Raw genomic sequence first — 56680 nt, 5'->3', positions numbered from 1 at the left:
CGCGGAGACGGTGGCCCAGGCGCTGGCGGAGAACGCGATCGTGGCGTGGTTCCAGGGGCGTTCGGAGTTCGGGCCCAGGGCGCTCGGGCACCGCTCGCTGCTGGCCCACCCGGGGCACGCGGGGAACCTGGAGCGGCTCAACGACGTGAAGGGGCGCGAGCAGTTCCGGCCGGTGGCGCCGATGGTGCTCGCCGACCGGGCGGCGGAGATCTTCGACGGCGTGATCCCCAGCCCGTACATGCTGTTCGTGCACGACGTGGCGCCCGAGTGGCGCGAGCGCATCCCGGCCGTGGTGCACGTCGACGGCACGGCGCGGATCCAGACCGTCGACCGGCAGGCCGAGCCGCTGGTGGCGCGGATGCTGACCGAGTTCGAGCGGCGCACCGGACTGCCGGTGGTGGTCAACACCAGTCTCAACACGGCCGGCCGGCCCATGGTGGACGACCCGCGCGACGCCCTGGAGTGCTTCGGCTCCTCCCCCGTCGACCTGCTGGCCATCGGCCCGTACGCGGTGCGGCGCGGGGACTTCTTCCGCTCCGACGACACCGACGACGCGGCGCGGTGAGGGGAGGAGACGGCTCATGAACATCCTGCTGTGGCATGTGCACGGGTCCTGGACGACGGCGTTCGTCCAGGGGCCCCACACCTACCTGGTGCCGGTACTTCCGGACCGCGGTCCGGACGGACGCGGCCGGGCCCGTACGTTCACCTGGCCCGACTCGGTACGGGAGGTGACGCCCGAGCAGTCGCGGGACGCGCCGGTGGACCTGGTGGTCCTCCAGCGGCCGCACGAGTTCGAGCTGGCCGAGCGCTGGCTGGGCGGGCGCCGACCGGGACGGGACGTACCGGCGGTGTACCTGGAGCACAACGCGCCCGACGGGAACGTCCCGGACACCCGTCATCCGTGCGCCGACCGCACCGGCCTGACGCTGGTGCACGTCACGCACTTCAACCGGCTGTTCTGGGACAGCGGTTCGGCCCGGACCGAGGTGATCGAGCACGGGATCGTCGACCCGGGGCACCTGTACACCGGGCGCCTCGCACGGGCGGCGGTCGTCGTCAACGAGCCGGTGCGGAGGGGCCGTTACACCGGTACGGATCTGCTGCCCGCGCTGTGCGAGGCGGCGCCGCTGGACGTGTTCGGCATGCGTACCGAGGGCCTCGCCGCGCACCTGGGCGTACCCGAGGAGCGGTGCCGCAGCGCCGACCTGCCGCAGCGGGAGCTGCACGCGGCGATGGCGGAGCGGCGGCTGTACCTGCATCCGGTGCGCTGGACGTCGCTGGGCCTGTCCCTGCTGGAGGCCATGCACCTGGGCATGCCGGTCGTGGCGCTGGCCACGACGGAGGCCATCGAGGCGGTGCCGGCCGGCGCCGGGACGCTGTCGACGCGGCCCGAGGTGCTGGCGCGGGCCGCCCGGCGCTATCTCGACGAGCCGGAGGCGGCTGCCGAGGACGGCGCGCGGGCCCGGCAGGCGGCGCTCGAACGGTACGGGCTCAAACGCTTCCTGGACGACTGGGAGCGCGTGATGACGGAGGTGCGCTCATGACATCCCTCGACCCCACGGATCCCCTGGACACCGGCCCGGTCGGGCGCCGCCGGGTGGACGCCGACGCGCTGGACGGCGGAGGCTCGCTGGACCGCGGAGGCTCGCTGGACGGCTCCGGGGCGTTCGACGACATCGACGCCGAGGTGGAGTCCATCGAGGCCGAGGCCCTGGAGGCCGAGGCCCTGGAGGCGGAGGCTCTGGAGGCGGAGGCTCTGGAGGCGGAGGCTCTGGACGCCGAGGCGATCGACATCGACATCGGTGCGGGCGGCCGGGCCGGAGGCGGCCGCCACGGGCTGTCCGTCGCGCTCGTCTCGGAGCACGCGAGCCCGCTCGCCGTGCTGGGCGGCGTCGACGCGGGCGGCCAGAACGTGCACGTCGCACGCCTCGCGAGCGCCCTCGCCGATCGCGGCCACCGCATCACCGTCTACACCCGCCGCGACTCCCCGGACCTCCCCGACCGGGTGATGCTGCGCCCCGGCGTCGAGGTGCGCCACGTGCCCGCCGGTCCGCCCGAGCCCATCCCGAAGGACGAACTCCTGCCGTACATGGCGGCGTTCGGCCGCTGGATGGCCCGCGAGTGGCGGACCCGGCCGCCCGATCTGGTGCACTCGCACTTCTGGATGTCGGGCGTGGCCTCGCTGTGGGCGACCCGGGAGGCACGCCTGCCGTTGCTGCACACGTACCACGCGCTGGGAACGGTGAAGCGGCGCCACCAGAAGCAGGCCGACACCAGCCCGCCCGAACGCATCGCCCGCGAGCGGGAGGTGGGCCTGGGCTGCGACCGGGTGATCGCCACCTGCCACGACGAGGTCTTCGAGCTGAGCCGGATGCGGATACCGACCGACAAGGTGGGTGTCGTGCCGTGCGGCGTGGACACCGAGCAGTTCCGACCGGACGGCCCCGCCGCCGAGCGGGACGGCGGCGCCCGGTACCGGCTGCTCCAGCTGGGCCGCCTGGTGCCCCGCAAGGGCGCGGCGGTCTCCGTCACGGCGCTCAGCCGGCTGCCCGACACGGAACTCCTCGTCGTCGGCGGCCCTCCGGCCGACCGGCTCGACGCCGACCCGGAGGTACGCCGACTGCGGGAGGTCGCCCGGCTGGCCGGGGTGGCGGACCGGGTCCGGTTCACCGGCGGCGTCGCCCCCGAGGAGGTGGCGCCGCTGTTGCGCAGCGCGGACGTGGTGCTGTGCCCGGCGGACTACGAGCCGTTCGGCATCGTGCCGCTGGAGGCCATGGCGTGCGGGCGGCCCATCGTCGCCAGCGCGGTGGGCGGACAGCTCGACACCGTCGCCGACCCGGACACCGGGCGGCTGGTGCCGCCCGGGGACCCCGAGGCGCTGGCCCGCGCGGTCGGCGAACTGCTCGCCGATCCCGCGCTGCGGGCCGCGTGCGGGGCGGCCGGCCGCCGCCGGGTGCTGAGCCGGTACGGCTGGGCGCGGGTCGCGGCGGCCACCGAGAAGGAGTACGCCGCGGTGCTCGCCGCCCGGCCCGCCGTGACGGGCGTGGCCTGACCGGCCCGACCACGGTCCAGCCGTACGACGAAGTCCGAAGGAGGTGTGGGCCCCGCCGCCGTTCCCCAGGGACGCGGTACGCCCGAACGCCATGACCGATCCCCTCGCTTCTCCCACCCTCGAAGCGGCGCACGAGCACTGCCGGGCGCTGCAGGACGCGCTCGGCCGGTTCCGGCGCCACCATCTGGACCGGATCGCGGAGTGGGGCGGCCATCTCGCGGCCGTCCTGCCGGTCGGCGGCCGGCTGCTGGCCGCCGGCAACGGCGGCAGCGCGGCACAGGCCCAGCACCTGACCGCCGAGCTGGTGGGCCGCTACCAGCGCGAGCGCCCCGCCTTCTCGGCCATCTCTCTGCATGCCGAGACGTCCAGCGTGACGGCCATCGGCAACGACTACGGGTTCGACCAGGTGTACGCCCGTCAGGTCGCCGCACATGGCCGGCCCGGTGACGTACTGGTGCTGCTGTCCACCTCGGGCCGCAGCGCCAACCTGGTCGCGGCGGCCGTGACCGCCCGGCAGGCCGGGCTGCGGGTGTGGGCGCTGACCGGTCCCCGGCCCAATCCACTGGCCGAGGCCGCCGACGAGGCCCTGTGCGTGGAGGCCGACTCGACGGCGACCGTCCAGGAGACCCACCTGGTGGCCGTGCACCTGCTGTGCGAGTGCTTCGACGCGGAGGTGGCGGCGGGGCCGCCCACGCGTGCGGCGGGCGCGGCGGCGCCCGCCGCGGTCCGGCGGAGGATGTCATGAGCGCGTACAAGCCGTTGGTGGTCGTCGGTGACGTCCTGCTGGACGAGGACATCGAGGGCGTGTCGACCCGGCTGGCCCCGGACGCCCCGGCCCCGGTCGTCGACGTCACGGGCGACCAGCGCCGCCCCGGCGGTGCCGGGCTGGCGGCCGCGCTCGCGACGCGCGGCGGGCGGGACGTGGTGCTGGTGACCGCGCTGGGCGACGACCCGGCCAGCGAGGCGGTGCGGCGTTCGCTGCGCGGCCGTGTGCGGTTGGTGGAGCTGCCCCTGAACGGCACTCTGCCGGTGAAGACGCGAGTGCTGGCGTCCGGCCGGCCGCTGGTGCGGATCGACCGCGGCGGCGGTGACCCCGGCGAGCCGGACGGGGCGGTGCGCGAGACGCTCGCGCAGGCCCACGCCGTGCTCGTCGCCGACTACGGGCGGCACACCGCCAGCGCGGTACGGGAGCACCTGGCGGCCGTCGCGCCCAAGGTGCCGGTGGTGTGGGACCCGCACCTCAAGGGCGACGCGCCGGTGCCGGGCTCGCGGATCGTCACTCCGAACGCCACCGAGACGATGGCGCTGTGCCGCGGCGACGGCGACTCGCTGCGCGCGTTCGCGGAACGGGGCGCGGATCTGGCGGAACGGTGGCGGGTGGCGGCGGTGGCCGTGACGCTCGGCGAGCGCGGGGTGCTGCTGACGCGGCCCGGTGCCACGACCCCGATGCTGGTCCCGGCGCCGTACCGGGCGGAGGGCGACGCGTGCGGCGCGGGCGACTGCTTCGCCGCCGCGACGGCCGCCGCGCTGGCGGACGGCGCACTGCCGGAGGAGGCGGTGCAGCGGGCGGTGGCCGAGGCGGCCGCGTTCGTCGCCGCGGGCGGCGCGGGCAACCCGTCGCTGTGGCGTACGCCGCCCCCGGCCGGGCCACGTGAGGTGCCGGAGACCGACCCGTTCGTGCTCGCGGAACAGGTCCGGGCGCGCGGCGGGACGGTCGTCGCGACGGGCGGCTGCTTCGACCTGCTGCACGCGGGCCACGTCGGCCTGCTGGAGAGCGCCCGCCGGATCGGCGACTGCCTCATCGTGTGCGTCAACTCCGACGAGTCCGTCGGGCGGCTCAAGGGCCCCGGCCGGCCCCTGAACCCGCTCCCCGACCGGGTGCGGGTGCTCGCGGGCCTCGGCAGCGTCGACGCGGTCGCCGTCTTCGACGGGGACACCCCGGCGGAGCTGCTGAGCCGGCTGCGGCCGGACGTGTGGGTCAAGGGCGGCGACTACTCCGCCGAGGACCTGCCGGAGGCGGAGGTGCTGCGCGCCTGGGGCGGCCAGGCGGTGGTGCTCCCGTACCTCGACGGCCGCTCCACGACCCTGCTGGCCCGCCGCGCCGCCCAGGCGGCGGCCCCCATCCGCCCCCCGGGCCGCTAAGCAGCCGCTGGCCGCCCCCCCCCCCCCCCCCCCCCCCCCCCAGCCCGCCGGGGGCCGGTGGTTGCGCCTCCACGCCCCCGCTGTGGGCAGCCGTCCCGCTGCGGCGGCTTCCTCACCCGCAGCGGGGCGCGCCCTTGCGCCTCCCCCGTTATGGGCAGTCGCCACCGAGACGGCTCCCCCGTTGCGGGCGGTCTTCCGCAGAGACGGGTCTCCCACCCACCCGCTGCGCCCACCCGTTGTGGGCAGTCGTTCCGGAGAGGCGGCTCCCCCATCCGTTGTGCGCGATCGCCCCGTTGAGGCAGGGTGCCCCCACCGTTGTGGGCAGTCGTTCCGCACCCGTTGTGGGCAGTCGTCCCGCAGGGGCGATGGGGGTCCCCCCTGCTCGAGCGAAGCCGAGAGCTTGGGGGAGGGTGGGCACAACGGGACCGGGGCGGTGCCCTTGCGGCGGCTCCTCCCGGGGCGGTGCCCCTTCCCGGTTCGCCCCGGGGCGGTGCGGGTCGGTGGCCTGCCGGGGGGTGGGGAGCGTGGCCCCTCCGGGCTCACCTCCTCGAGGCCGGCGGCCTTGGGCACACGTAAGGGAGCCGTTACGGCGCCGCCAACCTCTGCGGGGGCGACCCTGCACGGCCCCACCCCGGCCGGTGGCCATCTGCGGGGCGGTGGGGGATGGGGGCACGGCCCCGCACCGGGCGGTGGCTGTCTGCGGGTCGGCGGGAGCAGGGGCACCGCCCCGCCCCGGCGGGGTGGCGTCAGGCCGCGGTGGAGAGGGCCGGGCGGGCCGTCAGGACGGGGGTGTCCGGGTGGAGCAGGACCGGCTCCGGAACGCGGCGGCGGCGCAGAAGGTGCCCCGCTCCGATCGTGCCGGCGATGAGGAGGCCGCCCACCACCAGGGCTCCACGCGCGCCGGCCAGCTCCATGAGGAGGCCGAGGGCCGGGGGGCCCGCCAGGGACCACATGGTCCGGATGGTGTTCCAGACGCCCAGCACGCGACCGCGCATATGGGCGGGCGGGTCCGTCTGGAGGACCGTCGTACCGGCCGTGTCGGAGACCGACTCGACGACGGCCATCGGCAGGACGAGGACCAGCAGGACGGCGAGGGACGGCGAGAGCCCGGCGACCACCTGGAGGAGCGCGCCCCCGGCGGCCAGGGTGCCCACGAGGCGTACGGAGGGCTTGCGCAGCCGCGCGCCGAGGACGGCGCCGATGATGCCGCCCACGGCGAGGACGGTGGAGACCGTGCCGAAGGCGCCGGCGCCGCCCGCGAGCGGTCCGGTGACGAGCACGGCGAGGGTGAGCCCGTAGTTGCGGCCGAAGATCGCGCTGATGCCGCTGATGCCGGCGAGGGCGACCAGCCGGGGGCGGCGGGCGAAGAAGGCGAGGCCCTCGCGGACGGTCATGTCGTCGTCGCGCGTGGCGGCCGGCGAGGTCTTGGTGGCGGCGGTCGCCACCGGGCGCAGGAACGGGATGACGGCCGCGACGAACAGGAACGACAGGCCGTTCGCGGCGTACGCGGCGGCCGTGCCGAAGACCCCGACCGCGAGGCCCGCGAGGCCGGCGCCGGCAAGCCGGCCCGCGTTGCTGACCAGGGACCCGACGCCGATGGCCGAGGGGACGTCCTCCGCGCGGACCAGGTCGTTGCCGAGCAGTGAGCAGGCGGGCCCGTCGATGGTGGCGATGAGGCCGGTGACAGCGGCGAGCGCCATCAGGACGCCCAGGTTGAGCTGATCGAACGCGACGAGCAGGGCGGTGGTGAAGGCGACCGCGCCGAGCAGCGCCTGGCTGACGGCGGCGGTGAGCTTGCGGGGCCAGCGGTCGACGGCGGCGCCGCCCGCGATGCTCACCAGCAGCCCGGGGGCGGCCTGCACGGACAGCGACAGTCCGGTCGCGGCGGCCGAGCCGGTGATCTGGAGCACCAGCAGGTTCTGCACGGTCAGCTGCATCCACGTACCGGCGTTGGACACCAGGTTCGCGAGCGACCACCAGCGCATGCTGCGGTACTTGAGGGAACGCCAGGGCGAGTGGTTGACGCGCGTAGCCGCAGGGGCGGGGGGCGCGGTGGGCGCGGAGGAAGAAGGCACAGTGAGGTACGGGGGTGACGAGCCGGTGGACCCGGATGGCGGAATTCGGCGGAAAGGAAGGCCACGTGCCGCACTGCACGGCCTGTCCACCGGATCTGTCTGCTGCTGCGCGCCTCGTCGGAGGCGGTCCCACAGCGTTGACCATGGTGGCAGAAGTGCCTGCTCCAGCCGGGCGCCAAGGGGCCGCCTCGGCGGCCCGTCCGGTTGTCATATGGGGCCTGACCTGCAGATTCGGCACTTCTGGTGTGCTTGCTCACAGTGACCGTCCGGCATGCCGTGCGTAGTGGCGCAGGCCACAGTGGGGGGAGACACGACTCATCATGAGGAGGCAGGCATGGGCGCAGTGCGGGTCGATCTTGGGGGCAGGCAGGCGCTGGTGACCGGTGGGGCGCGCGGGCTGGGTGCCTCGATCACCCGGGCTCTGGCCGGGGCGGGCGCGTCGGTCCTGGTCGCGGATGTGCGCAAGGAGCAGGCGCGGGAGCTGTGCGAGGAGCTGGGGCGGGACGGGCGGGATGTGCGGTTCGTCGAGATGGACGTCCGGGACGCCGAGGCGGTGGCCGGGGTGTTCCGGGAGCTGGACGAGGACGGTCAGCACGTGGATGTGCTGGTCAACAACGCGGCTGTGGATGTGTCCAAACCCATCGAGCACCTCACGGCGGAGGAGGTGACGCGGGTGGTCACGACGAACCTGCTGGGGCCGATGTACCTGTGCCTGGAGTCCTACCGGCGGATGGTGGCGAGGGGTGGCGGCCGCATCGTGAACATCCTGTCGACCGCGTCGAACCGGACGTGGACGGAGGCCGGGCCGTATTCGGCGGGCAAGTCGGGGCTGCGGGCCTTCACGCACACGCTGTTCAAGGAGGCGCAGCGGGACTGCACGGGGATCGGCGTGACGGGGATCATCGCGGGCGGCATGGAGACGCCGTTCATCCTGGAGCGTTTCCCGGACGCCGATGTGTCGCTGTTGCAGAGCCCGGACATCGTGGCCGACACGGTGCTGTACGCGTTGTCGGTGCCGGAGGGCAGTGTGGTCTCGGAGCTGGTGGTGGTGCCGCGCCGGGAGCCGTCCTGGCCCTGATCAGCCGGGCGGCCGGCCGGTGCGCAGCATCCGGAGGACGGCCCGCTCGGCGGGGCCCTGGGTGGCGGGGATGCCGTACGCGCCCTCGTCGCCGAGGTGGGGCAGTGCGTCGGCCACGGTGACGCCCTCCTCGTACAGCTCGATCACCCGCGGGTTGATGTAGGAGGCCCGGCAGATGGCGGGGGTGTTGCCGAGGTATCCGGCGACTTCGCGGGCGGCCCGGCTGATGGCACGGCGGCGGGCGGTCTCGCTGTGGGCGACGCTCTGGGAGACGGCGAGCGCGACGGCGGCCATGACGGTGGCGTGCCAGGTGCGGAAGTCCTTGGCGGTGATCTCCAGGCCGGCGAGTTCCTTGAGGTACGCGTTGACGTCGGCGCCGCTCACCTCGTGCCAGGAGGGCCGCTCCCAGTAGGCGAGGAGCCGGTCGCCGCCGCCCTGGCGGCGCAGCAGAGCGGTGAGGCTGCGGCAGGCGGCGGGGTCGGCGACGGTCTGGACGATCTCCTTGGCGTGCTTGCCGGTGTAGGTGAACAGGACGGCACCGGCGTGGCAGCGGGAGTGTTCGCGCAGCAGGGTGGTCAGGCCGTAGCTGTTGTTCTCCTCGGTGTAGCGGTCGCTGCCGATGCGGAAGAACCCGAGGTCGAGCAGGCGTACGGCGGTGGCGAGGACGCGCCGGCGGGTGAGGCCCCGGTCGCCCAGGTGTCCCTCGACGGCCTCGCGGACGGCGGGGAGGCGTTCGGCGACGTCCAGCACGTGGTCGTGCTTGGCCTGCTCCTGCTCGGCGCGGAACTGCGGGTGGTAGAGGTACTGGCGGCGCCCGGCTGCGTCGGTGCCGACGGCCTGGAGGTGGCCGCTGGGCCTGGCGCAGACCCAGACGTCGCGCCAGGCCGGCGGGATGACCAGCCCCTTGATGCGGGCGAGTTCCGCCGGGTCGCGCAGGGCCTGCCCGGCGGGGTCGAGGTATCGGAAGCCGCGGCCGTGGCGGCGGCGGGTGTAGCCGGGGTCGGTGGGGCGGCTGTGGGAGAGGCGCAACGGATCCTCCTCGTCGGGACGCTACGGCCGCTGGAGAATCCGTGGAGGACTGGATCGTCAGGTCGGTTTGAGGGGGTCGTGACCGATGTCCATCAGGCCGTGGCGCCAGTCGGTTCCCCCGGCCTTCGGGTCGAGGGAGGGGTCGCGCTGGGAGCGGACGATGTCGCAGACGCGCTGCATGACGCTCACGTCGTCCTGGGTGAGGTCGGTGCGGCGCTTGCCGAGGATCTCGAGGACACGTCGGCCCATGGGCTTTCCGGCGCGGTCGGGGACTTCTTCGGTCTCCTCGCCCGCCGATTCGACGTTGAGCCATTCCTGCAGCTCGCGCGAGGTCATGTTGACGACGGTGTGGAACTCGTCCCAGAGCCCGTCGCTGATCTGTTCGGACACTGCCATGACGTACCTCCCGTGCGTGTCGGCCACTCCCGGGTTTCCGGGCCGGAGCCTCGGCAAACGTCAGGGCGGGATCGGCTGCTCGGCCCAGATGGTCTTGCCGGTGGGGGTGTAGCGGGTGCCCCACTGCTGGGTCATCTGGGCGATCAGGAACAGCCCGCGGCCGCCCTCGTCCTCGCTTCCCGCGCGGCGCAGGTGCGGCGAGGTGTGGCCGGTGTCGGACACCTCGCAGATGAGGGTCCGGTCGCGGATGAGCCGCAGCTGGATGGGGCCGGAGGCGTAGCGGATGGCGTTGGTGACGAGTTCGCTGACGACCAGTTCGGTGGTGAAGCCCAGCTCTCCGTCGAGCCCCCAGGCGTCCACCTGCCCGGTGGCCAGGGCGCGGGCGCGGCCGACCACTTCCGGGTCGTCGGGCAGGTCCCAGGCGGCCACCTCGTGGCTGTCCAGGGTGCGGGTGCGTACGAGGAGGAGCGCGGCGTCGTCGTCGACAGGGCCGGGCAGCAGCGTGGTGACGATCCGGTCGCACAGGTCGTCCAGGGGGCGGCGGTGCTCCGCGAGGACGGCGTGCAGCGCGTCGAGTTCGGCGTCGCGGTCCCGGTCGCGGCCCTGGATGAGCCCGTCGGTGAACAGGGCGATCAGGCTGCCTTCGGGGAGGGTGAACTCGGCGGCCTCGAACGGCAGGCCGCCCAGGCCCAGCGGCGGGCCGGCGGGTACGTCCGGGTGGCTGACGGCTCCGGTGCCCGGGTCGACGATCGAGGGCAGGGGGCTTCCGGCGCGGGCCATGCTGCACCGCCCGGTGACCGGGTCGTAGACGGCGTACAGGCAGGTTACGCCGAGTGCGGCGTCCTCGGTCTCGGCCTGGACGGCGGTCTGTTCGTGGGCGTCCTGGGTGATCAGCTCGTCGAGGCGGGTGAGGAGTTCGTCGGGCGGCAGGTCGAGCCGGGCGAACGCCCGCACGCTCGTACGGAGGCGGCCCATGGTGGCGGCGGCGCGCACCCCGTGGCCGACGACGTCGCCGACGACGAGGCCGACGCGGGTGCCGGACAGGGCGATCACGTCGTACCAGTCGCCGCCGACTCCGGCCCTGTTGTCGGCCGGCAGGTAGCGGTGGGCGACGTCGACGGCGGTGAGGCGTGGCAGGTGCCGGGGCAGCAGGCTGCGCTGAAGGGTGAGGGCCGCGGCGTGTTCGCGGGTGAAGCGGCGCGCGTTGTCGATGCTGACGGCGGCGCGGGCGACGAGTTCGTCGGCGACCAGCAGGTCGCCGGACTCGAACGGGTCGGGGTGGCGGTCGCGGCAGAAGGTCACCACGCCGAGCGGGCCGCCTTCGGTGCGCAGCGGCACGGCGAGCCGGGAATGGGCGCTCTGCGTGGGCGTCGGCCCTTCCAGTACGGGCCGTCCGCCGGCCAGGCAGCGGGCCTGGAGGGAGTCCGCCGGGTAGGCGACCGGTCTGGCGCTGCGGGGTCCTTCCGAGGGGCCTTCCCACACCCGTACGACGCGTCTGGAGGTCGCCGTTCCGGGGGCCGGCTGGTCGCCCTCCAGGACGACGTCGATGAGGTCGACCGTGATGGCGTCGGCGAACTGCGGGACGGCGACGGACGACAGTTCCTGTGCCGTGCGGGTCATGTCCAGGGACGTGCCGACCCGGCCGCCGGCCCGTACGAGGAGGTCCAGGCGCTGCTGGGCGAGGTAGCGGTCGGTGATGTCCACCGTCTCCTCGCACACGCCGAGGGCCCGGCCGTCGGCGTCCTGGAGCCGGTAGTAGGAGCAGGACCAGACGTGGTCGTGGTCGGGGTCGGCGGGCGGGCGGCCGCTGTAGTGGAGTTCGATGACGGGCTCGCCGGTGGCGATCACCCGGCGCATGGCTTCCGCCAGCGTCGTCGGGTAGCCGTCGGAGAGGATCTCGCCGTCGGTGACCATCTCGTCGGGGCCGAGCCCGGCGTACTGGAAGGTGCCCATCTCGCGGTACAGGGCGTGGTTGGTCCAGACGACCCGCAGGTCGATGTCGTAGATGGCGAGGCCGACGGGCGACTGGGTGGCCAGGCCGCGGAGCATCGACTGGAGGGCCTCCCACCGCTCGGTCTCGTCCGCGTCGGCCACCGCGAGCAGCCGGGCGGGGCCGGTGCCGGCGTGGGAGAGCGGGAGCGTCGCGGTGGCCACGCGGACGATGTGGCCGTCCCGGTGACGCATGTGGAGCACCTGGCGCCGGGCCAGCGCCGCGCCGGGCAGGGGCGCCGACATGCGGTACGCGCCGGGGCGGTCCACGACGAACGTGCCGATGGGGCGGCCGACCGCCTCGTGCGGGGGGTAGCCCAGCAGGGCGTGGGCCGCCGGACCCCAGCCGACGACCGTGCCGTCGCCGTCCAGCACGGCCGTCGCTGCTTTCGTGACGTCGAGTGGGCCGCGGAAGTCGGCATCCTCGGCCGCGTACACCGCGCTCATGGCACCTGCCTTCTTACGTCTCCTCATGGTCGGTCGGCGTTCCGTGCGGCACAACCGCGCTCATGCCGCGCTGCTCCGGCGGGGGTCGCCGTCGGGGCGGCGGGCGGCGAGCAGCAGTGCGATGTCGTCGGGCCGGTCGTGGGCGCCCGTGGCCTCGCGGATGAGCCGCTCGGCGGTGGCGGCGAGAGGGGACGCGCCGACCCCGGAGAGCGCGCCGCGCAGCCGCTCGATACCCAGGTCGATGTCGGTTCCGGGCCGTTCGACGAGCCCGTCCGTGAACAGGGCCAGGACGTCGCCGGGCGCGAGCCGCAGTTCGGTGACCGGGTAGGCCGCTTCGGGGTCGACGCCGAGGACCACGCCGCCGGGCAGGTCGAGGACCTCCGTTGTGCCGTCCGGGTGACGCAGCAGGGGCTGGAGGTGGCCGGCGCGTACGGCGCGGGTGAGGCCGGTCGCCGCGTCCAGGACGATGTAGCAGCAGGTGGCGAACTGGCCGGCGTCGAGGTCGATGAGCAGCCGGTTCGTCCCGCTCATCACCTCCTCGGGGTCGTGGCCGCTGAGGGCGAAGGCGCGTACGGCGCTGCGCAGCTGGCCCATGGTCGCGGCGGCTGCCACCCCGTGTCCCTGGACGTCGCCGATGATGAGGGCGATACCGCGGCCGGTGTCGATGACGTCGTACCAGTCGCCGCCGACCTCCATGCCCTGGGTGCCGGGGAGGTAGCGGCCGGCGGTGTCGACGTCGTGGAGCCGGGGCAGCGTGTGCGGCAGGAGGGCGTCCTGGAGGCCCCGGGCGAGGGCGGCCTCGGAGTCGTAGCGCCGGGCGCGTTCGAGGGCCTGGGCGATCAGTCCGGCGAGGGCGGTGAGGACGGTGCGCTCCTCGGGACTGAAGCCGCGGGGCTGGTCGAAGCCGAGGATGCAGGAGCCGACGGGGCGGCCGGAGGCGATGAGGGGCAGGAAGGCGCGGGCGCCGACGTGGGCGTCCATGGGGATGCCGGGGTAGGCGGCGGCGAGCCGCTGCATGGACTCGAAGAAGATGGGGCGGCCGGTGGTGAGGGTTTCGACGCCGGGCAGCCGGGCGTCGAGCCCGACGCCGTCGAAGCGGTCGAGGAAGCCTTGCGGGAAGCCGGTCTCCCAGGCGAGGTGGAGATGGCGCTCGCTGAGGAGGTAGATCGCGAGCTGGCGGCCGCCGAAGGCGGGCAGCAGTTCCTCGGTGACGACGGCGGACACCTGGCGGGCGGTGACGGCCTCGGTGAGCGCGATGGCGAGGGCGACGGGGCGGTACGGCATGGACGCCCGGTCGGCCGGGGAGCCGAGTCCGGCGCCGGGCGAGGCGACGGAGCCGGGCGTGTACGCGGGCTGCTCGGCGGCGGCGAAAGTCATGGTCAGGCCCTCGTGTCCGGGGTAGAGGGAGACCGACAGCCACGACTCGGGGTCGCGGTGCGCCAGGAAGTGGACGGGCTCGTCGGAGAGCAGGGCGGCCCGGAAGTTGTCCTCGTAGGCGGGCCGCCCGAACCAGGGCAGGGCCTCCCACAGGACGCGCCCGATGAGCTGGGGCCTGCCGCGGCCGAGGAGGGTCTCGGCGCCGCTGCTGACGAACGTAATCCTCCCGAGCCGGTCCAGCGAGCAGATCCCGCCGGCCAACCGGTCGGCCGCCGCACCCCTGACGGCGCCGGCCCCCGGGTCCACCAGTACCCCGCGCAGCCGCCGCCCCGCCCCCGGCCCGGCCGACGCGTGGCCGACGGGACCGTCGGGCACGGGGCTTCCCCCCGTGGCCGGCGGTGGACGTTCCTCCGCCGACCGCTCGGCGCGCGCGTGGCCGCTCGGGCCGACGCCGGGCGGCTCCTGCCGCGGCCGGCCGTCGGCGCTTCCGCCGCCGGGCCCGCCGGGCACACGGTTCTCCGCACCGGCGGGCCCGGCAGGCTCCGCCGCCGGCCGGTCGGCGGGCGAGGGTGTGTTCGGGGCGGTGGGGGGTGGTGACCGGCCGGGGGCGGGCGGGCGGTGGGACGGGTCGCCGGGGGGCTCGTGGGGCGAGAGTTCCAGGAGGCAGGGGCGGCCGTCGCGGGCGCGCAGCCAGATGCGGCGGGTGTGGGGGTGGTCGGCGTCGGTGAGCCGGCGGGCGACGGTCCACAGGCCGTACGCGTCCTCCGGGGCGAGCAGGGCGGTGACGGCGTCGATGGTGGCGGGCGGGCCGGCGTCCGGGGCGGTGCCGAGGATCGTACGGAGCTCCTCGTCGGTGGTGACGGCACCGGTCGCGGTGTCCCAGTCGAGGTGGCCGGTCCGCACGGGCGGGGCGGTGCGCGTGGGCAGTTGGACGTTGACGGGCGGGTCGTCCCAGGCGACGGGGGTGCCCCCGGCGGCGAGGTCGGCGAGCCGGGTGCCGAGGTGCCGCGCCGCCTGGTGCATCCGGCGCCGGTCGCCCGGGTCGACGGGGCGGCCGGGGGTGGCGGCGCGGAGGACCACGAGCACGCCGAAGCCGTCGCGGCCGGGGGCGACCGGCTCGTACAGCGACCCGAAGGGGAACGGAAGGCCCGCCATGAGCTGGGGGTAGCGGCGCATGGCGTCCTCGGCGTCGGCGAGGTGGACCGGCTTGCCGGAGCGGTGGGCGTCGGCCACCGGGAAGGGGCGGTTGATGTGCATGCGCCACCAGGGGTGGAACAGCAGGGCGGGCAGCCCGGCGAGGGCGGCCAGCCGCAGCAGTCCCGGGGTGCCGCTGCGCAGGTAGACGCCGCCGGCGAATCCGCCGGTGGATTCGACGGCCGCCACCGTTGCCTCGGCCAGCGCCAGGGCCAGTGCGTCGGGCCGGCCCTCGGCGTTCCCGGTGCCGTTGCTGTGCGGTTTCCCTGGCATGTCCCAGCCTCACTCAGCGCGAGGTACCCGGCGCCGCCGTGCCCGTTACGGCACGGGTGCGGGCACACAGACAGCATGCTCCCGAGCGGCCGGGTCGCGCACATCGGTGGCCCGGGGGCGGCCGGAGCGGGTGAGCTATGTTGAGCGGAATCGGGACAAGAAGGAGGCACACCGGTGGTGCCATCAGGGCAGCAGGCACGCGCGCAGGCGGCTGCGATCACGCCAGGCACGCCGTCCGCGGCGGCGGAGCCGGCCCCGGCCGTTCCTCTGGACCGGGTGATGGCGCTCTTCGGCGGCCACCGGCTGTCGCCCGCCCAACGCCGCATCGCCCAGTACATGATCGACCACCTGACCGAGGCCGCGTTCCTGTCGATCACGGATCTCGCTGAGCGCGTGGGGGTCAGCCAGCCGTCGGTGACGCGGTTCGCGACGTCCCTGGGGTACAGCGGGTTCCCCGCGCTCCGGGAGGCGTTGCAGCCCATCGCGCTCAGCGCGGTGGCCGGTGCGCCGGACACCCGCGAGGAGATCCGCCGCAATGAACTGCAGGCCGCCATCGACGCCGAGATCGAGAACCTGGAGCATCTGCGCCGCCTGCTCGCCGATCCCGGCCAGATCCTCGATGTGGGCCGTGAGTTGGCGACATCCGTCCCCTTGACGATCCTGGGTCTGCGTATCTCGGTGTCGCTGGCGGAGTACTTCGCGTACGCGGCCCGCCGTATCCACCCCGACGTACGCCTGGTGACGCGCGGCGGCAGCGTGGCCTACGACGCGCTGCTGCAGTCCCGGGAGGCGGGCGGGACGTGGGTGCTGGCGTTCGCGATGCCGAGGCACGCCCACGAGACCCTGGCCGCGATGCGGGCGGCCCGCCGGACGGGGCTGCGCATCGCGCTGATCACGGATCTGACGCTCGGGCCGCTGGTGGACGAGGCGGATGTGACGCTGACGGCCGGGACGGGGTCGCGGCTGGTCTTCGACTCGTACGCGGCGCCCGGCGTCCTCGCGGCATCGGTGCTCCAGGCGATGGCGGACGCCAACCCGGAGCGCACACAGCTGCGGCTCGAGGGATACGAACAGGCTGCGGAGCAGCACAACTTCTTCCTCGACGACTGAGCGACCGGGCCCGGGACAAGGGCGTTTTCAGCCGCTTTCACGCGTCAGCAGCGCATGAAATTTTTCATACGCTTGCTTACTCGACGGTAAATATATTTACTGCACGGACACCCCGGTGAAACGGCCCGGGGTGCCGAGACAGAACACCGCGTGACGGCGCTCCCTCCTCGCGTCGCCCCACGGTGTTCCGACCGGGCGCTCCGCACTCCCCGCGGACACCCGTGGCGGCCCCGGTCAACCCCTGGGCCGGGGCCGCCGAAAGTCCTCCCGCGTCAGCCGACGGTACCGGCGGTAGCCGGTGCCGCTGCCGCCGTGGTGGCTGCCGCCGTGGCGGCCAGCCTCGCGCGTGCGGCGGCCAGCGCTTGGTCCAGCTGCCGCGTTCCAGTGGTCACGCACAGCGTGTACGTGACATCGTCGAGCCGTCGTTTCAGGTCGGGCGCGAGGGCCAGCTCCTGGGAGGCGGTGCACAGGGATTCGTAACGGGCCACGAGCTCGCGAAGCACTGCGGGATGCGCCAACAGCATGAACGTACCTGCCTTTCCCACGCCACGAAGCAAGGAGAGAGGGACGCCGATGCCTTCTCCAGGCCGGCCTCCCCGAGGCCGGGCGATGCGCCGGCCCCCGGACCGGGTCGCCCTCCCGCACATGGATGTGCCCGCACTCTCCGGCCCTCACACGACATTGTGATGCAACCGTGACGGATTCGCGCTGCGTGGGGAGAAAAGGTGCCTGTGCTCCATTGTCGTGACATGGACTTTGGTCCCGGTATCGGGCTCCCGCGCCGGGGTACCCCTCGACCATGGCTGTGAACCCGATCGAAATGCAGAAGGCCCTCGGCGGCGTCGAATACCCGGCATCCAAGAAGGAGATCGTCGATCAAGCACAGAAGCACAAGGCCGACAAGAAGGTCATGGAGGCCCTGAAGTCCCTCCCCGAGAAGCAGTACGACTCGCCGGCCGCGGTGAACAAGGAGGTCGGCAAGGGCGGGTCCTGATCCGTCCGCGCCTCACCGACGCCACACACCGTCCGCCCCGTCCCGCATCCCGGTGACGGGGCGGACGCACGCGTGCCCACGCACAGTCACGGGCTCACCCGAGTGGACGGCGTGGGGCTGTGAACCTCCCGCCACCGCGCTCCACTGGCTGGACAGGGAGAAGTCCGTTGCCCTGTGCAGGCAACCCCGGTGGCCCCATGGCCATCCTCCCTGAGCGGCGGCCCCGAACTCCCGGCGGCCGTACCGCACACCAGTGCATGGAGTGAGCAGCCCATGGTCCATATGTCCGTCGTCGTCCCGTGCTTCGACGAGAGCGAGGTGATAGACGCCTTTCACACCGCCCTGGTCGACGCCCTCGAACCGACCGGCGTGACCTTCGAGGTGTGTTACGTCGACGACGGCAGCGGTGACCGGACGGTGGACCGGCTGCGGGATCTCGCGGCAGCCGACGGGCGGGTGCGCTACACCTCCTTCAGCCGCAACTTCGGCAAGGAGTCCGCGCTGCTGGCCGGCATGCGCATGTCCCGGGGCGGCGTGGTCGTCCTCATGGACGCCGACCTCCAGCACCCTCCGGACCTGCTCCCCCGCATGCTGGAGCTGCACCGGCACGGCTACGACCAGGTGATCGCCCAGCGGACCCGCACCGGCGAGGGCGCCGTGCGGACCGCGCTCAGCCGGGCCTACTACCGCCTCGTCCGCCGCTTCATGGACGTCGAAGTCATCGACGGGGCGGGCGACTTCCGGCTCCTGTCGCGCCGCGCGGTCGACGCCCTGCTCTCCCTGCCCGAGAGCAACCGCTTCTCCAAGGGCCTGTTCTCCTGGATCGGGTTCGACACCGTCAGCTTCACCTACGAGAACGTCGAGCGTGCCGCGGGCCGGTCCAAGTGGGGCGGCCGCCGGCTGCTCAACTACGGCATCGACGGGCTGCTGTCGTTCAACAGCCGGCCGCTGCGCCTGGCCATCCACACCGGACTGTGGCTGTTCCTGTCCGCGCTCGTCTACGCGCTGTGGATCGTCGCCAACGCGGTCCTCAACGGCGTCGACACCCCCGGCTACGCGACCCTCATCACCGCCATCGTCGCGCTCAGCGGCATCCAGCTCGCCACGCTCGGCGTCATCGGCGAGTACGTGGGCCGGATCTACCACGAGGCGAAGCGCCGCCCGCACTACGTGGTGCGGGAGACGGACCGGTCGGCGGCCGTCCGCCACGACGACATCCGCCTGGAGGCGGCGGGACGAGCCAGGCCCAAGCCGTGAAAGCGCCGGCCGTCCGCCAGTTCGTCACCTTCGCCGTCATCGGCCTGGTCAACACCGCCGTCTACTACGGCGTGTACGCCACGCTCAACATCTGGCTGCCCTACCTCGCCGCCCACGTCATCGGGTACACGGTCAGCGTGGTGGGCTCGTTCCTGCTCAATTCGTACATCACCGTCCGCACCCGACCGACGTGGCGGGCGTTCGCCCGCTATCCCCTGTCGGGCGCGGCCAATGTCGTGGGCAGCGGGATCCTGCTCCATCTCGCCGTCAGCAGGCTGGGGATGGACGAGAACCTCGCGGCCATCGCCGCCGGTGTCGCCGTCACGCCGCTGTCGTTCCTGCTGGCCCGCTGGGCCATCACCTCCGGGGCGGCCGCGACCCGTCGCCCGGGACCACGGCCGCCGCGGGAAGCCGAGGTCACGGAAGCCGGGTCCCGTAAGTGACCCGGTCCAGGTGGTAGTAGTCGGCGACGCACCGGGCCGGCCAGGGCCTGCGTCCGTTGTCGCCGAACGGCTCCAGCATCCTGCCGACCGACAGCGGCTTGTACGGGGCGACCTCGGCCCCGCTCGCCGCCTGCTCGCGCAGCCACTGGTCCTGGCGGTCCCACTTCTGCGCCCGTACCTTCATGTCGTGGCCCAAGTGGTACAGGGGCACGACGAGGCCGAGGACCGACACCGCGCACACCGCGGCGGCCAGTGCCGTCACGACGCCCGTCCTCCCGCCCCCGCGAAGGCGCAGTGCGCGGCCCAGCAGGGCGCCGAGGCCGACGAGCAGCAGGACGTACACCAGCAGCCAGTCGTTCCAGGTCCGCTCGGTGCGCACCACCCGCTCGCCGAACGCGGGGTACGTGATGGCCGTGCACAGGTAGCCGCAGGCGAGGAAGGTCAGCGCGCCGAGCGCCGCCAGCAGCAGCGGGCGGCACGGCATGAGCACCGGCCGGTGTCCCGTCCGGCGCCGCGCCAGCAGGCCCAGCAGCACGCCGGCGGCGACGGCGCCCACGTACTGCCAGGTCGTGAAGACGGTCTCCAGGATGCGGACGTAGGCGCGCAGCGAGCCGATCAGCGATTCCGGGGCGAGCATGGAGACGGTCTCGGCGTCGTACCGCTGCCGCCGGTTGCGGGAGCCGGGGGACGTCATCAGCACGATCGTGCCGATGGCGACACCCGCCATGCCGGCGAGCGCCCAGCCGCGGACGTAGGGGCGGACGCGCTCGGCGAAGAGCAGCCGGGCGCACAGGACGGCGACGGCGAGCACCACCAGCGCGACGACCGACGCCTCCTCGGAGAGCGTGCCCATGAAGACGCCCGCCGTGAACACGACGGCCAGGGCGGCGATCCGGCCCCTCCGGCCACGGGCCCGGAGCAGCGGAATCGCGGCCGCGCAGGCGAGCACAGGGGCGAGCGTGTGCGAGACGGAGGCGGCCGGCCAGTAGAAGGTCTTGTACGTGTTGGGCGTGGCGAAGAGGAACACCGCCGTGATCATCGACGCGATGAGCAGCGGCACCCCGCGCGGCACGCGCTGTCCGGCGGCACGCAGCGCGTGCACGGTGACGGCCCACAGCAGCACCAGCATCAGGACGCCGCTGATCACGGCGTACCACTGGTGCCCGGCGACCGGGAACTCGGCGTACAGCCCGACGAGCAGCCCGTTGGCGATCCGCCCGTTGTCGGTGACGTAGAACTTGCCGACCAGACCCCAGATGCCCTGGTCGCGTACGACGGGCAGGAAGCACCACTCGTCGGCGCTCGGGCGGACGTACCGGCCGAGGTAGGAGGCGGCCGCGAGCAGGCCGAGGGGCAGCAGGGCCAGGCCCGTCGTCCACGCGGTCGTACGTGTCGTCCGTGACCCGCGCGGGTCACCGCCGCCCTTCTCGCGCCCGGGCCCGGGGCGCTTTGCCGGGTCCGGTGGGACGGTGACACTCGATGCGCCGACGGCCATGTCTTCTTCACTGCCTCTCGGGAAACCACTGGTACGACACCGAAGAGGTGAATCCGGCCGGTGCCGTTGTCCGCGCGCCGTACCGGATTCGGCGCATCGCGGACCGGTCTCCCACTCGACCGGCAGTTCAGGTGCCCCGCAACCGGCCGTCGCCCAGGTGGCTCAGGTGCGCAGCGCGGTCACCATCCGGCACCGGGGCGAACCGTCGGGCCGCCGGCCGAACTCCTCCAGCGGGGTCAGGTCCACCGTGAACCCGGTGCGGGTCAGCTCCGTGACGACGTCGGTGAGCCGGAGGGTGCGGTAGTACATGATGAAGCGCGGTCGCCACAGCAGGTTGCGCACCCGCATCGCCGCGTCGAACGCCCACAGCTCCCAGTAGGGCAGGGAGCCGACCGGGGGCGGGGCGGGGATGGGGAAGACGAACCGGCCGCCGGGTCGCAGGGCCCGGTGCACGCCGGCGAACAGGCGGGGCCGCTCCTCGGGGAGGAAGTGCCCGAACGCGCCGAAGCTCACGGCCAGGTCGAAGGCGGAGCGGAACGGCAGGGCGCGGGCGTCGGCGCGTACCCAGTGGACGCCGGGGGCACCGCCGTTCGCGTCCGCGTGGGCGGCGCGGGCCTGGTCGAGCATGCCGGCGCTGAAGTCGACGCCTGTCACACTCTCCTGGCACAGCTCGCGCAGCACGCCCACCCCGGCTCCGGTGCCGCAGCACACGTCGAGGCCCGCGCGGAACGGTCCGAGCGGGCGGAGGGCGTCGGCGACCGCGCCCAGCACGCCGTCGGAGGTGCGGTAGGGGGTGTGGTGGAACTTGGGGGCCAGCAGGTCGTACCCGGTCTGGGTGGAGGAGAGGGCCTGGGCGGCGAGTTCGCGGAGGGTCGGGCCGTGCGCGGTGAACATGGGCGCCTTTCAGATCAGGCCGGCGTTGAAGACGTCGAACGGCAGGGTGCCGGTGCCGTCGCCGGAGGACGAGCCGGTGCCGGGGAGCGGGAGTTCGGCCCAGATCACCTTGCCGTGGGCGGTGTAACGCGTTCCCCAGCGTTCGGCCAGCTGGGCGACGAGGAAGAGGCCGCGGCCGCCCTCGTCGGTGGTGGCGGCGTACCGCAGGTGGGGTGAGGTGCTGTTGTTGTCGGCGACCTCGCAGGTCAGGCCGCGGTCGTACAGCAGGCGTACGCGGACGGGGGCGGCGCCGTAGCGGATGGCGTTGGTGATGAGCTCGCTGAGGATCAGCTCGGCGGCGAAGGACAGGTCGTCCAGGCCCCACTCGGTGAGCTTGCGCACGGCGGCCGAGCGTATGCCTCCGACGGCGCCGGGGTGGAACGGCACGTCCCAGTCGGCGACGCGGTCGCCGGCGAGCGCGCGGGTGCGGGCGACGAGGAGGGCCACGTCGTCCTTGGGGTGGGCGGGCAGGAGCTCGTCGAGGACCAGTTGGCAGCGGTCCTCGGGGGTGGCGGCGGGGCGGCCCAGGGCCTTGCGGAGCAGTTCGATGCCGACGTCGATGTCGCGGGTGCGGTCCTCGATCAGCCCGTCGGTGTAGAAGACGATCTGGCTGCCCTCGGCCAGGTCCAGTTCGGCGGTCTCGAAGGGTATGCCGCCGAGGCCGAGCGGTGGTCCGGCCGGCAGGTCGGGGAACTCGACGTCCCCGTCGGGGTGGATCAGCGCGGGCAGCGGGTGTCCCGCGCGGGCCATGGAGCAGCGCCGGGAGACGGGGTCGTACACCGCGTACAGGCAGGTGGCGCCGGTCATTCCGGCGGCGCCCGTGTCGTCCTCGTCCTCGTCCTGGTCGATGCGGCCGACGAGGTCGTCGAGGCGGCCGAGGAGTTCGTCGGGGGGCAGGTCGAGGGTGGAGAAGTTGTGTACGGCGGTACGCAGCCGGCCCATGGTGGCGGCGGCGTGCAGCCCGTGCCCGACGACGTCGCCGACGACGAGGGCGACGCGGCTGCCGGGCAGGGGGATGACGTCGAACCAGTCGCCGCCGACGCCCGACTGGGCGGGCAGGTAGCGGTGGGCCACCTCCAGGGCGCTCTGCTCGGGCAGGGCGCGGGGCAGCAGGCTGCGCTGGAGGGTGACGGCCATGGCGTGTTCGCGGGTGTAGCGGCGGGCGTTGTCGATGCAGACGGCGGCGCGGGCGACGAGTTCCTCGGCGAGGGCGAGGTCCTCGTCCTCGAAGGGTTCGGGCTTCTCGGAGCGCCAGAAGTTGGCGACGCCGAGGACGACGCCCCGGGCCTTGAGGGGGACGGCGATGAGGGAGTGGATGCCGTACTGGACGATCCGGGCCGCCCGCTCGGGGTCCTGGGCCTGCCAGCCGGGCGCCTTGGACAGGTCGGGTACCAGTTCCGCGCGGCCGCTGCCGTAGCCGCGTGCCTGGGGCGTGGAGGGGACGAAGCCGATCATCTTGCCGCGCGGGTAGAGGGGGTGGTCGTCGCGGATGCCGGCGACGGCGGTGCGGCGCATGTCGGCGGCCGTGCCGGAGGGCTCCTCGCCGCGCAGGACGGGGTCGGCGAGGTCGACGGTGACGAAGTCGGCGAAGCGCTGGACGGTGACCTCGGCGAGTTCCTCGGCGGTGCGGACGACGTCGAGCGTGGTGCCGATGCCGACGCCGGCGTCGTACAGCAGGTTGAGCCGCCTGCGGGCGCCCTCGGCGCGGCCGGTGAGGGAGCGCAGCTCGGTGGTGTCGCGGATGGTGGCGACGGTCCCGGCGGGGCCGCCGTGCCGGTCGGTGTGGCGCTGGTTGACGGCGAGCAGCCGGTCGCCGGCCGGGACGACCTCGTCGGTGGCGACGCGGCCGGAGCAGAGCAGCTCGGCCATGCCGCGGTCGAGTCCCGGCAGGTCCTTGACGGTGCGGCCCTCGGCGTCGGGGGGCAGCTGGAGCAGCCGTTCGGCCTCGTCGTTGGCGAGCAGGAGCCTGCCGTCGCCGCCGACGATGACGACGCCCTCGCGTACGGAGTGCAGGACGGCGTCGTGGTGTTCGTACACCCGGGTCATCTCGGCGGGGCCGAGCCCGTGGGTCTGGCGGCGCAGCCGGCGGGCCACCAGGGCCGATCCGGCGGTGGCCACGGCGAGGCCGGCGGCGGCGGTGGCGAGGATGACGGGCAGTTGCCGGTTGACGACGCCGGTGACGTTCCTGACCTCCAGTCCGGCGGAGACCAGGCCGATGACCGTCCCGTCGGAGCCCCGCACGGGCACGATGGCCTGGACCTCCTCGCCGAGCGGGCCGTCGACGCTCTCGGTGTGGACGCGGCCGGCCAGGGACGGCTCGATGGTGCCGACGAACCGTCCGCCGATCCGCTCGGGCTGGGGGTGGGTGTAGCGGATGCCGCGGGTGTCCATCACGACGATGAAGTCGACCCCGGCCCTCGCGCGGGCCGTTTCGGTGAGCGGCTGGAGCACGCTCGACGGGTCGGGATGGGTCTTCAGTACGTTCTCCAGGCCCGGGGAGTGGGCGAAGGATTCGGCGACGGCGATGGAGCGGTTGCGGGCTTCCCGGTCGCTGTCGCCGCGCGACTGGAGGAGCAGGGCCAGGACCGCGCCGAGCACCAGCAGCACGACCAGCGCCACCTGCAGGACGAAGACCTGTCCCGCGACGCTCCGTGGGCGCCTGTCGGCCAGTGACCGAACCGAGGCACCACGGAATCGGTCGAAGAAGTGGACCACGTTCCCCTTTCTAACACCGCACGCCCCATGGCGACCATGAGTGACCGCCGGTCGCCGGACGACCACGGGGCGCGTGCGGGGCGGGGGGGGCTCCGGCGGAGGAATCCATCGTTCGCCCAAAGCGTGTCCATACGTCGGCCATGGGCGGGCCAACAGAGGTCAAACTCGAACACCCGGCGAGCAGTCGGACGTACGTTTCGGGGCGTGACATGGCATCCAGGTGACGGACCGGCAGCCCTGCCCTCCCCGCGCGGCCGCCGCGCCCTGCTGCGTGCGGCGCTCGGCGGCACCGCCGCCCTCGGGTTCGCCCCCGCGCCGGCCGTCGCGGCACCGCGCCCCGGCTCCGCGCGCCCCGGTACCCCGGTGGAGGCGTGGCGCGAGCTGGTCCACGGCAACAAGCGCTGGCGCGCCCGGCACCAGGCGCATCCGCACGAGGGCGTGGAGGACCGGACGGCGGCCGTCGCCGGGCAGCATCCCTTCGCGCTGATCCTGGGCTGCGTCGACTCCCGCGTCCCGCCCGAGCTGGTATTCGACCAGGGCCTGGGCGATCTGATGACGGTCCGCTCGGCGGGCGAGGTGCTGGACGAGGCGGTTCTCGGGAGCATCGCGTACGGGGTGCTGGAGCTGGGCATACCGCTCGTCGTGGTGCTGGGGCACCAGTCGTGCGGGGCCGTGGCGGCGGCGGTGAAGGCGGACGAGACGGGTGAGGAACCGCCCGCCCACATCGACTACATCGCCGAGCGGATCCGGCCCGTCATCGACCGGAGCCACACCGGGGCGGCACGGATCGACGCGACGATCACCGCGAACGTACGCCACGTACGCGCCCTGCTGGCCGCCGAACCGGATCTCGCCGCCCGGGTGGAGGCGCGCCGGCTGGCGATCGTGGGGGCGCGGTACGAGCTGGGCAGCCAGCTCGTGCACCACGTCCACCAGGGCCGCTCAGCCCACGCCCCGGGGCCGGAACTGGATGCTGATCCGGGGGCCGGCGCCCTTGGTGGTCTTGGGGATGGCGTGCTCCCAGGTGCGCTGACAGGAGCCGCCCATCACGATCAGGTCGCCGTGCCCGAGCGGCACCCGCCTCGACGGGCCGCCCCCTCGGGGGCGCAGCGCCAGGTCGCGGGGCTCGCCGACCGACAGGATCGCGACCATGGTGTCCTCGCGTGAGCCGCGCCCGATCCGGTCCCCGTGCCAGGCGACGCTGTCCCGGCCGTCCCGGTAGTAGCAGAGCCCCGCCGTGGTGAACGGCTCCCCCAGTTCGGCGGCGTAGTACGCGGACAGGGCGGTGCGCGCCTCGTCGAGCACGGGGTGCGGCAGGGTGTCCGCTGCGCCGTAGAAGGCCAGGAGGCGGGGTACGGCGACCTCGTGGTCGTACATCTGGCGTCGCTCGGCCCGCCATGGCACGCCCTCGGCCAGCTCCTCGAACAGGGCGTCGGCTCCGTGCAGCCAGCCGGGGAGCAGGTCGATCCACGCGCCGTCGCCGAGCGCGGTCCGCCGGACGCCGGTCAGCGGCCCGAGACGGATTTCGTCGGTCTGGTCGAAGAGCGAGCCCTGCAGGTGTGCTGCCATGCCTTCAGCGTACGAGCAAATCGAATGTATGAGCTATTCGATCACGTCATGGTCCCTGAGCGGCCCGACCTCCAGACCGCGGGACCGGCACTCCGCGACGAGCCCCGGCAGCGCGCCCAGCGCGGCCCGCCACGCCCCGGGTGCGCTCACCACGTCGGAGTCGTGCAGCAGCACCGTCCCGCCGCCCCGCAGTGTCCTCGTCACTTCGGCGTGCACGCTCCGCGCCGTCGCCCCGGCCGTCCAGTCGCGGCCCCAGGCCGACCACAGCACCGTGCGCAGCCCGGCGGCGCGGGCGGCGGTCCACCGGCCGCCGGTGAGGATGCCGTACGCGGGGCGGTACCACAGCGGCCGACGCCCGGCCGCGTCGGCGACCAGGTCCGCCGTGCGCGCCAGGTCCCGGGTGTCCCGCAGCGGACGGGGGCACCAGGGCCGGTCGTGCTGCCAGCCGTGGACGGCCAGTTCGTGGCCCTCCGCCGCGATCAGCCGACCCAGGGCGGGGCGGCGTGCCAGCCGGCTGCCCAGCACGAAGAACGTGGCCCGTACGGACAGGGCGTCCAGGGCGCGCAGGAACTCGGGCGTGCTGTCGGGGTCCGGGCCGTCGTCGAACGTCAGCGCCACGTGCGACGGATCGCCGCGCCCGTCGAGGCCCGGCCACAGCGCGGCGCGCACGCCCGGCAGCCAGGTCGCGGCGGGCCCGATGTGCCAGGCGGCGACGGCACCCAGGGCGGCCGCCGGAAGGGAGTTCACCATCGTTCCTCCGGGCGCTCGGGGTCGTCCGTGACGAGCGGGGACCTGGCCAGCTGGACACAGCCGGCCACCAGGACCGCGAGCGCCAGCGCCTCGAACACCACCCGCCAGCCCAGGTGCACCCGTTCCGCGAACAGCGTCACCCCCAGCACCACGCTCAGCAGGGCGTCCCCCAGGGTGAGCGCGGGCTGCGACGCCACCAGGCTGCCGGCCCGCAGCGTCACCTGGAGCAGCACGAAGCTCGCCAGCCCCACGCCCACCGCGGCGTACGGCTGCCATGTCGTGAGCACCGCGCCGACGCCGTCCGGGAGCCGCCCCAGCGCGTCCTTGAGCAGCGCCGCCGTGCAGGCGAACCCGGTCGCGGTGGCCGTGCCGAGCACCGCGGCGCGGGGCGCCGGCGACAGGCGCAGCGCGACCACGCCCAGGAAGGCCACGAAGGCGCCCGCGCCCAGGGCCGTCCACACCCAGTCCGCCACGGGCACCGTGGACCGGCCGCCCGTCGGGTCGGCCATCGCCAGGAACACGGCCAGGCCCAGGGCCATGGCGGCGAACGCCCACTTGGTGCGGGTGTCCGGGCGGCGCCGGAACACCACGCCGCCGACCACCAGCGTGAACATCAGTTCCGTACTCATCACCGGCTGCACCACGGACAGCGGCCCGGTCGCCAGGGCCAGCGCCTGGAGGATGCCCGACACGGCCAGCAGCGCCGCGCCCCACACCCACACCCGCCTGTGCACCAGTCCCGCCATCCACGAGCCGCGCCGTGCCGAGGCCGGGGTGGGGCCGGTGGCGGCCGCGCCCTGCCGCTGGAGCACGGACGCCCCGGCGTTGCCGAGGGCGGCCAGCAGCGCGAGGCAGATCGACAGCGCCAGCACCGGACTCAGCCGAACCGCTTGGCCATGGCGCGGAAGAAGCCGGGGACGGCTCCGTGCATCCGGGCGGGCATCGCGAGCCAGCCCGGTACGAACACGTCGTCCCGGCCCCGTGCGACCGCGCGCCACACCACCTCGGCCACCCGTTCGGCCGGCACCGGGCGCGGATGGTCACGGTGGTACGGGACGCCCCGGGTGGTGAAGAACGGGGTGTCCACCGCCCCCGGCAGCACGACGGTCACCCCCACGCGGGTACCGGCCAGTTCGTAGCGCAGGCTGTCGGCGAAGGCCAGCAGGCCGCCCTTGGTGGTGGCGTAGACCGCCTCATTGGCCACCCCGACGCGCCCCGCCATGGAACCGATCATCACCAGGTGCCCCGCGCCCCGCTCCGCCATCGGCGGCAGCAGCAGCCGCACCAGGTGCACGACCGAGGTGAGGTTGACCGCGATCAGCCGGTCGACGGCGTCGGCGGGCATCCGGGTGAACGGCCCCGCCCAGCCGATGCCCGCCGCCGCCACCAGGACGTCGACCCGGCCCTCGCGCTCCAGCGCCTCGGCCGCCAGCCGCTCCACCCCCGCCCGCTCGGCCAGGTCCGCCCGCAGCGCGCCACCGCCCGTCCGCCGCGCCACCGCCGCGAGCCGCTCCTCGTCGCGCCCGCCGAGCAGCAGCCGGCAGCGGCCGTCGTCGGCGAACCGGTCGGCGATCGCCTCGCCGATCCCGGAGGACGCGCCCGTGACGAGCACGACCGGCCGCGCGACGGGTTCGCCGCCCGTGGACCGTGCCCTTCCTGGTGCGGCCTCGCGACGGGGCGTAGGGGGCATGGTGGATCCTCCGGACTGTCGTCGACCGTGCCCTTCCAGCCTCCCGGTTTCCCGCCGGTTCGCCTCTCGCCACCCGCCACCGCGCCCTCCGATCCACCCGAACAGTCCGATTCGGCCGCCGTCGGCCACCCCTCGGGCCGCGCCGGACGCCCGGACGGAACAGGATGGAACGGCACGGAAACGGAGGGCACCACATGGGGCGGCGATGCCTGGTCCTCAGCGCGAGCATGGGCGCGGGCCACGACACGGTGGCCCGCGAACTGGCACGCCGGCTGCGCGCGGACGGCCACGAGGTCCTCGTACGGGACGTGCTGACGCTGCTGCCGCCCGGCACGGGACCGGCGATGCGCGGCTTCTACCGGTTCGTGGTGCGACGCCTGCCGCCGGTGTACGCGGCGATCTACGCGCTGTTCCTGGCGCCCCGGCCGCGTTCGCGCGGGGGGCGTCCCCGCCGGGGGCTGGACGTCTCGCCGATGGCCGCGCTGGCCGAGCGGCGGCTGGGCGCGCTCGTGGCGCGGTGGCGGCCGGACGTGATCGTCTCCACGTTCCACCTGGCGGGCCAGATCACCGGCCGGATGCGCGGCCGGGGCGTGCTGCGGGTGCCGTGCGCGGTGTTCGTCACCGACTTCGCCGTGCACCGCGCCTGGCTGGACCCGGGCAACGACCTGTACCTGTGCGTCACGGAGACCGCCGCCCGGGCGGCCCGGGAGGGCACGGGGCGGACGGCAATCGCCACTGGGCCGGTCGTGCCGCCCGAGTTCCACGAAGCGGGGGCGGGGCCCCGGGCGCCGGAAGCCGGGGCGCCGGCGGCCGGGGCGCGGGAAGCCGGGGCGCGGAAAGCCGGGGCGCCGGCGGCCGGGGCGCGGGAAGCCGAGGCGCGGGAAGCCGGGGCGCCGGAAGCCGGGGCGCGGGAAGCCGGGGCGCCGGGGCCCGGGCAGCCGGACGGGAGCGGCACGCGGAGCACGAGCACGGCCGGGCGGCAGGAGCGGGGCGCCGGCGGGGCGGGGGACGCGGACGCGGACGGTCGGCCGGTGGTGCTGCTGTCCGGCGGGGCGTGGGGCGTGGGCCCCGGGCTGCTGCACACCGCCGGGGCGCTCGCCCGGCACGGTTTCCTCCCGGTGCTGCTGTGCGGGCGTGACGAGCGGCTGCGCCGGCGCGCCTCCCGGCTGCCGGGCGTCCGGGCGCTCGGCTGGACGGACGACATGCCGGGGCTGATGGCGTCGGCGCGGGCCCTGATCGACAACGCGGCGGGCCAGACGGCGGTGCAGGCCCTCGCCGCCGGGCTCCCGGTCGTCGGCCACCGGCCCATCGCCGGGCACGGCGCCGTGGGGGTGCGGGAGATGGCGGCGGAGGGCCTGACCGTGTACGCCTCCGGCCTCCCCGCACTGCTGGCGGCGGTCGGCGAACTGGCCGGGCCCGGCCCGGCGCGGGAGGAGCGCGCGGCGGCCGGCTCGGCGGTGTTCCGGGCCGACGCCGCGCGCCTGGTCGCGGACCTCGCGGAGGCCGCCCACGCCACCGGCTGATTACGGCTACGGCGTCGCCCGCGCGGCCAGCCACTCCTCGTGGGCGCGCGTCACCCGCTCCCACAGGGCGGACCGGTCGTCGGCGTCGAGGCCGTCCAGGTTCCGGCCGAAGACGTCCGCGAGCGCGGCGTACCACTCCCCCGCCGTGTCCAGCGGCCGCTCGGTGCGCCCGGCCGTGTCGATGCGGGTGAGGACGCGGCCCCGCAGCAGGTCCAGGCCCTTGGCGTCGCGGCGCAGGGCGGCGAACGTCGTCAGGAACGGCGAGTCCGGCGCGGTGGACAGCCGCAGGTGCTCGTCGGCGAAGTCGGCCATGGTGACGGGCCGGGCGGCGAACTCCATGACCGGGAACGCGCTCTGCGGGCCGTTGTGGAGCGTCCAGCCGCCCGGCTCGGTGACCGACGGCTCCATGCGGTACGTGAACGGGCCCTGCTGGTACCTGCCCGGGCGCAGCGGCAGCGGTTCGTACGGCCCGTCCCCGAGCCCCGTGTCGACGAACCAGGCCTCGCCGTCGACGCGGACGGTCAGCGCCAGGTGGTTGCCGTTGGCGCCGCGCCCCTCGGGCTCCTGGTGGACGCCCCCGACATGGCGGGTCACGTCGTAGCCGAGGGCCTCCAGCAGCGCGGCGAAGCCGCCGTTCAGGTGGAAGCAGTAACCGCCCTGCCCGGCGGCGAACCGGCGTACGGACAGCTCCGGTTCGATGCCGGGCGGCCTGCCGAGCTGGATGTCGATGTTCTCGTACGGAACGCGTTCCAGATGCGCCCGCTGCAGCGCGCTCAGCGCCTCGGCGGAGGGCGCGCCGGGGTCGGTGACGCCCAGGCGGGCCAGGTAACCCTCAAAACCCTTTACGCTCATGGCCGTTCACCCTAACGAGTGGGTTTGGGCGGGTCGTCGGCGGGGTGCCCGGGATGTCCGCCGTCAGCGCAGACCGAGGCAGGGCAGCCAGTCGCGCGGGGCACCCCGGGCGGTGAGGAGTGCGCTCAGCGCGCCCGGGGCGCCGGTCAGGAGCCCGGGCGGCCACGGCGTACCGAGCGCCTCGGGGAGCCGGGCCCGCAGGTGCGCGGTGAGACGGGAGCCGAGGGCGGCCGCGGCGGGCAGGTGGGCGTGGCGGTCGAAGGCGTCGGCCACGGCCAGTACGCCCGCCGCCCCGTGGCACAGCCCGAGGAGGTCGGCCGGGCCGTCGCCGAACAGGTGGAAGCCCTCGTCGTACCGCTCGGCGAGCGTGCCGAACGCCGTGAGCGCCCAGTCGGCCGCCTCCCGGTCGCCCAGCGCGTCGGCCGCGTCCCACAGCGCCCAGGCGACGCCCGGCGTTCCGTAGCACCACGCCTGGCGGGGGTTGGCGCCGGCCGGGGGCGGGCCGTCGAGCCCGGCGCCCGGCCAGGTGCGGACACCGCGCTCGTCGACGTAGGACCGGGTGGCCAGCCAGCGGGTGGCGTGCCGCAGCGCCTGTGCCGCCCCCGGGTCGCCGGTGTAGCGCAGAGCCGCGGTCAGTGCGGTGACGACGCCGGCGACGCCGTGGCCCACGCCGGTGTTGACGCGGCCTTGCGTCCAGGACAGGTGGGGGTGGTCCGCGTACTGCCCGGTGCGGAGGCGCCACAGGTCGGCGTGGTCGCAGAGGGCCGTCAAGTGGTGGGCGGGCCGGTGGAGTTCGGGCGCCTTCGGATCCGCTCCGGCGCACAGGGCCAGCAGGATGCCGGCGGGCCCGGTGATGAGGTCGTAGTCGGGGAAGGCGACGTCCGCGGTCCGCCAGACCGTGGCGACGGCCTCGCCGGTCAGGTGGTCGCGCAGCCGGTCGGCCGCCCGGTGCAGCGCCGGATGGAGCCGGGCGCCCAGCCGCAGGCCGACGAGGGTGCCGGCCAGGCCACCGTCGTACAGGCCCGGGTGGCCGGGTCCGCGCCCTGCCGTCCTGGCCCAGACGGCGACCGCGCGGGCCGCCGTGGCGGTGGCCTCGGGGCCGCCGGTCGCGGCGACGAGGTGGGCGAGGACGGGGATACCGGGGTCGGACGGAGCCGGTGTTTCGTGGGGTTGCGCCGTCCACTTCTCCAGGTGCGCGAGGGAGAGGTCGACGACCGGGTCGTGCGGGGTGTCCATCGGGCTCCTCGTACGTCGCGGGCCGGGGTGGGCGGAGCCGCCCGGACGCGCCGGGCGGCTCCTGTGCGGTCAGCAGACGATGGCGGTGCAGATGACGATGGTGCACACGCCACTGCATCCCGCGGTGTACGCCTGCTCGGCGGGGAGCTCGCTGTCGGTGATGCGCTCGTCGAGCTCGTCGATGAGGGTGTCGAGGTCGGTGAGTTCCATGGTTCCGGGCATGGTTGGTTCCCTTCTCGCGCTAGTGGGCGATGGCCGCCCCGACGCTCCGGCCGCCGGCTGCGGGCGGACCGTCGGGGACGTCTTGGGGGGCGCCGCGCCGCAGGGCGTCGGCGGCGGCCTCGGCGAGCTGCTCGATGGCGCGGACACCGGTGTCGTACGGAAGTCTCAGCAGCATCTGGGCGGCGATGGCCGCGCCGCCGTGGAGCGGGTCGCGCAGCGGCAGGTCGCCGGGGGCAGGGAGCATCTCCTCGACGAGCAGTCCGGTGCCGGGCTGCTGGGCGCACAGCCGGTCGATGACCTGCAGGGCGGTCAGCGAGTCGAGATCCACGGGCACGGGTTTGGCTCCGGCGGCCGTACGGAGGAAGGCGTGGCGGGGCAGTCCGTGCGCGCGCTGCAGGAGCGCGAGGGCGCGGACCTTGTGCAGGGCGTCGTCGCCGGGCCGCCACAGCCGGGCGCGGTCCAGCCGCCAGGTGGCCGGGGCGAGGACCAGTTCGCCGCCGGCGGTCAGCCGGGGCAGCCGGGTGTGTGCGGGCAGGGCGCCGTCCAGGCCGTCCAGGCGCAGGAGGTACGAGCCGGCGGGGTGACCGGCGGCGAGCAGTACCCGTAGCAGCCGGTCATAGGGCGGGGCGGGGGTGCGGGTGGCGTGGTGGACGGGGATGACGCGGTGGCCGTCGGCCTCGGCGACGATGCGGCGGCCGCTGCGGCGCACGGTGATCCGGTCCAGCGGAAGGTAGCGCGCGCCTGTGCCGCGGGGGCCGTAGTACGGAGTGGGGTCGGGGTCGCCGGTCCACCAGCCGGTGGTCACCGGGCGGCGTACGGCGTTGGCGGCGCGCTCGCCGAGCGGCGGGACGAGCAGTTCGACGAACCGTACGCCGGTGTGCCGTTCGACGGCGGCGAGGAAGGCGCGGTGGGCGTCGGCGTTGCCGTGTCCGCCGTACAGGGCGCGCAGGCCGTCGGCGAACCGGGCGTCGAGCACGCCCGCGGCGGAGGCGGTCTCCAGCACGGCGACGGGGCCGGAGCCCTCACCGGGCAGCGGGCGCAGCAGGCAGTCCAGGGGCCAGGGCGGCAGGGCGTCGTCGGCCGGCGGGGCGCCGAGGGCGTCCAGGAGCGCGTCGTCCACGTCGGCCGGTCCAGGCCCGGTGTGGGCGGCGAGGTGGGCCAGCAGCCGGGCGTAGCCGGATTCGGGGGCGGTGGGCTCCGGCCAGCCCCCGTACCGGCGCCGCACCGCCGTGGTGGGAGGCGGGCCGCCGGTGGCGGTGGGGAGCAGGGCGGCGAGGATCTCGCTGACGGGACGCGGCTGTTCGGTGATCGCGGCGAGTTCGGGCGCCTCCTGTGCGGTGGTGGTGCCGGCGTCGCGCAGGGCGGCGATCCGGGCCGCGGCGCGCAGCCCGCGCCGTACGCGCTCGGCGGCCGCGGCGGGTACGGGGGCGGCCGGGGCGCGGTACGAGTCGAGGAACCAGCCGGCCGGGTCTCCGTCCGTGGCGGCGAGCGGCCGTGGCAGGGTGCCGTGCGCCGTGACCTCCTCGGGCGGTGTCCAGGTGCTGTGGCGGAGCCGGGGCGCGGTGCAGACCTGGAGGACGCCCATGGTGTGCAGGTGCTGGAGGAAGCCGCGCAGGACGGCAGGGTCGGGGGCTTTGGTGGACGGGTCTTTGGTGCCGCCGTGGACGGTGCCCGCGCCCGCCGCCGCGCCCAGCAGGGTCTTCTCCAGTTCGCCGAGCGGGCACGGCCCGTCGGCGAGCAGGCTCAGTACGGTGTCCAGGGCGCGGGTGCGGCGCAGGACGACGTGGCGCAGCCGGCCGGGTTGGCGCGGGTCGACGACGTAGGCACGTACGGAGGACGGCTCCGTGAAGTGCAGGGGCGCGGGCGCAAGCAGGGTGCCGGCGTCGGCGGTGCGCAGGTCGGGCGGTCCGGGTGGCCGGGAGCGGACGAGGTGGACGTTCTCGGTGCCGGTGGCGGCGAGGGCGCCGAGCGTGCTGCCGGGGGTGATCAGCAGGGTGCCGGGCGCCTGCGTACGGACCGGGGCGGTGGCGAGCTGGCCGGCCCAGCCCCTGGGGGTGGTCTTGGCCGCCGCGCGGCCCAGGACGCGCCAGATGTACGCGGCGCGCTTGCGCAGCCGCTTGCCTCCCCACGACTCGCCGGCCGCCAGGCGCCGTTCGACGTCCGCGAGGAGGCCGGGGGCCGCGCCCTCCAGGATGTCCCGCAGGACGGGGTGGGCGCGGGTGAGGTCCCAGGCCCGTGCGGCGGCCCGTTCCTGACCGTCGGCCACCGCCCGTTCCAGCTCGGCCCGTTCGGTGTGGGCCTGCTCGGCCTCGTACGCCAGCGCCCGGGCCTGGCCGGTCACCTCGGCCGCGACGGCATGCCGCGGGAGGCGGTCCAGGAGGCCGAGGTCCGCCGCTTGCGGGGCGTTGCCGGCGTGCAGGCGCCTGCGCAGCGCCAGTACGGCTCCGCGGTCGGTGTCGGCCAGGTCCGGGTGCGGCACGACGCTCTCTCCGAGCCGCTCGGCCAGTTCCCGGGCGCGGGCGGCCCGCTGTTCACCGGCGCGGGCGTGGCGCGCGACCCGGTCGAACAGGGCGGGGTCGGCAGCGGAGGTCCAGGCCGCGCACGGCATGCCCGCGATCCGCAGCAGTGCCGTACCGCCCGCGCCCTCCTCCGCGCCCTGGATCCGGTTCTCCCCCACGTCAGCAGGCCCCTTCGTCACGGTCGCCGTGGCCGTGGCCGTCGGAGGCCAGCGCCTCGGTCAGCAGGCTCTGCCGGGCCGCGGAGAACCTGCCCCGGTTCCAGTGGAAGATGGCGTAGTGGGCGGCGGCCCGGCGCGGACCGACGAGTGCGTCGCCCGCCTCGAAGTAGTCGGTGCGCCAGCGGGACGCGGCCCGCCGGACAGCCTCCTGGTGGTCGCGCACACCGGCGCGCCAGGCCTCCGGAAGGGCGTCGAGCTGCTCCTCGAAGGGCAGGTTCCAGTACGCGCGGATACCGGCGGCCGCCCGCTGCCGGGACGCATCGTGCAGGCCGTCCACGAGACGGCGCCCGGTCTCCTCCCGTACGACCTGCCAGACGCCCCGGTGCTCCCAGCCCACGACGCCCAGGCCGTCCAGGACCGCGCGCAGCAGCGTGAGCGACACCCGCCAGTCCGCGGGGGCTTCCTTGCCGCGTGCGGCATGGTGGTCCAGCCACGCCAGCGAGTCGGCGGTGAACAGGGCGTGCACCAGGGGCATGGCGCGCGGGCCGCCGAACAGGTAGGTCTCCGGCTCGTACACGCCTTCCGTGGGGCTCGTCCAGGCGCCGTCCTGGCGGTCGAAGCGGCGGAGGAGTTCGGCGCGCAGGGCGGCCACGCCCGCCGGCCGGGGGGCGTGGAACCGGATGCGCAGACCGGGCGGCTTGTGCATGAAGAAGAAGTCGTCGGCCCAGCCGCAGCCGGTGAGTTCCTGGGCGGTCTCGGCGAGCCGCCGGTACAGGTCGGGCCAGGCGTCCGGCCACGGTGCCAGGCCGAGCTGGACCCAGCCGGTCTCCGGAAGGTCGTCGCGCAGCGCCCGCAGCCCGGCGGCCAGGAACGTGCGGCGAGCCGCGGCGTACGCGGCGCCCTCCGCGGCGAGCGGCAGGGTACCGAGGGATGCGGTACGCGCGTCCTGAAGGCAGTCGGCCAGCAGTCGCTCGACGTCCACCATGCGGCCTCCTCCGAAGGGTGTCGCTTCCTCCCAGTGGATGTCCGGGCCGCCGTCGTCCGAAAGCACGACAAAAGCTAGTCATACAATCAACTGAGGTGCGCGGGCTCGGAGTCGCTCTCCGCGCACCTACCGGCGCACACGCCGGTGGGCTGCCCGACGCCCGGCGGGCGGGCGGGCGACGGCACGCTTCCGGTCGCCGCGTGGCAGCCCCGGGGAGAGGGCAAGGGTGACCCCCACCGAGGCGGTGGCCATGACGGCCATCGCCGTGGCCGGCGACGTGAGTCCGGCGGCGGTGCCCGCGAGGGCGGCGCCCACGCCCTGCATGGTGAGCATGCCGGAGGTGTGCAACCCCAGGGCGTGCCCGCTGAGTCGACTGGGCGTCAGGCACATCAGCCGCTCCTGGAGCAGCAGGCTCGCCGAGTAGCCGAGCGCGGAGAGGGCGACGGCCGCCATGGCCGCCGGCAGGGGCGGGCGGAGCGCGAGGAGCGCGTACGGGGCGGCGAGCAGCACCAGCAGCGGGGCGGCGAGGTTCCGGCGCCACCGGGTGGGCAAGAACCTGCCGGTCAGGATGTCACCGGCCAGCATCCCGGCGGCGGCGGACGCGAAGAGCGGCCCGGCGTCCTGGGGGGCGTACGGCACGAAGAGCGACTCGCAGCCGACGATCAGCCCATTGGGCACGCATAGGGCGAGGTAGACGTACCGGCGGGGGCGGGAGGACCACAGGCGGGCGTTGTCGCGCCACGTCGTGGCGACGGAGGCCCGTCCGGCGGCGCGGGGCGGCCGGCGGGCGAGCCCGAACCGGGCGACGGCCGCGGCGGCCACGTACAGCGCGGCGCCGGTGAGGAGCGTGCCGCGCGGTGACACGGTGGTGACGAGCACGCCACCGACGCCGAACCCGCAGATCTGCGTGACGCCCACGGACGTGTTGAGCAAAGACCGGCCCAGCAGGTACCCGTCCTTCGCGACGATCTCGTTCAGCAGCCCGTAGCGCACTCCGCCGCCCAGCGACCCCAGCACGCCGAGGACCGCGAGGACGGAGAAGAGCGCCCACACGGGCAGACCGGGGATCGCCTGTACGGCGGTGCCGAGGCCGAACAGGACGGCCAGGCCGGTCATCGCGGCGCGCGGCGGCAGCCGGTCGGCCGCCGACAGCAGCGTCGTGGCGCCGACGACCTGGGCGAGGGCGGGACCGAACATGGCGAGCGCGGACAGCAGCGCGGAGCCGGTCGCCCGGTGGACCAGGGTGCTCAGGGCGAGGCCGCTGACGGTCTGGGCGGCCACCTGCGCGGCGCAGGCGAGGAAGAGGGGGGTGAACTCCGGGGTGCGGAAGAGTTCGCGGTAGGTGCGCATGTCCGGAGTCTGGGAGGCGGCGCGGCGGGGCCGTTACTGTTTCGCGCTCACGCGAAACACGGGGGTGCGCATGGGCTGGTGGCAAGTCAACGCGGACACGCTCGCCGGCAGCCGGTTCGTGGTGTCGCCGCTCGCCGAGGCCATCGCGTGCCTGAAGACCCTGGAACGGGGTACGGCCGCGCATCCGGGCGAGCGCGGGTGGCTGGACGCGCACCTGCCCGCCTACCGGGAGCGGCTGGCCGGCGACCCGGTCACCGCGCTGCTCGTACGGGCGGCCCTCGGGCGCACCTGGAACGCGGACTTCCTGACGCCCACGCCCGGTGGCGAGGGCGAGGCCGTGTTCGAGGAGGAGGTGGAGCGGATCCGTACGTGGCCGCCCGGGACCGCCCGCGCGGATCTGACCGTGTCGCTGGGCGGGCCGCTGCCGGCCCGGCTGCACCGCTCCGACCTGCCGGAGCGGACGGCGGAGCTGCTGGCCTGGGTGTGGACGCGTACGGTCCTGCCGTCGTGGCCGCGGCGGCGCCGGGTGCTGGAGGCCGATGTCGTGGCGCGTACGGCGCGGCTGGGCCGGGCCGGCTGGGCGGGCGCGCTGGACGGCATGCGGTCCGGGATGCGGTGGCTGGGCGGGGACCGCTCCAGGTCAGTACGTACGCCTATCCGCCGCGGGAGATCTCCGGGGCGCGGCTGATGTTCGTGCCGGTCACGCCCCGGCAGAGCTGGTGCTCGTGGGACGCCCCGCACCGGTACGCCGTGGTGTACCCGTGCGCGGGCGTCCTGGCGGACGGGAGCGGCGGCGGGGCGGCGGGCGTGCCGCACGCGCTGGCCGCGCTGCTGGGTCCGGCGCGGGCGGGTGTGCTGGTCCTGCTGGACACGCCGAAGAGCACGACGCAGTTGGTGGCGCTGACCGGGCAGGGCCTGGGGTCGGTGGGCCGTCACCTGAAGGTGCTGCTGGACGCCCGGCTGGTGGGGCGCCGGCGTGCCGGGCGGTCGGTGCTGTACTACCGCTCGGACGCCGGCGAGGCGCTGGTGCGGGCGCAGCAGGGGGACGGTTGACGAGGCGGCTCCATGGGTCAGGTCGTGGTGGGGTCGCCCTTGATGAGGGCGAACGGGGCACCCGAGGGGTCCATCAGCATGGCGAGCCGCCCGACTCCCGGGGCGTCGATGGGCGCGACCAGGGGCGTGGCGCCGTGTTCCGTGGCGGTGGCGAAGGTGGCGTCGCAGTCGGTCACGCCGAAGTACGGGTGCCACTCGGAGCCGGAGCCGGCGGCGAGGTTCTCCTCCTGGAGTTGCATGATGCCGCCCTGTCCGGGGTCGTCGTCCGTGCCGCCGCCCGGCGAGGAGACGACGGAGTAGACCATGCCGCCGCCCATGTCCATGTCCTGGTACTGCCAGGAGCAGACCGAGCGGTAGAAGTCCTTGGCGGCCGCCGCGTCGGTGGTGTAGAGCTCGGTCCAGCACAGGGTGTTGGGTTCCATGACCGTGTCCAGCCCCTTGGTGTCGCCCGGCTGCCACACGGCGAAGTCGGCGCCCGTCGGGTCGGTGAAGGCGGCCATCCGCCCGGCGGTGAAGACGTCCATGGGCGGGACGCGGACCGTACCGCCCGCCTGTTCCACGGCCTTGCTCGTGGCGTCGGCGTCGGGGGTGTGGAAGTACGGCGTCCACGCGGGGCTCGCGCCCTCCTCGGTGAGCGGGCCGAGGGCGGCGACCGTACCGCCGTCGCGCTGGAAGAAGCCGTAGCCGCCGGCCTCCGGGCCGGCCGACTGGAACGTCCAGCCGAACACGGCGGAGTAGAACGCGACGGCCGCGTCGGTGTCGGGGGCACCGAGGTCGATCCAGTTGGGTGTGCCGGGTACGAAGTCGGTGGTCAGCATGGGTGGTCCTCCGATGAGCTGAGCAGCGCGTAGGCGGTCGGTACGAGGGTGTCCTTGCGGCTGTAGCGGCGGGTGGCGAGGCCGGCGAGCGCGGTGCCGGTGTCGGGCCGGAAGCCGAGGAAGGCGGTCTGCCCGCAGGTGGCGCCGATGTGGAAGTACATGGTGCCGCCCTCGGCGGGGTGGTGGAACCAGGCCAGCGTGTGCGTCTCCCGGCGGCCGGGCCCGCGCCGCAGCAGCGGGCGGCGCACCTCCAGCAGCGCGGCGGCCAGGGGGGAGCGTTCCGGGCGCAGATGCGCTTCCAGGAAGGTGAGCAGGTCGTACGGGGTGGCGCGGAGCGCGCCGGCCGCCTGGAAGCCGCCGATGTGCAGGGGCGGGGTGGGGGTGGTGCCGTCCAGTCGGTGACCGGTGGCGTCGGTGTCCGGCCCGGTGGGGCGCAGCGCGGTGTCCACCAGCCCGAGGGGGCCGAGGACGCAGTCGGTCAGGAGCCGTTCCCAGGGGGTGGCGGTGGCCGCGACGAGGGTGTGCCCGAGGACGGCGACCGCGAAGTTGGAGTAGCGCCACCGGCTGCCGGGCCGGTGGCGGGGGCGGGCGCGGAGGAAGGCGCGGACGACCCGTTCGGCGGGGTAGTGGGCGTAGGGGTTGGTGTACCAGCGGGGCAGGGCCTGGGGGTAGAAGTCGGCTGGCAGCGGGGGGAGTCCGGAGGTGTGGGTCATCAGGTGCGTGAGGGTGGCGGGGTGGCGGCCGGGGGGCCTGGCCGGGTCCAGGAGGGCGGTGGCCGGGTCGGTGCCGGACAGCGTGCCGGAGTGGATGAGGTCGGCGAGCAGCAGGCCGGTGTACGTCTTGGACGCCGATCCGAGCTCGTAGCGCAGGCGGTCGCGCGGGACGGGCGGCGGCGGCGCGGTGCCGCCGCAGCGGACGGTGCGGCGGCCGTGGCGGGAGAGAGCGAGGACGACGTCGGGTGCGTCGACCGCCCGTACGGCCTCCTCCAGCCGCGCGCCGGCGTCGTCGCGGTCCTGGTGGTGCTCGTGGTGCTCGTGGTCGCCGGGGGCGGCGCGGTGCGCGTCCGCGGTCATGCGGGGGCCTCCGCGGTGAGCTGCGCGAGGGCGCGGGAGGTGGCCAGGACGGAGGCGAAGGCGGCGACCAGCGTGGAGTGGTACACGATGTCGAAGACGTCGTCGGGGTCGCCGTCGGGCATGGGCCCGAGCGCGGGCATGGCGCCGTCCGGCTGCTGGGCGGCGGCGAAGCCTTCCCACGCGCGCGCGTCGAGCGTGGGGCGGGGCAGGCAGGCGTCGACGACGAGCAGTTCGCCGAGCAGGTCCCAGCGCTCCAGGTCGAGCCAGTCGTCCAGCCAGACCGGCAGCCAGAGGTCGAGGTGGCTCGCGATGCGGGGCGGCAGCCCGGCGGGGTTCTCGCCCCAGTCGGTGAGGTGGAAGACGGTGTGGGTGATGTCGTACGCGGTGTGCGCGGAGACGGTCCACGGTTCGGGGGTGTGGCCCAGCCACGTACGGCTGAGGGCCACGTCCTCGGGCAGGCTCGCGGTCAGCCCGAAGCGGCGCTCGAACGCGCTCAGGCCGAGGCGCCGGACGGGCTGCACCTCCAGGGCACCCCAGCCGGTGAGCCGGTGGTTGAGCCGGATCGCCCGCTCCAGTTCGGGCTGGCTGTAGCCGAGCTCCCGGAACGGGACGTACACCTCGAAGGGGATCGGGGAGGTCGGTTCGGTGCGCTGGCCGCGTACCAGCATCCGGCCGCCGTCCAGGACGTCGCGCCAGGCGTGGTCGAGCAGCCGGCGGGCGAGGTCGGCCTGGCGGGAGCCCGCCACTCCTTCACGGAAGAGCACCTTGCAGATGACGGCGAGTTCGCCGACCGGTTTGAACCGCTCGAGGAAGCCGATCTCCGGGTCGACGTCCGGTTCCAGCCGGAATCCGTCACGGTGTTCGTGGAGCCACTCGATGGCGCCCACTCCGACCGTGTGGACGAGGCGGGTACTGGCGGCGCTCATGCCGGCACTCCTCGGTGGGTGTCGTCGGTGCTCCGGCCGGCCGGGCGGCGGGCCGCGGTCAGGGTGGCCGCGAACGCCGCGACCAGCGTGGAGTGGTAGCAGTTGGCGAAGACCCGCAGCACCTCCTCGCCGCGCGGTCCGCGGCCCATCTCGGTCAGAGCGCCCGTATCGTCCTGGGCCCGGGCCACCGCCGCCCAGGCGTCCTCGGTCAGCTCCGGCGGGAGGGGCTCGGGCAGTCCGGCCGCGACGGCGAGCAACTCACAGCACAGGTCCCAGTGTTCGGTCTCCACGCAGCCGTCGAGCCAGGCCGGGAGCCAGGTGTCCAGGTAGGCCGCGACGTCCGCCGGTACGCCGTCCACGTCGTGGCCCCAGTCCGTGAGGTGGTACACGACGTGGGTGAGGGTGTATCCGGCGGTCCGCTCGAACAACCACGGCTCGGGCAGGCCGCCCAGCCAGGTGCGGCGCAGGACGGCGGCGGTCGCCTCGTGGGGGGTGAAGCCCGAGCGCCGCTCCGAGTTGAGGATGCTGAGCAGCCGGTTCGGCAGCAGTTCCGTGGTGCGCCAGCTGCGGGTGCGGAGGAGTGCGGCGGTGAAGTCCTCGTACGCGCGGTGCCGCAGGCCGCCCGAGGCGAACGCGGCGTACACCTCCAGGGGGTAGGTGGCGCACGGTTCGAGGCGTTGCAGGTCGAGGAAGAGTGCCCCGTCGCGGGTCTGGTGCCAGGCGTGGTCCAGCAGGTCGGAGGCGGTGTCGTGGAGGGCCGAGCCGGGAGGGGTGTGACGGCGTACGCAGACGCACGTCTGGGCCAGTTCGCCCAGGGGCTTCCAGGAGCTGTTGACGTCGGCGTCGGGTTCCAGCGCGTCGTCGCCGAGCCGGAAGCCGTCGCGGTTGTCGGACAGCCAGCCCAGGGCGGCCTCGGCCACGCGCCGCACGTCCGTCGCCGTCACCCCGGGGCTCCGGCCCGTGCGTGGCGCGCCGCGTGCAGGTGCAGTGCCACCCGTGGGTCGTCGCCGCCCATCTGGGCCACGAACTCCAGGCCCGCGTCCAGGCCCAGCGTGTCGGGCACGCCGTCGAGCACGGCCAGCCAGCGCCCCGCGCCGGCCGCCTGCTGCCAGCCGCGGCGGCGTACGGCTCGTACGAAGCCCCGGGCGACGTCGACCACGCGGCGTCCCGCGACATGGGCAACCGCGCAGTCGGCCATGCTGCCGGCCGTGCTGTGGGCCGTGCTGCCGGCCGCGGGAACGGCGAGTGCGGCCAAGAGGGCGAGCTGGTGCGTCAGGGCCTGCCAGGGCAGATCCTCCAGCCAGGTGGCGTCCGGCTCGGCGCCGTCGGGGGACTCCACGGCGGCGGAGGCGCCCAGGTCCCGCAGCGTGCGGGTCATGGCCCAGTGGGTCCAGCGCGAGGTGGCCGAGGCGTCGGGGGCGGGCGGGTAGGCGAGGACCGCCTTCTCGCACACCGCCAGGTCGACGGGGGCGGGCGGGCGGCGGTACAGGACGCTCGGCAGCAGGACGTCCGCTCCCAGGACGCGTACCGCGGCGAGGCCGAGGTCGTCGTCCCCGATGGTGACCGCCGTACCGGCGGACACTCGGGAGTGGCCCCCGCTCGTGAGAGCAGAGACCACCTGGGTTGCGAGCTCCTGCACCGCGCCCATCAACGGGGTCGAAGTGCCGGGCTGCTCCATTCAGTTGCCCTTTCAACCCTTCTTGGGCCGCGGTGTCGGGGGCGACAGCAGCAGCTTGCCCGCACCGGCCTGCAGGGCCAGCCCCGCGCATTCGCGCGTGTTGCGGTAGAAGCCTGAGAGCTCGCCCGGGTTGAGGGCTTCTTCGATGTCGCTGTCCAGAACCTTCGTACGGTCCCGGAGCTCGCGCTCGGTTGACGTCATGCCACCATCCCTTCATGCGGAAAGGAATGCCTTCTTCCACTTCCAGTGGACCCCAGTCCGGCAGTGGTCGCAAACGGCGGAAGGCGTCGGTCCGGGAAACAGAGCGTGGCCCCCGCACGCGAGAGCGGGGACCACGTGGGAGCGGGCCTCGGCACCGCGCCGCCGGACGGCTTGCGGCGCCGGACCGCTCGACTGCCCTGTCAACCCTTCTTCGGGCGTGGCGTCGGAGGCGACAACAGGAGCTTGCCTGCGCCGGCCTCCAGGGCCAGGATCCCGCATTCACGGGTGTCACGGTAGAAGCCTGCGGCTTCACCCGGGTTGAGGGCTTCTTCGATGTCGCTGTCCAGGATCTTCGTACGGTCCCGGAGTTCGTACTCGGTTGACGTCATACCGCCATCCCTTCATGCGGAAAGGAATGCCTTCTTCCACTTCTAGTGGACCGCAGTCGGACATAGGGTGCAAATGGCGAATATTCAACGTTGTCGTACAGATTTCACCTAGTGGGGCCCTCGTGGGGGCGAGATGGGGCCGGGGTACCCCGTCCGCCCTTCCCGGATGGCGCAATTGCCCGGCTTGCCCATTAGATGGAGCAAACCGCGCGCCCCAGCGGCGCACGACGACCGACACGGTGTGTGCCTCACCGGAGTCCGGCGAACGGAGCCACGCCATGACAACCGACGACCCCACAACTCCCGCCAGGGCGGCGGTCCCTGACCGGGCGAAGCCGCCCGGTCCGCCCGACCCCGCCACCGGCCCGGTCACCCCGCCCGCCACCACACCCGTCGACGCCGCGTACGCGGACGCCGTACGGCTCGGTGCCGCGTCACCGGCCGGCGAAACGCCCGTCGAGACCGCGCACCCGGCCGACCCGCATGCCGGGACCGCGCAGTCCAGGACGGTGCACACGAACGGCACGTACACAAACGGCACGGACGCGAACGGCACGTACCGGAGCGGTACGGACGCGAACGGCACGTACCCGGATGCCCCGCGCCCCGGGAGCGGGTCCTTCACCGCCGGCTTCCCCGGCACCGTGCCGCCGCGCCCGGAGAACCCGCCGTTCGAGGCCGCGCGCCCGGAGGCGGTGCCTCCCGCCGTGACCGAGCGGGCGACCGGGTCCGCGCCCGCCGCACCCACACCCACCGGCAGGGACACGGACAGGAACACGGAGGCGGAGAGGGAGGCGGAGGCGGACGCGGCGTCCACGGACGCCACACGTACCGCCGACGCCGTGCGCGCCGCCGCCGGGCCGGTGGACGCCGCGCTGGTGGATGCCGTTCTCGCCGGCTCCAAGAGCGCCGGCGCGGACGGCGACGACAGCGACGAGCCCATAAGGACACTGCTCTGGACGGCGGCCACCTACCGGCCGCTGGAGGAGGTCGCCGCGCTGGTGGCCCTGCTCAAGAGCACAGGAGCGGTCTCCAGCCCGGCCGACGAGGCGCTGCGCGCGGCCGCGGTGGTCCGGCCCCTGGAAGAGGTACGGCAGCTGGTCGCCATGCTGAACGAGGCAGGCCACCCGCTCGACGAGGCCGATACGGCGCTGCGTGCCGCGGCCGTCGGCAGACCCATCGAGGACGTCGCCGAACTGGTGAGCATCCTCGGCACCGGTGACGCAGGCGCGCGGCCGGCGCCGGCGGCGGCCTCCGCGTCGGCACCCGGTCCCGCCATGAAGGCGGGTGAGGGCCCCATCGCCGTACCGGAGAACCCCAACGTCCGTCCGCCGCGGTCCGCTTCGGTGACTCCGTCGCTGGAGCAGCCGGTCACCGTGGCCGACCTGGCCCGCGAGTCGGCCTCCCCCGCCCTGCGTTCCGGCCTGCGGTGGCCCGCGGCGGCCGCCCTGTTCGCCTGCGGCGTCATCCACCTGCCGACGGACCTCGCGGGGCTGCGGTCCGGCGGGAACGCCGACACCCTGGCCTTCGCCGTGACCGTGCTGTGCCTGGTACTCGGGCTGTGGCTCGGCGTGCGGGACACCGTGCGAGTATGGGCGGCCGCGGGAGCGACGGCCATCGGGGTGGTCGCCCTGCACGCGGTGGCGGGCGGAAGCGACTTCGACCCGCTGGGTGGCAGTGTGGGCGCGCCGTACGCCTGGGCGAGCGCCGCGGCGGTGATGTCCGCCGCGCTGGCCGCGGCCTTGGCCGGTGCGGCCGTGCTGCGTCGGCAGAGAGAGCCCGACGCGACCAACGGCACATGACGGGCGATGCCCTCAGCGGGCCGCCCGCACACGGGAGCCGCTCTCCGCGCGGCTCCCGTCGCCGTGCCGGCCGCCGGTGCCGTTGCGGCTCCCCGTGCGGGTGCCGTGCAGGGCGAACGCCGTGTTGACCAGTGCCACATGGCTGAAGGCCTGGGGCAGGTTGCCGAGCTGGCGGCCGGCCACGGGGTCCCACTCCTCCGACAGCAGCCCGACGTCGTTGCGTACCGCCAGGACGCGTTCGAACTGCTCCCGGGCCTCCTCACGGCGGCCGGTGAGGGCCAGGGAGTCCGCGAACCAGAGCGAGCAGGCCAGGAACGTGCCCTCGCCGCCGTACAGTCCGTCGACCTCGTGCACCCGGTCGTCGCCGCCCGAGTCGGCGTACCGCCGCAGGAAGCCGTGGTCGTCGAGCAGCCGGGTGGCCTCCAGCGTGCTGTGCAGCCGCCGGTCGTCCGGGGGGAGGAAGCCGAGCCGGGGCATGAGCAGGGCCGCCGCGTCGATCCGCCGTGAGCCGTAGTACTGCACGAAGCAGCCGAGTTCGCCGTCCCAGCCGTGGTGCAGGACGTCCTTGCGGATCTCCTGCCGCAGCGCGCGCCAGCGCTCGGCCGAGCCGCGCAGTCCGGCGACCCGGGCCATGCGCAGGGCGCGGTCGGCCGCGACCCACGACATGATCTTGGAGTGGACGAAGTGCCGCCGGGGGCCCCGTACTTCCCACAGTCCCGCGTCCGGCTCCCGCCAGTGCTTCTCCAGGTACTCCATGAACGAGGCGATCAGGCGCCACACCTGGACGTCGATGGCGACTCCGGCCCGCAGCGCCGAGTAGACGGTGTTGAGGACCTCGCCGTACACGTCGAGCTGGAGCTGGCCGACGGCGGCGTTGCCGAACCGTACGGGCCGGGAGTCCTCGTAACCGGACAGCCAGGGGGCGGCCGTCTCGACGAGCCGCCGCTGGCCGGCGACTCCGTAGAGCGGCTGGAGGTCGGACGGTTCGCCCGCGATGGCGCGCACCAGCCAGTCCTTCCAGGCGACGGCCTCCTCCCGGTATCCGGAGCGCAGCAGGCACGAGAGCGTGAAGGTGGAATCGCGCAGCCAGCAGAACCGGTAGTCCCAGTTGCGTTCTCCGCCCAGGCATTCCGGGAGGGACGAGGTGACGGCCGCGACAATTCCGCCGGTGGGTTCGTAGGTGAGCGCTTTGAGGGTGATGAGGGAACGCACGACGACATCGCGCCACGGCCCCTGGTAGAGGCATTTGGCCGCCCAATTGCGCCAGAATTCCAGAGTGCCGTCGAGTGCGGCCCCGGGGTCGGCGCCCGCGAGTGCGGGAATGTGCGAAGGGCTCCAGCGGAGTACGAAGGTGACCCGCTCCCCCGCCGACACGGAGAACGCGCAGGAGGTACGGGACTTGGTGACGGACATGTCCACGGGGGCGTCGGCCCGCAGCAGCGCCGAGTCGGGTCCCGCGACCGCGGCGACCGTCCGGCCGTCGACCGTACGGGTCCAGGGGACGATCCGCCCGTTGTCGAAGCGCAGCCTCAGGTCCCCGCGCATGTCGACCCGCCCGGACACGCCCTCCACCCTCCGTACGACCTGGGGAAGGCCGCCTCGGGGCGGCATGAAGTCGGTGACCTTCGCTGTCCCGCCGACGGTCTCCCAGACCGACTCGAGCACGAGTGTGTCGGGGAGGTAGGCGCGTCGGCTGCACGTCTCCGCCCCGGCGGGCGCGATGCGCCAGCGGCCGTTGTCCTCGCCGCCGAGCAGCGCGGCGAAACAGGCGGGCGAATCGAAACGGGGCACACACAGCCAGTCGATCGCCCCGTCCTTCCCGACCAGGGCCGCCGTTTCAAGGTCTCCGATGAGGGCGTAGTCCTCGATTCGCCCGGCCATGAACTGAATTCTAGTCCTGGCTCCTGACGTGGCGGCAACGTACCCGAGCCGATCCCTCACGCATAACCTCCCAGCACTTTCCATGGATTTCCTCTTCCGAATTGACTGGCCATGGGGGGTGTGCTACGGATGGAAAACAGCAGGCCAGTTCCTGGCAGGCATGTCGCAGGAAGAGGTCCCCGTGTCCTCCGCCCAGGCGAGCCGTGATCCGGCGCCCTATGTCCCGCACCCGCTGCGGCGGGTGACCGACTGGCCTGTCGCCGCAGCGCCGGCCGCCGACCGGTCCGGTCCCCGTCCCGTGCGACACCCCGGGCGGCATCCCGCCCGCAGGGCCTCCGACCGCCTGGTGCCCGCCCCGACCGCACGCTGCATGACGATGCGCAGGCCGTGTTCCGCGCCGCGTCGCCGCCGGGCCCGCGCCATCACCTCGCGCGCCACGGCACGCGGTCGCGACGACGGTTCCGACGGCGGTCCAGCCGGTAGCGCTGCAAGTCCCTCACACACGGCCCGTAGGCCGTACTGGGCGCTGCCTCACGGCATGCTCGCCCTCCTTCGCGTGCTCGCCGTCCCCCTCGTCCTCGGCGTGGGGCACGGCCACGTGACCACGATCCATGTCGGGTGGCCGCAGGCCCGCGGGCGGATGCGGACGCTCCGCGCTGCGGCCACCACCCCCGGGGAAGCGATGCCGAGACCGGCCGCCGAGCCGCTGCTGGTGTACGCGCCGGTGCCGCGCGACGCCCGCGCGCCGACGGCCTTCGGCATCGCGTCGTCGGCGTTCCCGGTCCGGTGCTGGGTCCACCGGCCCGGGAACGCCGTCACCTCCTCGTCCCTCTCCTCGTCCCTCTCCTCGTCCCTCTCCTCGTCCCTCTCCTCGTCCCTCACCTCGTCCCTCACCTCGTCCTCGTTCACGGTCCGGCCATGAGCACCGGAGCGCACCGCCCGCGCGTCCTGCTGCTGGCCAGTGGCCCGCTCGACCGCGAGGACGGGGCGGACACCCAGCTGGCAGCGGCCGTCGCGGACGCGGTGACGGACGCGGACTTCACCTGGTTCGCCCGGTGGCCGCGCCGGGGCGGCCCGCGACCCGTCGAGCGCGGCCGGCCGGTGCCACTGCCCGCCCCGGACGGCCCGCCCCGGCTCCCGCATCGGCTCCAGATGGCCGCCGCCGGCGCCGTACTGGCCCGCCGCGTCGATCTCGTCCACGCGGTGCTGGCCGTCGACGACGGCTTTCCGCTGTTCTCCCGGCTGTGGCCGCCACTGCTGCGCGGCAAGCCGGTGCTGCACACCGTCCCGGGGGTGCAGGACCCACGGCTGCTGCGCCGGTCGCGCCCGCTCGGCCAGACGGTGGCGCTGTCCTCCGCGACCGCCAAGGTGCTGAGCGCCGCGGGCTTCGGCCAGGTGCTGGTCGTCCCGCCGGTGGTGCGGCTGGACCGGTGGCCGTACACGCCCCGCCCGTCGGGCACCACGCCCAGGGTGCTGGTCATCGGCCACCACGGCCCGCACGGCGGCATGGAGGAGGCCGTCATGGCGGCCGGCGTGGCGGCCAGGGCCGGGGCGCGGTTCCGGCTGACGCTGGTGCTGCGCTCCCGCACCGGTCACCACGTCCGGGCGCCGGACGCGTCGGTGCGTGCGCTGGCGGAGCGCGAGGGGTTGCGGGACTTGGAAATCCTGGGGTACGTACCGGACATGCGGGAGCTGGTGGCGTCGGCGGACGTGCTGCTGTTCGTGCCGCGTGTGCTGGGCGTCAGGTCGGACGTCCCGCTGACCGTTCTGGAGGCGCTGAGCACCGGCCGTCCGGTCATCCTCGGTGACCATCCGCAGTTCGCCGCGCTCGGTGACACCGTGCTGCGGGCGCCGGTCGGCGACGCGCGCCGTACCGGCCATCTGCTGCGGCAGCTGCTGGACCGGCCGCACTGGTGGCAGGTGCTCTCCGAGCAGGGCCGTGCCACGGTGGAGGAGCGCTTCGGGCCGGAGCGGTTCGCGGCGCGGTACGCCCGCCTCTACCGGGAGTTGCTGAACCGCTGAGCCCGGTCACTCGTCCACGGGGATGCGGACCGCCTGGAGGAGCACCATGCCCGTGTCCCCGTAGTCCGGCAGTGTGGGGTCCTTGTCGACACGGGTGATCCGCAGTCTCTCGGTGTACGGGGCGAAGACGTGCCGTACCGCCGCGGTGTCCACCGGGAAGGCGGGCCAGACCAGGCCGGCGCCGATGTGGTAGCTCGGCATGTTCTCCATGAACGCGGCGACGAGGTGTCCCCCGGGGTGTACGGAGTGGATGAACAGCCCGCACAGCTCGGCGAATTCGTCCGCGTCCTCGGTGACGCTCTCGGCGACGAAGTTCATCGACGCGAGGTCGTAGGCGCCGGCCGGGACGGCGGTCGCGTCGGCGTGCAGCACCCGTACCCGGGAGAGGGCCTCGGTGAGGCTTTCGGGCAGGCGCGGATCGAGGCTGCGGCACAGGGCGTAGAACGTGTCCCAGCCGGCGTCGGGGCGGTCCAGTTGCCCGGCCAGGTAGGCGACGTTGGCGGCGCTGGGCTCCAGGGCGTCGATACGGCGGGTGACGGCCGCGGCGACCATCAGCGGGTACAGGTTCGGCCCGGCGCCGAACTCCAGGCCGCGTCCGACGCCGTCGGCGGGGAACTGCCGGTAGAAGCCGGCGTGGTGGCGGATGACAGTCGCGTCGGAGGCGTGCATCCGCCGGTAGTTCTCGGCCAGGTAGGCGGTGACCGGCCACTGGTCCCAGTCCGCGTCGGCGTTGAAGCGGCGGGCGTGGTGGCGGCGGTGGGGCACCTGGCCGTCGTCGTGGCGGGGGTCGGTCACGGCGCCCACCCCTCGGGTGGCTCGGCCGGGGCGAGACTCTGCTGGAGCGGGAAGCGGTCGGCCAGTTCGGTGAGCGTCTGGTTGAGCTGCTCGATCTCCTCGTCGGAGTTGAGCGCGGTGATCTGGATGCGGAAGCCGACCTGCTTGCGCGGTACGAGCGGGTAGCCGGCGAGGGTGACGTAGATGCCGTGGTCCCACAGGAAGTCCCCGACGGCGTCGAGGTCCCAGCTGTCGGCGAGCGGGATCTCGATGATGGGCAGGCCGTCGGTGTTTGGCGTGGCGACGCCCAGGCCGCGCACATGGTCCAGGACGCGGTGGGTCTTGCGGTAGAGGTCCGCGCGGATGGCGTCGCCGCGCCGTGCGTTGACGTCGAATCCGGCGAGGACGGTCGCGAGCGACGCCGTCGGCGAGGGCCCGGAGTACAGGTAGGGCCCGGCAGCGACCTTCAGGTGCGCCTTGAGCTCGGGGGTCGCGGTGACGAACGCCAGGAGCGAGGAGTACGACTTGGAGAACCCGGCGACCAGGATGATGCCGTCGTACGACTCGGCCAGGTGGCGCACGATGCTGTTGCCCTTGGCGCCGTACGGCGAGGTCTCAGCCGGACCGCGTTCGCCGATGATGCCGAAGCCATGGGCGTCGTCGATGTACAGCAGGGCTTCGTGGGCGCGGCAGATGCGGGCCAGGCGGGGCAGGTCGGGGAGGTTCCCGGTCATGCTGTTGACGCCGTCGATGCAGACCAGGCGGGCCGCGCCTGGCGGGGCGGCGGCGAGCAGCTGCTCGAGGTCCTCGGGGCGGTCGCCGTGGAAGCGCCGTACGGACGCGCCCTGTCCGCGGGCGACGAGGCACCCGTCGTACATGGTGCGGTGGGCGCGGGCCTCCACGCACACCTGGCCGCCCGCCGCGAGGACGGGGATCACGGAGGCGTGGATGAGGGTGATGGTCGGCAGCAGGAGGGTGTCCGGGGCGCGCAGCAGGTCCGCGAGGCGTTCCTCGATGTCGGTGTAGAGGCGCGGGTTGCCGATGAGCCGGGACCAGCTGGGGTGGGTGCCCCAGCGGCGTACGTGGGGTGCGATGGCGTCCATGATCTCGGGGTCGAAGTCGAAGCCGAGATAGTTGCAGGAGGCGAAGTCGGCCAGCCAGTGGTCGCCGCTGCGGATGCGCCGGCCGTGCACCTCGTCGATGACGGCGTCGCACATCCGGCTGGTCTTCTGCAGGCGCGACAGGTCGCCGACGCGCTGCTCGCCGCGCGCCACCGGGTGGGTCACGGTCCGGCGCTCGCCGCGCCGGCCGGTGAGCGGCGACACCTGTCGCTCGCCGGCCACGAACAGGTAGCGCCGGGCCTCGTCGGTGGTCATCGGCCGGGCGAAGAGGTATCCCTGGCCGAAGCGACAGCCCATGGCGCCGAGCAGGTCGCGCTGGCCGGCGTTCTCGATGCCTTCGGCGATGACCTGGAGGCCCAGGACGTCGGCGATGCGGACGATGCCCTCGACGAGTGCGACCTGCTGGCCGTCCGTGACGATGTCGTCGATGAACGACTTGTCGACCTTCAGTACGTCGATGGGGAACTCGCGCAGGTAGCTGAGCGAGGAGAACCCCGTACCGAAGTCGTCGATCGCGATGGAGACGCCGAGGCGCTTGAGCGTCCGCATGGTGGCCCTGATCTGCTCGTCGCGGCGCATCAGGACGGACTCGGTGATCTCCAGGACGAGGGAGCCGCGTGCGAGGCCGGAGGTGTCGACGACGCGCTGGACGACCTCGATGAAGCTCGGGTCGATGAACTGGCGTGCGGAGACGTTGACGTTGAGGTACAGGGGCGGGGTACGGGGACGGTCCCGCTGCCAGCGGGCGACGTCTCTCGCGGCGCGGTCGAGCACCCAGGCGCCGAGCGGCATGATGTGGCCGGTCTCCTCGGCGAGGGTGATGAACTGGTCCGGCGGCACGAGGCCGCGCCGGCGCGGCCAGCGGATCAGCGCCTCGAAGCCGGCGACGGCGCCGCCGTTGATCTCGACGACCGGCTGGTAGCGGAGGGCGAACGCCTCTTCGTTGATGGCACTGTCCAGGCCGGCCTGGAGTTCGTGCCGCTCGACCATGCCGGCGTGCAGGTCGGGCCGGAAGCGCTGCCACTGGCCCTTTCCGGCGGTCTTCGCGGCGTACAGGGCCAGGTCGGCGTGGCCGAGGAGTTCCTCCGCCTCGTCGCTGTCGCGGGCCGTGGCCACGCCCACGCACGCGGAGACGCTGGTGGCGCCGGTGGTGAGTCGGAACGGTTCGTCGAGGGCCGCGACGACCTGCGCGGCGAGCCGCTCGGCGTCCTCGGGCCCCCTGGCGCCCTCCATGAGGATGGCGAACTCGTCGCCGCCGAGCCGGGCCGCGGTGTCGGTGCGCCGCAGTGCGGCGGTCAGGCGCCGGGCGACGGCGACGAGGAGTTCGTCGCCGACGGAGTGGCCCATCATGTCGTTGACGACCTTGAAGTCGTCGAGGTCGACGAAGAGGACGCAGGTGAGCGTGGCGTCGCGGCGGCCGCGCAGCAGGGCGCGTTCGAGGCGCTCCAGCAGCAGGACCCGGTTGGGCAGGCCGGTCAGCGAGTCGTGGAAGGCGCGGTGGGTCAGCTCGCGCTCCAGTTCGCGCTGCTCGGTGACGTCGCGGAGGGTCAGCACGATGCCGTGGACGGTCTGCTCGTGGCGGAGGTTGCTGGCGCGGACCTCCACGTTCAGCCGCTGGTCGTCGGAGCGCAGCACGCACCAGTCGTCGTGGACGTCCCGGGCGTTCCCGGCGCGTACCCGGCGGAGCGTACGGGCGGCCCGGTCGCGGTCCTGCTCGTCGACGAGGCGGGCCAGGGGGGTGCCGCTGAGGAGGGCGCCGCCGAACATTCCCTGGGCGGAGGGGCTGGCGTAGCGGACGGTGTCGTCGTCGTCGACGATCAGGATCACGTCGGACGCGTTGTGCACGAGGGTGCGGAAGTACGCCTCGCTCCGGCGGCGGTTGATCTCCTCGCTGAGCCCGACGCGTTCGAGTGCCAGGGCGGCCTGCGAGGCGAGGGACTCGACCGACACGCCGAGCTGCTCCAGCCGGCGGCGGGGTCCGGCCACCAGCAGCGCCCCGATCAGCGGGTTGACCGCCTGGGGCGCTTCGAACGTCAGCGGGCTGAGCATCACCCGCGTCGCGGGCGCGAGCGCCGCCGCGGCCTCGGGCCCGAGCGCGTCCACGTCCAGCAGCCGCGTCCCGTCGACCAACCGGGTCGCCGCGTACGGCGCGTCGCGCCCCGCGTCCCGGCCGGCACCCGGTGCTCCGGCGGGAGGCGCCTCTCCGGTCCCACGCCCGACGGGACCGGGCGCCCCGGCGGAACCTGGCGCTCCGGCGAGAGGCGAGGGCCCGGCGGGGGCAGGGGCTCCGGCGACGGGCGGGGAGCCGGCGCCGCGGCCGGCGCGGGGGGCTTCTCCGGCACGGCCCGGGGCTCCGGCGGGGGTCGGCCGGCCCTCCCGGGCCGGGGCGCCCGCCGGGCGCGGGGCGCCGGGCCCCGGTGTCGTGTCGGGCGGCGGCGTGACCGCCGGGGGCGGGGCTTCCGGGTCGGGGGGCGTGCCGGTGGGGAGCGGGGCGGGCGTGCCGACGGTGCCGAGCGCGTCGGCGGGGATGTCCAGGTGCCGGGTCCAGGGCCGGCCGGACGAGGTGACCGGCCGCAGTCGCCGGTCGGCGTCCACCGCGAGCAGCACCGCCTCGTGCTGGACGCCCGGGCCGAAGAGGGTGGTGGCGGCCTCCTCGACACAGCGCGCGACGTCCCGGGGCGTGACCGCGCCGACGAGCGACGCGGCGGCCACGCGGAGGCTCCGCTCGCGGGTGACGGCCCTGCGGTGCTGGGAGACCAGCTCCCACAGCCGGGCCATCACCAGCAGGAACATGACGGCGGAGAACACGGCGATGACGGCGGCGTCCCGCACCGTGCCGAGCAGGGCCTCGGAGAGCAGGATGGCGGGCGCGATGAGCGACGCGCCGGCGAGGACGGCGAGGCGGCGCTTGGCGAGGCCGGGCCCGGGCTGGGGGACCTGCTCGGTGAGCCGCACCATGGACGGGTGCAGTGCGGCCAGGCCCCAGGCGGTGAAGAACACCACCCACCCCAGGTCCATGTAGGTGCCGACCCGCCACGTCCCCTGGAGTTGCAGCAGCCCGTACAGCACGTCCGAGGTGAGCATGCCGAACGTCCCGAGGGCCAGCAGCTGGACGGACCGCTCGCGTGTGCCGCCGAGGGTGAGCAGCCGGACCAGCATGGCCAGGATCAGGACGTCGCCGAGCGGGTAGGCGAGCGCGGCGGCCTGCTGGATCCAGGTCTGGCCCTCGGCCCTGGTGAGCGGGTTGATCAGGTGCACCCAGGACAGCAGGGCCACGCCAGAGGTGAGGATGAGCGCGTCGAGCAGGCTCGCGAGGTCGCGGGATTCGGTGCGGTAGCGGATGAAGCCGAAGAGCCCGGCGGCGAACAGCGGATAGGTGGAGAGGTAGAGGACGTCCGCGATCGACGGGAACGGGTTGGTCTGGCCGACCGCCTCGAGGATGTTGTAGGTGGTGTCCCCGGCCGTGAAGGTCAGGTTCGCAGCGGCGAGCATCAGCCATGGCCAGCGTCTCGCGGGCCGGTGGAGGCGGATGCCGATGAGGATCGCCACGACGCCGGCCAGCCCGATCACGGCCCACATGCTCGTGTGCCGTTCCGGAACCGTCAGGTACACGACGGTGAAGGGCATCACGAAAAAGACGTACGCCACCATCAGGCGGTGTGCGGAGACCGGTGGCTTCTTCCGGCCGGTGACCGGGCCGGGCCCACGGTCCGGCACCCGCCTGCCGTTCGGCCGGAGCCAGTGTTCCAGACGTGTGATCGGCTCCACGGTGACCTGCCGGTGGGTCTAGATCGCCCGAACGGGTATATTTACGACGTATATGTACACCTTGCTCCGATACGTGACGAGGGTCAAGGGATGCCCGAGCAGGCAGGTTCCGGGCGGCGACATCGTCGGCGTGGCCGGCTGAGCCGGGACCTGGTGCTGGCCACGGCGCTCGCGCTGGTCGACCGGGAGGGCCTGTCGGCGTTGAGCATGCGGCGGCTGGCGGCGGAGCTGGGCGTGGAGGCGATGGCGCTGTACCGGTACGCGGCGGGGAAGGACGCGCTGCTGGACGGGCTGGTCGAGGCGGTGTTCACCGAGCTCCTGGACACCTTGGACGAGGCCGCGGAGGAGACCGGCTGGCGCGGCGAGCTCCATCGCACGGTCCGCGGGATCCACCGCGTCTCGCTGCGCCACCCGCACGTGGTCCCGCTGCTCGCCACCCGGATGCTCGCCGTGCCGCTGTCCAGCCGCCCCCAGGCGGTGCTGCGCGCCCAGGAACGCCTCCTGGCGCTGCTGGCCCTCGCCGGGCTCGACGACCACCGTACGCAGCTGGCCTACCGGGCCGTGGTCGCCTGGGCCCTCGGCTACGTCTTCGTGGAGCTGACCGCCGTGGTGGACGACCCCGACGAGCCGGAACCGGCCATCCGGCTGGGCCTGCACCGTATGCCCGTGCACGAGCTGCCCCATCTGCGCGCCACCGTGCCCGCCCTCGCGGAGCGCGCGGGTGAGGACGTCCTCGCCGTGGGCCTCGACGCACTGCTGGACCGTTTCCTCACCGGGCCGGGAAGGGAACCGATGACGTAGTCGGCCGACACCGCCGGAAGGGCACCGCATGACGACCTCCGTGCACGGTCCCGCAGAGGAGGCCGCGGGCCCCCCGGGAGCGTCCACCGGCCCGCCCCGCTCGCGCAGAGCGCTGGTGGCGGGCTCGGTGGGCAACTTCATCGAGTGGTACGAGTTCGGCGTCTACGGCTTCTTCGCCACGATCATCGCCGCCAACTTCTTCACCCCCGAGGGCGGCAGCGACGCCGAGGCGCTCATCAGGACCTACGCGTCGTTCGGGCTGGCGTTCTTCTTCCGGCCGGTGGGCGCGGCGCTCTTCGGCCGCGTCGGCGACCGGATCGGGCGGCGCCCGACGCTGATCCTGGTGGTGCTGCTGATGACGGCCGCTACCACGCTGATCGGTCTGCTGCCCACGTACGCCACGATCGGCGCCGCCGCGCCCTGGTTGCTGACGCTGCTGCGGATCGTCCAAGGCCTGTCGGCGGGTGGGGAGTTCGGCGGCGCGGTGTCGCTGATGACGGAGTTCGCCCCGCCGGGCAGGCGCGGCCTGTACGGGGCGTGGCAGTCGTTCACCGTGGCGCTGGGCCTGCTCGGCGGCGCCGGGGTGGCGGCCGTCCTCGCCACCGTGCTGTCCGGGGCGGAGCTCGGGTCGTGGGGCTGGCGGCTGCCGTTCCTGATGACGCTGCCCATGGGGCTGGCCGCCCTGTGGCTGCGGCTCAGGCTGGAGGAGACGCCGTCGTTCCGGCGGCGGCACGGTGTAGCGGCCGCTGCTCCGGTACGGGAGACGGTCAGGGCCATCGCCTGGGGCGTCAGCCGGCTGATGGGCTGGTCGGCGGCCGGGTACACCTTCCTGGTCGTCATGCCGTCGTACCTGCAGAGCGTCCTGGACGCGACGTTCCAGCAGGCGCTGGTCGCCGGCGTCCTCGCCAACGCGGGCTTCGCGGCGGCGATCCTGCCGGCGGGCGCGCTGAGCGACCGGGTGGGGCGGCGCGCGGTGATGGTGTCCGGTGCGGTGGTGGCCGCGCTGTCGGCGTTCCCGCTGCTGAACCTGTTGCAGGATCCCGCCGCCCCGACGGCCGCCAAGGGCCTCGCCGTGTGCGCCGCCGGTGCCGTCGTCGGGCTGATGGCGGGGCCGGGGCCCGCGATGCTCGCCGAGATGTTCCCCACCCGCGTCCGGTACACGGGGCTGGGGCTGGCGTACGCCCTGTCCAACGCGGTGTTCTCGGGCTGCGCGGGCCTTGTCATCACCGAGACGATCAGACGGACGGGCAGTATCGACATCCCCGCGTACTACGTGGCCGCCACGTGCGCGGTCAGTGCCCTCGCCCTGGCCGCGCTGCGGGGCGACGACCACCGCCGTGCGCTGCGCGACTGAGCCAGGAGGGTCATGCGGGTCATCGGGCTGATGTCGGGTACGTCGTACGACGCCGTCGACGCGGCGGCCGCCGAGCTGTCGCTGGACGCCGGAACTCTCGTACTGACACCCCTGGGCATGGTGAGCGCCCCCTACCCCGGCGAGCTGCGTGCCGCCCTGGCCG

At 74.3% G+C, this 56680-nt stretch carries 46 protein-coding genes and 2 pseudogenes (2 of these 48 cut by a window edge); 19 read left to right on the top strand and 29 right to left on the bottom strand.

Annotated elements, in window-relative coordinates; all coding sequences use genetic code 11:
* From AMK26_RS19335 to rfaE2, 5 genes are all read left to right on the top strand, one after another.
* Nucleotides 1–565: the 3' portion of a carbamoyltransferase family protein gene (locus AMK26_RS19335; RefSeq protein ID WP_073755928.1), read on the top strand. Its footprint begins 1103 nt before the window's first position; only the last 565 of its 1668 coding nucleotides appear in the window; its start codon lies beyond the left edge, outside the window; its stop codon occupies nt 563–565.
* Between the two features lie 16 nt (nt 566–581).
* Entirely contained in the window at nt 582–1547 is a 966-nt protein-coding gene (locus AMK26_RS19330; RefSeq protein ID WP_073755927.1) for a glycosyltransferase, read from the top strand.
* The gene (locus AMK26_RS19325; protein WP_079277683.1) at nt 1544–3055 is read left to right on the top strand and encodes a glycosyltransferase; all 1512 of its coding nucleotides are present in this window, start codon (nt 1544–1546) and stop codon (nt 3053–3055) included. The genes AMK26_RS19330 and AMK26_RS19325 overlap by 4 nt, the downstream gene beginning before the upstream one ends.
* 91 nt (nt 3056–3146) lie before the next feature.
* Complete coding sequence (locus AMK26_RS19320) at nt 3147–3800, top strand: D-sedoheptulose-7-phosphate isomerase (RefSeq protein WP_073756287.1); 654 nt, start codon at nt 3147–3149, stop codon at nt 3798–3800.
* On the top strand, nt 3797–5197 hold the full coding sequence (rfaE2, locus tag AMK26_RS19315) for a D-glycero-beta-D-manno-heptose 1-phosphate adenylyltransferase (protein ID WP_073756286.1): 1401 nt from the start codon (nt 3797–3799) through the stop codon (nt 5195–5197). The genes AMK26_RS19320 and rfaE2 overlap by 4 nt, the downstream gene beginning before the upstream one ends.
* Before the next feature lie 746 nt (nt 5198–5943).
* On the opposite strand, the gene AMK26_RS19310 is transcribed toward rfaE2, so the two are convergent.
* Nucleotides 5944–7272, bottom strand: coding sequence for an MFS transporter (locus tag AMK26_RS19310; RefSeq protein WP_073755926.1), 1329 nt, complete (start codon nt 7270–7272; stop codon nt 5944–5946).
* A 334-nt stretch (nt 7273–7606) separates the two neighbouring features.
* Between AMK26_RS19310 and AMK26_RS19305 the strand changes: the two genes are divergently transcribed.
* Entirely contained in the window at nt 7607–8350 is a 744-nt protein-coding gene (locus AMK26_RS19305) for an SDR family oxidoreductase (protein ID WP_073755925.1), read from the top strand.
* Here the strand turns inward: AMK26_RS19305 and AMK26_RS19300 are convergent, their stop codons facing one another.
* Genes AMK26_RS19300 through AMK26_RS19285 form a run of 4 tightly spaced genes read right to left on the bottom strand, consistent with a single transcriptional unit; the run spans nt 8351 to nt 15055 of the window.
* On the bottom strand, nt 8351–9379 hold the full coding sequence (locus AMK26_RS19300) for a DNA topoisomerase IB (RefSeq protein WP_073755924.1): 1029 nt from the start codon (nt 9377–9379) through the stop codon (nt 8351–8353). It abuts the gene before it with no gap.
* Between the two features lie 57 nt (nt 9380–9436).
* Complete coding sequence (locus AMK26_RS19295; RefSeq protein WP_073756284.1) at nt 9437–9775, bottom strand: DUF3140 domain-containing protein; 339 nt, start codon at nt 9773–9775, stop codon at nt 9437–9439.
* A gap of 60 nt (nt 9776–9835) precedes the next feature.
* Nucleotides 9836–12211: a SpoIIE family protein phosphatase gene (locus AMK26_RS19290; protein ID WP_073755923.1), complete on the bottom strand. Its 2376-nt coding sequence runs from the start codon at nt 12209–12211 to the stop codon at nt 9836–9838.
* A gap of 60 nt (nt 12212–12271) precedes the next feature.
* A complete protein-coding gene (locus AMK26_RS19285) occupies nt 12272–15055 on the bottom strand; it encodes a SpoIIE family protein phosphatase (protein WP_198944110.1) in 2784 nt (927 codons plus the stop codon).
* Between the two features lie 177 nt (nt 15056–15232).
* On the opposite strand from AMK26_RS19285, the gene AMK26_RS19275 reads away from it, so the two are divergent.
* Nucleotides 15233–16165 (top strand): MurR/RpiR family transcriptional regulator, encoded by a 933-nt coding sequence (locus AMK26_RS19275; protein ID WP_073756283.1) that lies wholly within the window; start codon nt 15233–15235, stop codon nt 16163–16165.
* Nucleotides 16166–16437: 272 nt separating this feature from the next.
* On the opposite strand, the gene AMK26_RS19270 is transcribed toward AMK26_RS19275, so the two are convergent.
* On the bottom strand, nt 16438–16689 hold the full coding sequence (locus AMK26_RS19270; protein ID WP_073755921.1) for a DUF5133 domain-containing protein: 252 nt from the start codon (nt 16687–16689) through the stop codon (nt 16438–16440).
* A gap of 275 nt (nt 16690–16964) precedes the next feature.
* Here AMK26_RS19270 and AMK26_RS19265 point away from each other — a divergent pair, with 275 nt between their 5' ends.
* From AMK26_RS19265 to AMK26_RS19255, 3 genes are all read left to right on the top strand, one after another.
* Nucleotides 16965–17159: a DUF2795 domain-containing protein gene (locus AMK26_RS19265; protein WP_073755920.1), complete on the top strand. Its 195-nt coding sequence runs from the start codon at nt 16965–16967 to the stop codon at nt 17157–17159.
* A gap of 273 nt (nt 17160–17432) precedes the next feature.
* The gene (locus AMK26_RS19260) at nt 17433–18416 is read left to right on the top strand and encodes a glycosyltransferase family 2 protein (RefSeq protein WP_073755919.1); all 984 of its coding nucleotides are present in this window, start codon (nt 17433–17435) and stop codon (nt 18414–18416) included.
* Entirely contained in the window at nt 18413–18859 is a 447-nt protein-coding gene (locus AMK26_RS19255; RefSeq protein ID WP_073755918.1) for a GtrA family protein, read from the top strand. Before AMK26_RS19260 ends, AMK26_RS19255 begins: the two co-directional genes overlap by 4 nt.
* On the opposite strand, the gene AMK26_RS19250 is transcribed toward AMK26_RS19255, so the two are convergent.
* The 3 genes from AMK26_RS19250 to AMK26_RS19240 all read right to left on the bottom strand — a co-directional run bounded on the left by AMK26_RS19250 (nt 18834) and on the right by AMK26_RS19240 (nt 24002).
* A complete protein-coding gene (locus AMK26_RS19250) occupies nt 18834–20354 on the bottom strand; it encodes a DUF6056 family protein (protein ID WP_073755917.1) in 1521 nt (506 codons plus the stop codon). The genes AMK26_RS19255 and AMK26_RS19250 overlap by 26 nt on opposite strands.
* A 162-nt stretch (nt 20355–20516) precedes the next feature.
* The gene (locus AMK26_RS19245; protein ID WP_073755916.1) at nt 20517–21248 is read right to left on the bottom strand and encodes a class I SAM-dependent methyltransferase; all 732 of its coding nucleotides are present in this window, start codon (nt 21246–21248) and stop codon (nt 20517–20519) included.
* Between the two features lie 9 nt (nt 21249–21257).
* Nucleotides 21258–24002, bottom strand: a complete 2745-nt coding sequence (locus tag AMK26_RS19240; RefSeq protein WP_241837968.1) for a SpoIIE family protein phosphatase/ATP-binding protein — start codon at nt 24000–24002, stop codon at nt 21258–21260.
* 204 nt (nt 24003–24206) lie between these two features.
* Here AMK26_RS19240 and AMK26_RS19235 point away from each other — a divergent pair.
* Nucleotides 24207–24932, top strand: a pseudogene (locus AMK26_RS19235) (carbonic anhydrase); the annotation flags it as partial.
* Nucleotides 24933–24944: 12 nt separating this feature from the next.
* Here AMK26_RS19235 and AMK26_RS19230 read toward each other — a convergent pair.
* Genes AMK26_RS19230 through AMK26_RS19215 form a run of 4 tightly spaced genes read right to left on the bottom strand, consistent with a single transcriptional unit; the run spans nt 24945 to nt 28011 of the window.
* The gene (locus AMK26_RS19230; protein WP_073755914.1) at nt 24945–25571 is read right to left on the bottom strand and encodes an alpha-ketoglutarate-dependent dioxygenase AlkB family protein; all 627 of its coding nucleotides are present in this window, start codon (nt 25569–25571) and stop codon (nt 24945–24947) included.
* 33 nt (nt 25572–25604) lie between these two features.
* The gene (locus tag AMK26_RS19225) at nt 25605–26321 is read right to left on the bottom strand and encodes a polysaccharide deacetylase family protein (RefSeq protein WP_073755913.1); all 717 of its coding nucleotides are present in this window, start codon (nt 26319–26321) and stop codon (nt 25605–25607) included.
* The gene (locus tag AMK26_RS36225) at nt 26315–27193 is read right to left on the bottom strand and encodes a DMT family transporter (protein WP_073755912.1); all 879 of its coding nucleotides are present in this window, start codon (nt 27191–27193) and stop codon (nt 26315–26317) included. The genes AMK26_RS19225 and AMK26_RS36225 overlap by 7 nt, the downstream gene beginning before the upstream one ends.
* 5 nt (nt 27194–27198) lie before the next feature.
* A complete protein-coding gene (locus tag AMK26_RS19215; protein WP_079277681.1) occupies nt 27199–28011 on the bottom strand; it encodes an SDR family NAD(P)-dependent oxidoreductase in 813 nt (270 codons plus the stop codon).
* A gap of 194 nt (nt 28012–28205) precedes the next feature.
* Between AMK26_RS19215 and AMK26_RS19210 the strand changes: the two genes are divergently transcribed.
* Nucleotides 28206–29534 carry an MGDG synthase family glycosyltransferase gene (locus tag AMK26_RS19210; protein WP_073755910.1) on the top strand — a complete coding sequence of 443 codons (1329 nt, stop codon included), beginning with the start codon at nt 28206–28208 and terminating at the stop codon, nt 29532–29534.
* 6 nt (nt 29535–29540) lie between these two features.
* On the opposite strand, the gene AMK26_RS19205 is transcribed toward AMK26_RS19210, so the two are convergent.
* The 6 genes from AMK26_RS19205 to AMK26_RS19185 all read right to left on the bottom strand — a co-directional run bounded on the left by AMK26_RS19205 (nt 29541) and on the right by AMK26_RS19185 (nt 36856).
* The gene (locus AMK26_RS19205; RefSeq protein WP_073755909.1) at nt 29541–30386 is read right to left on the bottom strand and encodes an arylamine N-acetyltransferase family protein; all 846 of its coding nucleotides are present in this window, start codon (nt 30384–30386) and stop codon (nt 29541–29543) included.
* Nucleotides 30387–30449: 63 nt separating this feature from the next.
* Complete coding sequence (locus AMK26_RS19200; protein WP_073755908.1) at nt 30450–31622, bottom strand: lanthionine synthetase LanC family protein; 1173 nt, start codon at nt 31620–31622, stop codon at nt 30450–30452.
* Between the two features lie 69 nt (nt 31623–31691).
* A complete protein-coding gene (locus AMK26_RS37340; RefSeq protein WP_198944109.1) occupies nt 31692–31844 on the bottom strand; it encodes a hypothetical protein in 153 nt (50 codons plus the stop codon).
* A 19-nt stretch (nt 31845–31863) separates the two neighbouring features.
* Nucleotides 31864–34521 (bottom strand): lantibiotic dehydratase, encoded by a 2658-nt coding sequence (locus tag AMK26_RS19195; protein WP_073755907.1) that lies wholly within the window; start codon nt 34519–34521, stop codon nt 31864–31866.
* Nucleotide 34522: 1 nt separating this feature from the next.
* Nucleotides 34523–35506, bottom strand: coding sequence for a thiopeptide-type bacteriocin biosynthesis protein (locus AMK26_RS19190; protein WP_073755906.1), 984 nt, complete (start codon nt 35504–35506; stop codon nt 34523–34525).
* Nucleotides 35507–35632: 126 nt separating this feature from the next.
* The gene (locus AMK26_RS19185) at nt 35633–36856 is read right to left on the bottom strand and encodes an MFS transporter (protein WP_073755905.1); all 1224 of its coding nucleotides are present in this window, start codon (nt 36854–36856) and stop codon (nt 35633–35635) included.
* A gap of 70 nt (nt 36857–36926) precedes the next feature.
* Between AMK26_RS19185 and AMK26_RS19180 the strand changes: the two are divergent.
* Nucleotides 36927–37909: pseudogene (locus AMK26_RS19180) on the top strand (ArsR/SmtB family transcription factor).
* 17 nt (nt 37910–37926) lie between these two features.
* On the opposite strand, the gene AMK26_RS19175 reads toward AMK26_RS19180, so the two are convergent.
* From AMK26_RS19175 to AMK26_RS19145, 7 genes are all read right to left on the bottom strand, one after another.
* Nucleotides 37927–38727: a VOC family protein gene (locus AMK26_RS19175; protein ID WP_073755904.1), complete on the bottom strand. Its 801-nt coding sequence runs from the start codon at nt 38725–38727 to the stop codon at nt 37927–37929.
* Nucleotides 38721–39800, bottom strand: a complete 1080-nt coding sequence (locus AMK26_RS19170) for a serine hydrolase domain-containing protein (RefSeq protein WP_079277680.1) — start codon at nt 39798–39800, stop codon at nt 38721–38723. The genes AMK26_RS19175 and AMK26_RS19170 overlap by 7 nt, the downstream gene beginning before the upstream one ends.
* On the bottom strand, nt 39797–40726 hold the full coding sequence (locus AMK26_RS19165) for a DUF6895 family protein (RefSeq protein WP_073755903.1): 930 nt from the start codon (nt 40724–40726) through the stop codon (nt 39797–39799). Before AMK26_RS19165 ends, AMK26_RS19170 begins: the two co-directional genes overlap by 4 nt.
* Complete coding sequence (locus tag AMK26_RS19160; protein ID WP_073755902.1) at nt 40723–41670, bottom strand: DUF6895 family protein; 948 nt, start codon at nt 41668–41670, stop codon at nt 40723–40725. The genes AMK26_RS19165 and AMK26_RS19160 overlap by 4 nt, the downstream gene beginning before the upstream one ends.
* A complete protein-coding gene (locus AMK26_RS19155) occupies nt 41667–42404 on the bottom strand; it encodes a hypothetical protein (RefSeq protein ID WP_073755901.1) in 738 nt (245 codons plus the stop codon). Before AMK26_RS19155 ends, AMK26_RS19160 begins: the two co-directional genes overlap by 4 nt.
* A gap of 12 nt (nt 42405–42416) precedes the next feature.
* Complete coding sequence (locus AMK26_RS19150; RefSeq protein WP_073755900.1) at nt 42417–42605, bottom strand: hypothetical protein; 189 nt, start codon at nt 42603–42605, stop codon at nt 42417–42419.
* Nucleotides 42606–42805: 200 nt separating this feature from the next.
* On the bottom strand, nt 42806–42994 hold the full coding sequence (locus tag AMK26_RS19145) for a hypothetical protein (protein WP_073755899.1): 189 nt from the start codon (nt 42992–42994) through the stop codon (nt 42806–42808).
* Between the two features lie 278 nt (nt 42995–43272).
* Here AMK26_RS19145 and AMK26_RS37845 point away from each other — a divergent pair, with 278 nt between their 5' ends.
* Nucleotides 43273–44796 (top strand): hypothetical protein, encoded by a 1524-nt coding sequence (locus tag AMK26_RS37845; RefSeq protein ID WP_241837967.1) that lies wholly within the window; start codon nt 43273–43275, stop codon nt 44794–44796.
* Between the two features lie 12 nt (nt 44797–44808).
* Here the strand turns inward: AMK26_RS37845 and AMK26_RS19135 are convergent, their stop codons facing one another.
* The gene (locus tag AMK26_RS19135; RefSeq protein ID WP_073755898.1) at nt 44809–46677 is read right to left on the bottom strand and encodes a glycoside hydrolase family 15 protein; all 1869 of its coding nucleotides are present in this window, start codon (nt 46675–46677) and stop codon (nt 44809–44811) included.
* A gap of 538 nt (nt 46678–47215) precedes the next feature.
* Between AMK26_RS19135 and AMK26_RS37025 the strand changes: the two genes are divergently transcribed.
* A complete protein-coding gene (locus AMK26_RS37025) occupies nt 47216–47599 on the top strand; it encodes a hypothetical protein (RefSeq protein WP_158071133.1) in 384 nt (127 codons plus the stop codon).
* Nucleotides 47596–48699: a glycosyltransferase gene (locus AMK26_RS38375; RefSeq protein ID WP_073755897.1), complete on the top strand. Its 1104-nt coding sequence runs from the start codon at nt 47596–47598 to the stop codon at nt 48697–48699. The genes AMK26_RS37025 and AMK26_RS38375 overlap by 4 nt, the downstream gene beginning before the upstream one ends.
* A 6-nt stretch (nt 48700–48705) precedes the next feature.
* On the opposite strand, the gene AMK26_RS19120 is transcribed toward AMK26_RS38375, so the two are convergent.
* Together AMK26_RS19120 and AMK26_RS19115 are read right to left on the bottom strand one after the other, a co-directional pair.
* Nucleotides 48706–49494, bottom strand: coding sequence for a class I SAM-dependent methyltransferase (locus AMK26_RS19120; protein WP_338015582.1), 789 nt, complete (start codon nt 49492–49494; stop codon nt 48706–48708).
* Nucleotides 49491–54311: an aminotransferase class I/II-fold pyridoxal phosphate-dependent enzyme gene (locus tag AMK26_RS19115; RefSeq protein WP_241837966.1), complete on the bottom strand. Its 4821-nt coding sequence runs from the start codon at nt 54309–54311 to the stop codon at nt 49491–49493. Before AMK26_RS19115 ends, AMK26_RS19120 begins: the two co-directional genes overlap by 4 nt.
* A 141-nt stretch (nt 54312–54452) precedes the next feature.
* On the opposite strand from AMK26_RS19115, the gene AMK26_RS19110 reads away from it, so the two are divergent.
* The 3 genes in view from AMK26_RS19110 to AMK26_RS19100 are tightly spaced (at most 28 nt apart) and all read left to right on the top strand, a layout consistent with a single transcriptional unit that may run on beyond the window.
* Nucleotides 54453–55163: a TetR/AcrR family transcriptional regulator gene (locus AMK26_RS19110; protein ID WP_073755896.1), complete on the top strand. Its 711-nt coding sequence runs from the start codon at nt 54453–54455 to the stop codon at nt 55161–55163.
* A 28-nt stretch (nt 55164–55191) separates the two neighbouring features.
* A complete protein-coding gene (locus AMK26_RS19105) occupies nt 55192–56517 on the top strand; it encodes an MFS transporter (protein ID WP_079277679.1) in 1326 nt (441 codons plus the stop codon).
* 12 nt (nt 56518–56529) lie between these two features.
* Nucleotides 56530–56680, top strand: partial view of an anhydro-N-acetylmuramic acid kinase gene (locus AMK26_RS19100; protein ID WP_073755895.1) — the 5' end (the start) only. The gene runs 1031 nt beyond the window's last position; 151 of the gene's 1182 nt are visible here — the first part of the coding sequence; the start codon lies at nt 56530–56532; the stop codon falls past the right edge of the window.

The organism is Streptomyces sp. CB03234 (assembly GCF_001905885.1).
Lineage (GTDB): Bacteria > Actinomycetota > Actinomycetes > Streptomycetales > Streptomycetaceae > Streptomyces.
This window is presented reverse-complemented; position numbering and strand designations above follow the sequence as displayed.

Bases quoted from the DNA above. Each gene is read 5' to 3' on its own strand.
- AMK26_RS19330 (WP_073755927.1), top strand. From the start codon at position 582: ATGAACATCCTGCTGTGGCATGTGCACGGGTCCTGGACGACGGCGTTC.
- AMK26_RS19325 (WP_079277683.1), top strand. From the start codon at position 1,544: ATGACATCCCTCGACCCCACGGATCCCCTGGACACCGGCCCGGTCGGG.
- AMK26_RS19320 (WP_073756287.1), top strand. From the start codon at position 3,147: ATGACCGATCCCCTCGCTTCTCCCACCCTCGAAGCGGCGCACGAGCAC.
- rfaE2 (WP_073756286.1), top strand. From the start codon at position 3,797: ATGAGCGCGTACAAGCCGTTGGTGGTCGTCGGTGACGTCCTGCTGGAC.
- AMK26_RS19305 (WP_073755925.1), top strand. From the start codon at position 7,607: ATGGGCGCAGTGCGGGTCGATCTTGGGGGCAGGCAGGCGCTGGTGACC.
- AMK26_RS19295 (WP_073756284.1), bottom strand. From the start codon at position 9,775: ATGGCAGTGTCCGAACAGATCAGCGACGGGCTCTGGGACGAGTTCCAC.
- AMK26_RS19290 (WP_073755923.1), bottom strand. From the start codon at position 12,211: ATGAGCGCGGTGTACGCGGCCGAGGATGCCGACTTCCGCGGCCCACTC.
- AMK26_RS19285 (WP_198944110.1), bottom strand. From the start codon at position 15,055: ATGCCAGGGAAACCGCACAGCAACGGCACCGGGAACGCCGAGGGCCGG.
- AMK26_RS19270 (WP_073755921.1), bottom strand. From the start codon at position 16,689: ATGCTGTTGGCGCATCCCGCAGTGCTTCGCGAGCTCGTGGCCCGTTAC.
- AMK26_RS19265 (WP_073755920.1), top strand. From the start codon at position 16,965: ATGGCTGTGAACCCGATCGAAATGCAGAAGGCCCTCGGCGGCGTCGAA.
- AMK26_RS19260 (WP_073755919.1), top strand. From the start codon at position 17,433: ATGGTCCATATGTCCGTCGTCGTCCCGTGCTTCGACGAGAGCGAGGTG.
- AMK26_RS19250 (WP_073755917.1), bottom strand. From the start codon at position 20,354: ATGGCCGTCGGCGCATCGAGTGTCACCGTCCCACCGGACCCGGCAAAG.
- AMK26_RS19245 (WP_073755916.1), bottom strand. From the start codon at position 21,248: ATGTTCACCGCGCACGGCCCGACCCTCCGCGAACTCGCCGCCCAGGCC.
- AMK26_RS19230 (WP_073755914.1), bottom strand. From the start codon at position 25,571: ATGGCAGCACACCTGCAGGGCTCGCTCTTCGACCAGACCGACGAAATC.
- AMK26_RS19225 (WP_073755913.1), bottom strand. From the start codon at position 26,321: ATGGTGAACTCCCTTCCGGCGGCCGCCCTGGGTGCCGTCGCCGCCTGG.
- AMK26_RS19215 (WP_079277681.1), bottom strand. From the start codon at position 28,011: ATGCCCCCTACGCCCCGTCGCGAGGCCGCACCAGGAAGGGCACGGTCC.
- AMK26_RS19210 (WP_073755910.1), top strand. From the start codon at position 28,206: ATGGGGCGGCGATGCCTGGTCCTCAGCGCGAGCATGGGCGCGGGCCAC.
- AMK26_RS19205 (WP_073755909.1), bottom strand. From the start codon at position 30,386: ATGAGCGTAAAGGGTTTTGAGGGTTACCTGGCCCGCCTGGGCGTCACC.
- AMK26_RS19200 (WP_073755908.1), bottom strand. From the start codon at position 31,622: ATGGACACCCCGCACGACCCGGTCGTCGACCTCTCCCTCGCGCACCTG.
- AMK26_RS37340 (WP_198944109.1), bottom strand. From the start codon at position 31,844: ATGCCCGGAACCATGGAACTCACCGACCTCGACACCCTCATCGACGAG.
- AMK26_RS19190 (WP_073755906.1), bottom strand. From the start codon at position 35,506: ATGGTGGACGTCGAGCGACTGCTGGCCGACTGCCTTCAGGACGCGCGT.
- AMK26_RS19185 (WP_073755905.1), bottom strand. From the start codon at position 36,856: ATGCGCACCTACCGCGAACTCTTCCGCACCCCGGAGTTCACCCCCCTC.
- AMK26_RS19175 (WP_073755904.1), bottom strand. From the start codon at position 38,727: ATGCTGACCACCGACTTCGTACCCGGCACACCCAACTGGATCGACCTC.
- AMK26_RS19170 (WP_079277680.1), bottom strand. From the start codon at position 39,800: ATGACCGCGGACGCGCACCGCGCCGCCCCCGGCGACCACGAGCACCAC.
- AMK26_RS19165 (WP_073755903.1), bottom strand. From the start codon at position 40,726: ATGAGCGCCGCCAGTACCCGCCTCGTCCACACGGTCGGAGTGGGCGCC.
- AMK26_RS19155 (WP_073755901.1), bottom strand. From the start codon at position 42,404: ATGGAGCAGCCCGGCACTTCGACCCCGTTGATGGGCGCGGTGCAGGAG.
- AMK26_RS19150 (WP_073755900.1), bottom strand. From the start codon at position 42,605: ATGACGTCAACCGAGCGCGAGCTCCGGGACCGTACGAAGGTTCTGGAC.
- AMK26_RS19145 (WP_073755899.1), bottom strand. From the start codon at position 42,994: ATGACGTCAACCGAGTACGAACTCCGGGACCGTACGAAGATCCTGGAC.
- AMK26_RS37845 (WP_241837967.1), top strand. From the start codon at position 43,273: ATGACAACCGACGACCCCACAACTCCCGCCAGGGCGGCGGTCCCTGAC.
- AMK26_RS19135 (WP_073755898.1), bottom strand. From the start codon at position 46,677: ATGGCCGGGCGAATCGAGGACTACGCCCTCATCGGAGACCTTGAAACG.
- AMK26_RS37025 (WP_158071133.1), top strand. From the start codon at position 47,216: ATGCTCGCCCTCCTTCGCGTGCTCGCCGTCCCCCTCGTCCTCGGCGTG.
- AMK26_RS38375 (WP_073755897.1), top strand. From the start codon at position 47,596: ATGAGCACCGGAGCGCACCGCCCGCGCGTCCTGCTGCTGGCCAGTGGC.
- AMK26_RS19110 (WP_073755896.1), top strand. From the start codon at position 54,453: ATGCCCGAGCAGGCAGGTTCCGGGCGGCGACATCGTCGGCGTGGCCGG.
- AMK26_RS19105 (WP_079277679.1), top strand. From the start codon at position 55,192: ATGACGACCTCCGTGCACGGTCCCGCAGAGGAGGCCGCGGGCCCCCCG.